Annotated in this window: 50 protein-coding genes and 1 pseudogene (2 of these 51 only partly in view); 16 read left to right on the plus strand and 35 right to left on the minus strand. The window is 72.2% G+C overall.

What is annotated here, in order from left to right; translation table 11 throughout:
• Positions 1–1,602, minus strand: the 5' portion of a protein-coding gene (locus tag GA0074704_RS25905; protein ID WP_088972896.1) for a glycoside hydrolase family 6 protein. 210 nt of this gene lie to the left of the window's left edge; the window shows 1,602 of its 1,812 coding nt (coding positions 1–1,602); it begins with the start codon at positions 1,600–1,602; its stop codon lies off the left edge, out of view.
• Between the two features lie 533 nt (positions 1,603–2,135).
• Between GA0074704_RS25905 and GA0074704_RS25910 the strand changes: the two genes are divergently transcribed.
• Together GA0074704_RS25910 and GA0074704_RS25915 are read left to right on the plus strand one after the other, a co-directional pair.
• On the plus strand, positions 2,136–3,335 hold the full coding sequence (locus GA0074704_RS25910) for a hypothetical protein (protein ID WP_088973987.1): 1,200 nt from the start codon (positions 2,136–2,138) through the stop codon (positions 3,333–3,335).
• 1 nt (position 3,336) lies between these two features.
• On the plus strand, positions 3,337–4,140 hold the full coding sequence (locus GA0074704_RS25915; protein WP_377471618.1) for a class F sortase: 804 nt from the start codon (positions 3,337–3,339) through the stop codon (positions 4,138–4,140).
• Positions 4,141–4,212: 72 nt separating this feature from the next.
• On the opposite strand, the gene GA0074704_RS25920 is transcribed toward GA0074704_RS25915, so the two are convergent.
• On the minus strand, positions 4,213–9,267 hold the full coding sequence (locus tag GA0074704_RS25920) for an NAD-glutamate dehydrogenase (RefSeq protein ID WP_088972898.1): 5,055 nt from the start codon (positions 9,265–9,267) through the stop codon (positions 4,213–4,215).
• Positions 9,268–9,543: 276 nt separating this feature from the next.
• Between GA0074704_RS25920 and GA0074704_RS25925 the strand changes: the two genes are divergently transcribed.
• On the plus strand, positions 9,544–11,511 hold the full coding sequence (locus GA0074704_RS25925) for a penicillin-binding transpeptidase domain-containing protein (RefSeq protein WP_088972899.1): 1,968 nt from the start codon (positions 9,544–9,546) through the stop codon (positions 11,509–11,511).
• A gap of 518 nt (positions 11,512–12,029) precedes the next feature.
• On the opposite strand, the pseudogene GA0074704_RS29560 reads toward GA0074704_RS25925, so the two are convergent.
• Positions 12,030–13,139: pseudogene (locus tag GA0074704_RS29560) on the minus strand (arginase family protein); the annotation flags it as partial.
• A gap of 68 nt (positions 13,140–13,207) precedes the next feature.
• A complete protein-coding gene (locus GA0074704_RS25935; protein ID WP_088972900.1) occupies positions 13,208–14,128 on the minus strand; it encodes a tetratricopeptide repeat protein in 921 nt (306 codons plus the stop codon).
• A 165-nt stretch (positions 14,129–14,293) separates the two neighbouring features.
• Here GA0074704_RS25935 and GA0074704_RS25940 point away from each other — a divergent pair, with 165 nt between their 5' ends.
• Complete coding sequence (locus GA0074704_RS25940; protein ID WP_088973988.1) at positions 14,294–14,680, plus strand: winged helix-turn-helix transcriptional regulator; 387 nt, start codon at positions 14,294–14,296, stop codon at positions 14,678–14,680.
• Here the strand turns inward: GA0074704_RS25940 and GA0074704_RS25945 are convergent.
• The 5 genes from GA0074704_RS25945 to GA0074704_RS25965 all read right to left on the minus strand — a co-directional run bounded on the left by GA0074704_RS25945 (position 14,677) and on the right by GA0074704_RS25965 (position 19,770).
• Entirely contained in the window at positions 14,677–15,084 is a 408-nt protein-coding gene (locus GA0074704_RS25945) for a RidA family protein (protein ID WP_088972901.1), read from the minus strand. The two genes, GA0074704_RS25940 and GA0074704_RS25945, sit on opposite strands and share 4 nt — an antisense overlap.
• A gap of 165 nt (positions 15,085–15,249) precedes the next feature.
• On the minus strand, positions 15,250–16,938 hold the full coding sequence (locus GA0074704_RS25950) for an acyl-CoA mutase large subunit family protein (protein ID WP_088972902.1): 1,689 nt from the start codon (positions 16,936–16,938) through the stop codon (positions 15,250–15,252).
• A 97-nt stretch (positions 16,939–17,035) separates the two neighbouring features.
• Positions 17,036–17,446 (minus strand): Asp23/Gls24 family envelope stress response protein, encoded by a 411-nt coding sequence (locus tag GA0074704_RS25955; protein WP_088972903.1) that lies wholly within the window; start codon positions 17,444–17,446, stop codon positions 17,036–17,038.
• Positions 17,447–17,519: 73 nt separating this feature from the next.
• Positions 17,520–18,455 carry a methylmalonyl Co-A mutase-associated GTPase MeaB gene (gene meaB, locus GA0074704_RS25960; protein ID WP_377471640.1) on the minus strand — a complete coding sequence of 312 codons (936 nt, stop codon included), beginning with the start codon at positions 18,453–18,455 and terminating at the stop codon, positions 17,520–17,522.
• Positions 18,456–18,570: 115 nt separating this feature from the next.
• The gene (locus tag GA0074704_RS25965) at positions 18,571–19,770 is read right to left on the minus strand and encodes an acetyl-CoA C-acetyltransferase (RefSeq protein WP_088972905.1); all 1,200 of its coding nucleotides are present in this window, start codon (positions 19,768–19,770) and stop codon (positions 18,571–18,573) included.
• A gap of 62 nt (positions 19,771–19,832) precedes the next feature.
• On the opposite strand from GA0074704_RS25965, the gene mce reads away from it, so the two are divergent.
• From mce to GA0074704_RS25985, 4 genes are all read left to right on the plus strand, one after another.
• Complete coding sequence (gene mce, locus GA0074704_RS25970) at positions 19,833–20,306, plus strand: methylmalonyl-CoA epimerase (RefSeq protein WP_088972906.1); 474 nt, start codon at positions 19,833–19,835, stop codon at positions 20,304–20,306.
• 333 nt (positions 20,307–20,639) lie between these two features.
• Positions 20,640–21,995: a crotonyl-CoA carboxylase/reductase gene (gene ccrA, locus GA0074704_RS25975; protein ID WP_088973989.1), complete on the plus strand. Its 1,356-nt coding sequence runs from the start codon at positions 20,640–20,642 to the stop codon at positions 21,993–21,995.
• 317 nt (positions 21,996–22,312) lie between these two features.
• Positions 22,313–23,572, plus strand: a complete 1,260-nt coding sequence (locus tag GA0074704_RS25980; RefSeq protein ID WP_088972907.1) for a coiled-coil domain-containing protein — start codon at positions 22,313–22,315, stop codon at positions 23,570–23,572.
• 179 nt (positions 23,573–23,751) lie between these two features.
• Entirely contained in the window at positions 23,752–25,764 is a 2,013-nt protein-coding gene (locus tag GA0074704_RS25985) for a hypothetical protein (protein WP_088972908.1), read from the plus strand.
• A gap of 78 nt (positions 25,765–25,842) precedes the next feature.
• Here GA0074704_RS25985 and GA0074704_RS25990 read toward each other — a convergent pair whose 3' ends face one another.
• The 6 genes from GA0074704_RS25990 to GA0074704_RS26015 all read right to left on the minus strand — a co-directional run bounded on the left by GA0074704_RS25990 (position 25,843) and on the right by GA0074704_RS26015 (position 31,150).
• Positions 25,843–26,652, minus strand: a complete 810-nt coding sequence (locus GA0074704_RS25990) for an alpha/beta hydrolase (protein ID WP_088972909.1) — start codon at positions 26,650–26,652, stop codon at positions 25,843–25,845.
• A gap of 67 nt (positions 26,653–26,719) precedes the next feature.
• Positions 26,720–27,046, minus strand: a complete 327-nt coding sequence (locus GA0074704_RS25995; protein ID WP_088973990.1) for a hypothetical protein — start codon at positions 27,044–27,046, stop codon at positions 26,720–26,722.
• Positions 27,047–27,122: 76 nt separating this feature from the next.
• Entirely contained in the window at positions 27,123–28,208 is a 1,086-nt protein-coding gene (locus tag GA0074704_RS26000; protein WP_088972910.1) for a hypothetical protein, read from the minus strand.
• Positions 28,205–28,699 carry a SigE family RNA polymerase sigma factor gene (locus GA0074704_RS26005; protein WP_088972911.1) on the minus strand — a complete coding sequence of 165 codons (495 nt, stop codon included), beginning with the start codon at positions 28,697–28,699 and terminating at the stop codon, positions 28,205–28,207. Before GA0074704_RS26005 ends, GA0074704_RS26000 begins: the two co-directional genes overlap by 4 nt.
• 41 nt (positions 28,700–28,740) lie before the next feature.
• Positions 28,741–30,531, minus strand: coding sequence for a 3-hydroxyacyl-CoA dehydrogenase family protein (locus GA0074704_RS26010; protein WP_088972912.1), 1,791 nt, complete (start codon positions 30,529–30,531; stop codon positions 28,741–28,743).
• Positions 30,532–30,688: 157 nt separating this feature from the next.
• Positions 30,689–31,150 (minus strand): FHA domain-containing protein, encoded by a 462-nt coding sequence (locus tag GA0074704_RS26015; protein ID WP_088972913.1) that lies wholly within the window; start codon positions 31,148–31,150, stop codon positions 30,689–30,691.
• 218 nt (positions 31,151–31,368) lie between these two features.
• Between GA0074704_RS26015 and GA0074704_RS26020 the strand changes: the two genes are divergently transcribed.
• The gene (locus tag GA0074704_RS26020) at positions 31,369–32,868 is read left to right on the plus strand and encodes an aldehyde dehydrogenase family protein (protein ID WP_088972914.1); all 1,500 of its coding nucleotides are present in this window, start codon (positions 31,369–31,371) and stop codon (positions 32,866–32,868) included.
• A gap of 66 nt (positions 32,869–32,934) precedes the next feature.
• On the opposite strand, the gene nucS is transcribed toward GA0074704_RS26020, so the two are convergent.
• A complete protein-coding gene (nucS, locus tag GA0074704_RS26025; protein ID WP_088973991.1) occupies positions 32,935–33,594 on the minus strand; it encodes an endonuclease NucS in 660 nt (219 codons plus the stop codon).
• A gap of 71 nt (positions 33,595–33,665) precedes the next feature.
• Between nucS and GA0074704_RS26030 the strand changes: the two genes are divergently transcribed.
• Positions 33,666–34,283: a DUF4126 domain-containing protein gene (locus tag GA0074704_RS26030; RefSeq protein ID WP_088972915.1), complete on the plus strand. Its 618-nt coding sequence runs from the start codon at positions 33,666–33,668 to the stop codon at positions 34,281–34,283.
• Between the two features lie 69 nt (positions 34,284–34,352).
• Here GA0074704_RS26030 and GA0074704_RS26035 read toward each other — a convergent pair whose 3' ends face one another.
• On the minus strand, positions 34,353–34,934 hold the full coding sequence (locus GA0074704_RS26035) for a hypothetical protein (RefSeq protein WP_088972916.1): 582 nt from the start codon (positions 34,932–34,934) through the stop codon (positions 34,353–34,355).
• 885 nt (positions 34,935–35,819) lie between these two features.
• On the opposite strand from GA0074704_RS26035, the gene GA0074704_RS26040 reads away from it, so the two are divergent.
• Complete coding sequence (locus tag GA0074704_RS26040; protein ID WP_088972917.1) at positions 35,820–36,116, plus strand: DUF1540 domain-containing protein; 297 nt, start codon at positions 35,820–35,822, stop codon at positions 36,114–36,116.
• Between the two features lie 112 nt (positions 36,117–36,228).
• Here the strand turns inward: GA0074704_RS26040 and GA0074704_RS26045 are convergent, their stop codons facing one another.
• Positions 36,229–38,235: a protein meaA gene (locus GA0074704_RS26045; RefSeq protein WP_088972918.1), complete on the minus strand. Its 2,007-nt coding sequence runs from the start codon at positions 38,233–38,235 to the stop codon at positions 36,229–36,231.
• 151 nt (positions 38,236–38,386) lie between these two features.
• Between GA0074704_RS26045 and GA0074704_RS26050 the strand changes: the two genes are divergently transcribed.
• From GA0074704_RS26050 to GA0074704_RS26060, 3 genes are read left to right on the plus strand one after another with little or no spacing between them, the layout of a single operon-like run.
• Complete coding sequence (locus GA0074704_RS26050; RefSeq protein ID WP_088972919.1) at positions 38,387–39,232, plus strand: ABC transporter ATP-binding protein; 846 nt, start codon at positions 38,387–38,389, stop codon at positions 39,230–39,232.
• Positions 39,232–40,080, plus strand: coding sequence for an ABC transporter permease (locus tag GA0074704_RS26055; RefSeq protein WP_088972920.1), 849 nt, complete (start codon positions 39,232–39,234; stop codon positions 40,078–40,080). Before GA0074704_RS26050 ends, GA0074704_RS26055 begins: the two co-directional genes overlap by 1 nt.
• A gap of 34 nt (positions 40,081–40,114) precedes the next feature.
• Positions 40,115–40,924, plus strand: a complete 810-nt coding sequence (locus tag GA0074704_RS26060; protein ID WP_088972921.1) for an alpha/beta hydrolase — start codon at positions 40,115–40,117, stop codon at positions 40,922–40,924.
• Between the two features lie 37 nt (positions 40,925–40,961).
• On the opposite strand, the gene GA0074704_RS26065 is transcribed toward GA0074704_RS26060, so the two are convergent.
• Entirely contained in the window at positions 40,962–41,810 is an 849-nt protein-coding gene (locus GA0074704_RS26065; RefSeq protein ID WP_088972922.1) for a 3-hydroxyacyl-CoA dehydrogenase family protein, read from the minus strand.
• A gap of 112 nt (positions 41,811–41,922) precedes the next feature.
• On the minus strand, positions 41,923–43,365 hold the full coding sequence (gene murA / locus GA0074704_RS26070; RefSeq protein ID WP_088972923.1) for a UDP-N-acetylglucosamine 1-carboxyvinyltransferase: 1,443 nt from the start codon (positions 43,363–43,365) through the stop codon (positions 41,923–41,925).
• On the opposite strand from murA, the gene GA0074704_RS26075 reads away from it, so the two are divergent.
• Positions 43,364–43,936: a cob(I)yrinic acid a,c-diamide adenosyltransferase gene (locus GA0074704_RS26075; RefSeq protein WP_088972924.1), complete on the plus strand. Its 573-nt coding sequence runs from the start codon at positions 43,364–43,366 to the stop codon at positions 43,934–43,936. The genes murA and GA0074704_RS26075 overlap by 2 nt on opposite strands.
• 172 nt (positions 43,937–44,108) lie before the next feature.
• On the opposite strand, the gene GA0074704_RS26085 is transcribed toward GA0074704_RS26075, so the two are convergent.
• The 3 genes from GA0074704_RS26085 to GA0074704_RS26095 all read right to left on the minus strand — a co-directional run bounded on the left by GA0074704_RS26085 (position 44,109) and on the right by GA0074704_RS26095 (position 46,826).
• Positions 44,109–44,834: a DedA family protein gene (locus tag GA0074704_RS26085; protein WP_088972925.1), complete on the minus strand. Its 726-nt coding sequence runs from the start codon at positions 44,832–44,834 to the stop codon at positions 44,109–44,111.
• A 115-nt stretch (positions 44,835–44,949) separates the two neighbouring features.
• Positions 44,950–45,645 carry a response regulator gene (locus tag GA0074704_RS26090; RefSeq protein WP_088973992.1) on the minus strand — a complete coding sequence of 232 codons (696 nt, stop codon included), beginning with the start codon at positions 45,643–45,645 and terminating at the stop codon, positions 44,950–44,952.
• Entirely contained in the window at positions 45,642–46,826 is a 1,185-nt protein-coding gene (locus GA0074704_RS26095) for a sensor histidine kinase (protein ID WP_088972926.1), read from the minus strand. The genes GA0074704_RS26090 and GA0074704_RS26095 overlap by 4 nt, the downstream gene beginning before the upstream one ends.
• A 130-nt stretch (positions 46,827–46,956) precedes the next feature.
• Between GA0074704_RS26095 and GA0074704_RS26100 the strand changes: the two genes are divergently transcribed.
• The gene (locus GA0074704_RS26100) at positions 46,957–47,544 is read left to right on the plus strand and encodes a class I SAM-dependent methyltransferase (RefSeq protein ID WP_088972927.1); all 588 of its coding nucleotides are present in this window, start codon (positions 46,957–46,959) and stop codon (positions 47,542–47,544) included.
• A gap of 25 nt (positions 47,545–47,569) precedes the next feature.
• On the opposite strand, the gene GA0074704_RS26105 is transcribed toward GA0074704_RS26100, so the two are convergent.
• From GA0074704_RS26105 to GA0074704_RS26160, 12 genes are all read right to left on the minus strand, one after another.
• Positions 47,570–48,025 (minus strand): DUF2550 domain-containing protein, encoded by a 456-nt coding sequence (locus GA0074704_RS26105; RefSeq protein ID WP_088972928.1) that lies wholly within the window; start codon positions 48,023–48,025, stop codon positions 47,570–47,572.
• A 12-nt stretch (positions 48,026–48,037) separates the two neighbouring features.
• Entirely contained in the window at positions 48,038–48,322 is a 285-nt protein-coding gene (locus tag GA0074704_RS26110; RefSeq protein ID WP_088972929.1) for a F0F1 ATP synthase subunit epsilon, read from the minus strand.
• 124 nt (positions 48,323–48,446) lie between these two features.
• On the minus strand, positions 48,447–49,589 hold the full coding sequence (locus GA0074704_RS26115) for an LCP family protein (protein WP_088972930.1): 1,143 nt from the start codon (positions 49,587–49,589) through the stop codon (positions 48,447–48,449).
• A gap of 228 nt (positions 49,590–49,817) precedes the next feature.
• Positions 49,818–51,257 (minus strand): F0F1 ATP synthase subunit beta, encoded by a 1,440-nt coding sequence (gene atpD, locus GA0074704_RS26120; RefSeq protein WP_088972931.1) that lies wholly within the window; start codon positions 51,255–51,257, stop codon positions 49,818–49,820.
• Positions 51,257–52,186, minus strand: coding sequence for a F0F1 ATP synthase subunit gamma (locus tag GA0074704_RS26125; RefSeq protein WP_088972932.1), 930 nt, complete (start codon positions 52,184–52,186; stop codon positions 51,257–51,259). The genes atpD and GA0074704_RS26125 overlap by 1 nt, the downstream gene beginning before the upstream one ends.
• A 3-nt stretch (positions 52,187–52,189) precedes the next feature.
• Positions 52,190–53,842, minus strand: coding sequence for a F0F1 ATP synthase subunit alpha (atpA, locus tag GA0074704_RS26130; protein WP_088972933.1), 1,653 nt, complete (start codon positions 53,840–53,842; stop codon positions 52,190–52,192).
• A gap of 85 nt (positions 53,843–53,927) precedes the next feature.
• Positions 53,928–54,749 carry a F0F1 ATP synthase subunit delta gene (locus GA0074704_RS26135; RefSeq protein WP_088972934.1) on the minus strand — a complete coding sequence of 274 codons (822 nt, stop codon included), beginning with the start codon at positions 54,747–54,749 and terminating at the stop codon, positions 53,928–53,930.
• On the minus strand, positions 54,749–55,288 hold the full coding sequence (locus GA0074704_RS26140; protein ID WP_088972935.1) for a F0F1 ATP synthase subunit B: 540 nt from the start codon (positions 55,286–55,288) through the stop codon (positions 54,749–54,751). Before GA0074704_RS26140 ends, GA0074704_RS26135 begins: the two co-directional genes overlap by 1 nt.
• Before the next feature lie 26 nt (positions 55,289–55,314).
• On the minus strand, positions 55,315–55,536 hold the full coding sequence (locus GA0074704_RS26145; protein WP_088972936.1) for an ATP synthase subunit c family protein: 222 nt from the start codon (positions 55,534–55,536) through the stop codon (positions 55,315–55,317).
• A gap of 73 nt (positions 55,537–55,609) precedes the next feature.
• Positions 55,610–56,407: a F0F1 ATP synthase subunit A gene (gene atpB / locus GA0074704_RS26150; RefSeq protein ID WP_088972937.1), complete on the minus strand. Its 798-nt coding sequence runs from the start codon at positions 56,405–56,407 to the stop codon at positions 55,610–55,612.
• Between the two features lie 11 nt (positions 56,408–56,418).
• Positions 56,419–56,655, minus strand: a complete 237-nt coding sequence (locus GA0074704_RS26155) for an AtpZ/AtpI family protein (RefSeq protein ID WP_088972938.1) — start codon at positions 56,653–56,655, stop codon at positions 56,419–56,421.
• 173 nt (positions 56,656–56,828) lie between these two features.
• Positions 56,829–57,040, minus strand: partial view of a hypothetical protein gene (locus GA0074704_RS26160; RefSeq protein WP_088972939.1) — the end only. It continues 220 nt past the right edge of the window; 212 of the gene's 432 nt are visible here — the last part of the coding sequence; its start codon lies off the right edge, out of view — the gene reads right to left on this strand; it ends in the stop codon at positions 56,829–56,831.

The following is a 57,040-nucleotide window of genomic DNA, read 5'->3' on the forward strand; positions in this document are numbered from 1 at the left end:
CCAGACGTACGCGTCGATGCCCGGCTCGGGCGCGGCCTTCGGCCGCTCGCCGAGGCCCGCACCGGCCTGGTTGCACCAGTTGCCGGCGTGGATCCGGCGGTCGATACGGCCACCGTTGACGTAGGTGTCGACGCTGGTGGTGGCACCCGGGCCGGTCGGGCGGGCGGTGCCGCCCCAGCCGTTGCGGGAGGTGTCGATCAGCATGCCGATGTTGCTGTCGAAGCCGGTGGAGACCAGCTTGTTGCGGAACGCCTGGGCGAAGGACAGCTCGTCGACGTACTGGTTCCAGTCGATCCACTTGGACTGGCGGACGGTCTGGCCGTTCACCGAGTCAGTGATCTTGATGTACGGCTCCTTCAGGGCGGAGTAGTTCGCCGTGTTGACGATGAAGCCGGTCACGTTCTTCACGGTGCTGCCGGAGGCGGTCGCCGCCGCGTAGAGCTGGTTGGCGGTGGGGCCGAAGTTGCTGTCCCAGCCGATCCAGCCGTGGTGCGCGGCGTCGATGTAGTTGTAGACGTTGCCGATCGCGCCCAGCTTGGCCAGGGCGTAGCCCACACCGTTGACGTACGCGCCGTTGGCCTTCACCGTGTCGCACATCGCGGTGCCACCCGGCTGGCCGGAGGTGTTGGTCACCAGGTTCGGCAGCGAGTCGATCTCGATGATGTTGACGATCCGCAGGTTCTTGTACTTCGGGTCGGCCTGGATCGCGGCGATCGGGTCGATGTACTCGGTCTTGTAGCGCGGCAGGTCGTCCGGACCCAGCTCACCGTTGGAGGCCAGCGCGGCGCAGTCGCGGCCGGGCAGGTTGTAGATGACGAACTGGATGTAGCCGGCGCCCTGGGCGAGCGCCTTGTCCAGGTGGTCACGCACCCCCATCGAGCCGTTGGAGCTGCTGTTGGTGGTGCCGTTGATGGCGGCGATCCGGTCCAGCCACACCGCGGTCGGGTTGTTGGAGACCCGGCTGCCGCCCGGCTCCGCGTCCGCCTTGGCCTTCCACTCCGGGTTCACGTACCCCTTCACCCCGAGGTAGGGGTTGTCCACCTTGGTGCCGGGCGGCGGGGTCGTCGGCGGCGGCGTGGTGGGCGGCGGGGTCGTGGGAGGAGGCGTGGTCGGCGGCGGCGTCGTGGGGGGCGGCGTGGTCGGCGGCGGGGTGGTGGGCGGCGGGGTCGAGGTGCCGCCGTTGCAGACCGTGCCGTTCAGGGTGAAGGAGGTCGGCTTCGGGTTGCTGCCGCTCCACGCGCCGTTGAAGCCGATGGTGGTGCTGGCCCCGCTGGGCAGCGAGCCGTTCCACGACTCGTTGGTGGCGGTGACGTTCTGGCCGTTCTGCGACCACTTCGCCGACCAGCCCTGCTGCACCTTCTGGCTGGTGGTGGGGAAGGTGAAGCCCAGGTTCCAGGAGCTGACCGGGTCACCGAGGTTCTTGATCGTGACGGTGCCGGTGAAGCCACCCGGCCAGTCGCTGGTGGTGTAGTCGACGCTGCACTGGGTCGCGGCCTGGGCCGCGGTGACCGGAATGGTCACCAGCCCGCCCGCCACCAGAGCGCTCGCGCCGGCGAGGGCGACCGCCCGGCGCCGGCCGGACAGATTTCTCCACAGATTCATGCCACTGAACTCCTTGGGCGAGACCGGATCCGCGAGCGGCCCGGCGCGATGACCCCACAGGCGCCCGGTCGGACGGCTGTCGGTGTCATGGGGTTTTCGGGGGTGCCCGACCCGCAGGGGTCGGATTGGTGGTGGTGCCGAAGCCGGTGGTGTGCCGGCCGTTCGACGACCCGACGCCGCCCGGATGACCGGATGCCCTCGACGTCTGGCTCTCGCGGTGTGGCTCCCCGAACCGCGTGCAGCGATTCTTGCATGGGAGCGCTTCCATGGCAACGTCTCGATGCGCTGTGGTTGCGGACCCCCTCGTCGCAACACTGCCAGAGCGCCGGATACCGCGCGAGGCGCGACTGCGGGCCGGAACGCCCGCCCGGGGTGACAACTACGACACATGCCGCTCAGCTCTCCAAAGGCATGTACAGCCTGCAAACTCCAGAACGCGAATCTTTCCCCGCATAACTCATGAAAAGGTCTAACGTCGGTTGTGGCTCGGTTCTAGCCGGGCCCAGGACAACAGGGATGGAGTGACGCAGGTCATGGCTAAGAAGATGCTCGGCAAGGTCGTTGCGGGCGCTGCCCTCGGTGGCGCTTCGCTCCTGGTGTTCACGCCGGGGATCGCCGCCGCGGACGGCCACCACGACGGCGAGGACCGCGACGGCAAGGTGTACGCCAAGCCGCACGTCGTCCGTGCCGGCGACGAGGTCAAGCTGTTCGAGGTCTGCTCGGAGCCGCAGGAGCACGCCTTCGTCTGGTCCAAGGTCACCGGCAAGGTCAAGCTGCACGAGCTCCGCGAGGACGCCGACCACGGGGACTGGCGCGACGAGAAGGGCCGCGAGGAGCAGGGCAAGGACGAGCACGGCAAGGACGAGCACGGCAAGGACGAAAAGGGCAAGGACGAGCACGGCAAGAAGGAAGAGCAGGGCAAGAAGGACGAGCAGGGCAAGGGCGAGCCGGGCAAGGGCGAGAAGCCCTCCGAGGGCGACCAGGGCCCGTGGGACGGCGCGGGCAAGCCCGAGGCCCTCGGCGGCCAGGGCGCCGGCGCGGCTGCCGACGGCTCGGCCGGCGAGGAGGGCCACAAGCCGGAGTGGAAGGGCCCCGAGGCCTACAGCGAGGAGCACGGCCACGAGGGCATGAAGGGCCACGAGGCGTACGGCCAGGACGAGAAGTCCTACGGCGACGAGTGGAAGAAGAACCACGAAGCGTACGGCCAGGACGAGAAGTCCTACGGCGACGAGTGGAAGAAGAACCACGAAGCGTACGGCCAGGACGAGAAGTCCTACGGCGACGAGTGGAAGAAGAACCACGAAGCGTACGGCCAGGACGAGAAGTCCTACGGCGACGAGTGGAAGAAGAACCACGAAGCGTACGGCCAGGACGAGAAGTCCTACGGCGACGAGTGGAAGAAGGGCCCCGAGGCCTACCCCCAGGACGAGAAGTCCTGGGACGAGGACTCCTGGGGCGAGGACGGCTGGGAGCACGGGCGGGAGTTCGTCTACTACGGCGAGGCCACCGTCGACGAGCACGCCAAGCCTGGCCGCTACGAGCTCGAGGGCTCCTGCGGCCAGGGTGAGCTGGTCGTCCTCCCGCACGGCGGGGTGGACGGCGGCGACGGTGGCATGACCACCACCGGCGTCGACAAGGGCCTGGCCACCGGCGGGGCCGGCATGCTGGGCGCCGCGGCGCTCGGCGGGATCGTGCTGATGCGTCGGCGTCGGACCGATGGTTCGCTCGTCTGACGTGACGGCGACACCGGCCGGCGGCCGCCACGGGAGACCGTGGCGTGCCGCCGGCGCGGCCGTCGTCGTCCTGCTGGCCATGGTCGGCGCCTTCATGATCGGCGCCTCGACGCGTACCGTTCCCCCGCCCCGGCCGCCCCAGCCGCTGGCCCAGGCCGGTCCGGCGGACCGCTCCCCGGCCCCCGACGACGACCCGGGCGGCGAGCAGACCGGCGACGTGGCGCAAGCGCCGGAGGACCCCGACGGCACGGACCCCGGCGCCGCCGACCCCGGCCCGGATGCCGGCGCCGTCGACGGCACCCCCGCGCCCGTCACCCCCGACCCCACGGTCACCGGTCCGGCGGCGCTCACGCGTTCCACGCCCACCACCATCTCGATCCCGCGGATCGGGGTGAACGCGTCGATCATTTCGCTGGGCACCAACCCGGACGGCACGGTGCAGGTGCCGCCGCTGGAGCAGGCGATGACGGCCGGCTGGTACTCCCCCGGGGCCAGCCCCGGTGAGGTCGGCAACGCGGTCGTCGTGGGGCACGTCGACTCGGCGAAGATCGGGCCGGCGGTCTTCTTCAACCTGGGGGCGCTCCAGCCCGGCGACACCATCACCGTCGGGCGCCAGGACGGGCGGAGCGTCACCTTCACCGTCGACGAGGTCCGGTCGTACCCGAAGACCGCCTTCCCGACCGAGCAGGTCTACGGCCCGAACGACCGGGCCGGCCTGCGGGTGGTGACCTGCGGCGGCACCTTCGACGAGACCGCCCGGAGCTACCTGGACAACGTGGTCGTGTACGCCACGATGACCGGCTGACCCGATGCCGACGCGACCCGGCGCGCGGGGGGAGATCCCCTCGCGCGCCGGGTCGTTCCGTGCGTCGTCGCGTCAGGCCGCGGCGGAGGTCCGGACCAGGGTACGGATCTGGCGCAGCAGCACCGACAGGGCGGCCAGGTCGGCGCGGGACTCGTCGAATTCGCCCATCGCCCGCACCGCCCGGTGGATCGAGGTGGCGTTCGACTGCTCCCACTCCTGCACCCGCTCGTGCGGAGGCAGCGAGTCCGCGGTGGAGTCGAGCACCTCCCCGGTGAGCGCGGCCAGCGCGGCGTACAGGTCGTAGCGCAGCGCCATCCGGGCCAGCGTCTGCCAGCGGTCCTCCCGCGGCAGCAGGGAGATCTTCGACAGCAGGCTGTCCACCCGGAAGCGGTCGGAGAGGACGAAGTAGACCGGGGCCACCTCGCCGACCTCCCGACCGCTGCGGGCCGCGGTCTCCACCACGTCCAGCAGGCCGAAGCTGTACATCAGCCGGGTCGCCTGCTCGGCCAGCTCCCGGGGCAGCCCCTTGGCGGTCATCGAGTCCATGTGGGCGACGATCGCCTCCCGCTCGCTGCCGTAGAAGAGGTCCTCCAGCCCCGGCAGCAGCGTGGCCACGCCGGCCCGCAGGCGGGCGATCTCCGCCGGCACGTCGATCGGCGAACGCCGGTTGGTGACCAGCCAGCGCACAGCCCGGTCGAGCAGCCGCCGGGTGTCCAGGTAGACGCTGGTCTGCAGCTCGGGCGAGACCTTGTTGTCCAGCGCCTCCACCGCGTCCCAGAGCCCGCGCAGCCCGAACACCTCGCTGACCACCACGTAGGCGCGGAGGACGTCCGCCGCCGAGGCGGCCGTCTCCTCGACCACCCGGAAGACGAACGAGATGCCACCCCGGTTGATCACCTCGTTCACCAGCACGGTGGTGACGATGTCGCGGCGCAGCCGGTGCCGGGACATCCGGTCGGCGAACCGCTCCCGCATCGGCGTCGGGAAGTAGTGGACCAGGACGTCGGTCGTCCACTCCTCGTCCGCGAGTCCCTCGGCCAGGATCTCCTTCTCCAGGACGATCTTGACGTACGCGAGCAGCACCGCGAACTCCGGCGCGGTGAGCCCGGACTCGGTACGGACCGCCAGCTCCTCGTCCGGCGGCAGCGCCTCCAGCGCCCGGTCGAGCTGACCGGCCCGCTCCAGCTCGGTGATCATCCGCCGGTGCACCGGCAGCAGCGAGGCGGCCTGGGCCTGCGCATTGTTCAGCGCCCGGGCCTGGTCGTAGTTGTCCCGCAGCACCAGCTCGGCGACCTCGTCGGTCATCTCGGCGAGCAGCTCGTCCCGGTCCGGGACGGTCAGCGCGCCGTCGGCGACCGCCGTGTTCAGCAGAATCTTGATGTTCACCTCGTGGTCGGAGCAGTCCACCCCGGCCGCGTTGTCGATGAAGTCGGTGTAGATCCGGCCGCCGGTGAGCGCGTACTCGATCCGGCCGAGCTGGGTGCAGCCCAGGTTGCCGCCCTCGCCGACCACCCGGCAGCGCAGGCTCCTGCCGTCCACCCGGATCGCGTCGTTGGACTTGTCCCCGACCTCGGCGTTGGTCTGCGTCGACGCCTTCACGTAGGTGCCGATGCCGCCGTTCCAGAACAGGTCCACCGGCGCGGTGAGGATCGCCTTCATCAGCTCCTGCGGGCTGATCTGGTTGACGTCGTCGTCCAGCCCGAGCACCGCGCGGACCTGCGGCGAGACCGGCACCGACTTCGCCGTGCGCGGGTAGATGCCGCCACCGGCCGAGATCAGCTCGGCGTTGTAGTCCTCCCAGGACGACCGGGGCAGGTCGAACAGCCGCTTGCGCTCCTCCCACGAGGTCGCGGCGTCCGGGTCCGGGTCGAGGAAGATGTGCCGGTGGTCGAAGGCGGCGACCAGCCGGATGTGCTGCGACAGCAGCATCCCGTTGCCGAACACGTCGCCGGACATGTCGCCCACGCCGACCACGGTGAAGTCCTGCGTCTGGGTGTCGTGCCCCAGCTCCCGGAAGTGCCGCTTGACCGACTCCCAGGCGCCCCGGGCGGTGATGCCCATCTTCTTGTGGTCGTACCCGGCCGAACCGCCGGAGGCGAACGCGTCGCCGAGCCAGAAGTTGTGCGCGGCCGAGATCTCGTTGGCGATGTCGGAGAACGTCGCCGTGCCCTTGTCCGCCGCCACCACCAGGTACGGGTCGTCGGCGTCGTGCCGGACCACGTCGTTCGGCGGCACGATCTCGCCGCTGACGATGTTGTCGGTGACGTCCAGCAGGGCGGAGATGAACTCCTTGTAGCAGACGACCGCCTCGTCCCGGTCGCCCGGCTTCTGCTTGAGCACGAAGCCGCCCTTGGCGCCCACCGGCACGATCACGGCGTTCTTGACCATCTGCGCCTTGACCAGGCCGAGCACCTCGGTACGGAAGTCCTCCCGCCGGTCGGACCAGCGCAGCCCACCCCGGGCCACCGCCCCGAACCGCAGGTGCACGCCCTCGAACCGCGGCGAGTACACGAAGATCTCGAACTTCGGCCGGGGCGCCGGCAGGTCCGGGATGGCCTGCGGGTCCAGCTTGAAGGCGACGTACGGCTTCGGCCGCCCACCGACCGGCTTCTGGTAGAAGCTGGTCCGCAGGGTGGCCTGGATCAGCGTCAGGTAGGAGCGCAGGATCCGGTCCTGGTCGAGGCTGGCCACCTCGTCCAGCGCCTCGCCGATCGCGGTGACCAGCTCGCCGCCGCGCTGCCGGCGCTCGTCCAGGGGCGCCGCGCCGGGGGCGAACCGGGCCTCGAAGAGCTCCACCAGCAGCCGGGCGATCTGCGGGTACGCGATGAAGGTGGACTCCATGTAGTCCTGCGAGAAGACCGTGCCGGCCTGGCGCAGGTACTTCGCGTACGCCCGCAGCACCACCACCTGCCGCCAGGTGAGCCCGCCGCGCAGGACCAGCTCGTTGAAGCCGTCCACCTCGGCCTCGCCCCGCCACGCCGCCGCGAAGGCGTTCTCCACGTGCGGGCGGACCTCGGACAGCTCCTGGTGCGCCTCGGGCAGCCGGAGCCCGAAGTCGTAGAGGAAGACCCGGCCGTCGATCCGGTCCACCTCGTACGGGTGCTCGTCGACGACCCGGACGCCCAGCGAGTGCAGCACCGGCAGGACCGCGGAGAGCATCATCGGCTCACCGTTGCGGTAGACCTTGAACCGGACGTCCATGCTCTCGTCGACGTCCCGGTCGTGGCCGCCCGGCCGCGGCGCGAGCTGCTTGCGGAACAGGTGCATCTCCAGCTGGCCGGGCTCCTCCAGCAGCTCCAGCTTGGCCAGGTCCTTCATCGCCTCGTACGGCGTGTGCCCGTCCTTGTAGCCCTCCGGGAACGCGTCGGCGTACCGGGTGAACAGGTGCTTGGCCTGCTCGTCGCCGAGCTTGCGCTCCAGCACCAGCCGGTAGTCGTCGTCCCAGAGCCGGGTGGCGTCCGCCAGCTCCTCGGCGAGCAGGTCGGCGTCGACCTCACCCGGCGGGTTGCTCGGGTCGGTCCGGACGATGAAGTGCACCCGGGCGAGCATCGACTCGGTGACCCGGGTGGTGTAGTCCACCCCGACGCCGTTGAGCTCGCGCAGCAGGATGTCCTGCATGCGCAGCCGGTTCTGGGTGGTGAACCGGTCCCGGGGCAGGTAGATCAGGCAGGAGATGAACCGGCCGTACGCGTCGCGGCGCAGGAAGACCCGCAGCTGCCGCCGGCCCGCCATCCGCAGCACACCGATCACCGCGTGGTACAGGTCGTCGGTCTTGATCTGGAACAGCTCGTCGCGCGGGTACGTCTCCAGGATCTGGAGCAGGTCCTTGCCGGAGTGGCTGCGCTGGCTCAGGCCGGAGCGGTCGAGCACCTCGGCCACCTTGCGCCGCACCACCGGCAGCTCGCGGACGCTTGTCCGGTACGCCGCGGTGGAGAACAGGCCCAGGAACCGCCGCTCGCCGACCACCTCGCCGGCGTCGTTGAAGATCTTGAAACCGATGTAGTCGAGGTACGCCGAGCGGTGCACGGTGGCCCGCGAGTTCGCCTTGGTGATGATCAGCAGGCGCTTCTCGGTCACCTTCTCGTGCGCCTCGGGCGTCATCGAGTCCAGCGACCGGGCCTCCGGGGAGTCCTGCCGCAGGATGCCCAGCCCGGTGCCGAGCACCGCCTCCAGCGCCTGCCCCCCGGCCGGCGCGTCGACCAGCCGGTACTCCCGGTAGCCGAGGAAGGTGAAGTGGTCGTGGGCGAGCCAGCGCAGCAGCTCCACCGAGTCGGTGATGTCCTTCTCGGGCACCGGCGGACGGTTGTCCGACGTCCGCGCGGCGGCCAGCTCGTCGGCGAGCGCGAGGGCCCGCTGGCGCATCTTCGGCCAGTCCTCGACGGCCTCCCGCACGTCGGTGAGCACCCGCTGCAACTCGCGGCGCAGCCGGTCCCGGGCGTCGGCGTCGCGGACCGGGTCGATCTCGACCCGCATCCAGCTCTCGACCAGGTCGCCGGCGATCGCGTCGTCCGGCTCGACGTCCGCCGAGACCTCGGTGAGCCGGCCCAGCGGCTCCCGCCGCACCACGACCAGCGGGTGCACCAGCAGGTGCACGTCCAGGTGGTGGGTGTTGAGCAGGGCGGTGACCGAGTCCACCAGGAACGGCATGTCGTCGGCGACGATCTCCACCACCGTGTGGTGCTGGTCGGCGTGCGGCTCGTGGATCCGCAGCTTCAGCTCGCCGGGGACCCGCTGCTGGGCCAGGTCGCGATGCGCCCGGGCCGCCGCCAGCATCTCCTCGGCGGTGAATCCGATCAGTTCCTCGTCGGGGGCGAACCGCCAGAAGCGGCCGACCAGGGTCGCCGCGTCGTGGTCGTCCCCGGCGAGCGCGACGGCCTGGGCAACCAGGCGCTCCGCGTTCGGTACCGGCTCGTCGAGCTCGGCGTCCTCCGCGCCGTCGGCCAGCGCCTCCGGGGGCAGGCCGAGGTCGTAGATGGTGTCGATGCTCGAACCGGTCATGCCGGTCACTCCTGTGGCGAGGCGGCCGTAGCCGTCCCCGTCGCTGACGGAATCGAAGCTGTCCTCGTCCCGGCCGGTGTCAGCCTGCCGGAGGTCGGGTCCCGGTTTGATCGCCGGACGCCGGTCCATCGGTGCCACTCCCCTCGACCCACCGCGTTGTGGGTCACTCTGCCGCCCAAGCCTAGGCCCGCCGCACTGTTCGTTCGTCGGCGGACCTCCGACCGGACGTCCGGATCGGGACTCTGTCCTTTCACCCGTTGCGGGTCCGAGGTTGGCCGGTCCTGGATTACCCCGGCTGGCGATGTTCATCACACCGCGCAACCACCTTGTCGCGCACGTCGGGGGCGGTGCCGGCGACGACGGCGTACTAGCGTGCAGGGCAGCCGGAGACCGGAGGGAAGATCCATGTCCGTCTCGTACCCCGACCACCGTCGTTCACCCGTCCGGGTGTTCCTGTCCGCCGTGGCCGCCGCCGCGCTGGGAGCGGCCACGCTTGTCGGCTGCTCCAGCCAGGAGGGCCCCGAGGGCAGCGTCGACGCGTTCCTGGCCGGCTGGCGCTCCGGCGACCTCCAGCCGGTCGGCTTCGTCGACCCGACCGGCGCCAAGGTGCCGGCCGCCGAGGTCGTCAAGGAGATCAAGGACCTCTCCGGCGAGCTGGCGGCCACCCCGCCGGCCCTGAACCGGTCCGGCGACGCGAAGGTCACCAAGAACCTCGCCACCGCCGGATACCGGGTGGAGTGGACGCTGCCCGGGAACGTGAAATGGGCGTACGACCGGCAGCTGAAGCTGCGTCGGGGCGGCGACGACAAGTGGCAGGTGATCTGGGAACCGGCGCTGGTGCACGAGCAGCTGGAGGCGGGTGAGCGGATGGCGCTGGTGCGCGACCGGGCCACCCGCGGCGGCGTCCTCGACGCGGCGGGCCAGCCCATCGTGGCCCCCCGGAAGGTGGTCGAGGTCGGCATCCAGCCCAACCAGGTGCCGGACGTACCCGACCTGGTGGCGAAGCTCGACGCCGCCTTCAAGGCGATCCGGCCCGCGCTGACGCCCCCGGTCGACCTCGCCGACCTCCCGAAGCGGATCGCCTCCGCCGATCCGGGCGCGTTCGTCAGCGTCGTCACCCTGCGGGACGACGCCTACCGACAGATCCGTTCGCGGATCCGCCCGCTGCCCGGCACCCAGTTCCGAAGCTCGGAGCGCGAGCTGGCGCCGACCCGGGAGTTCGCCCGGGCGCTGCTCGGCTCGGTCGACGAGGCGACCGCCGACGACCTGAAGGCCGCCCCGGACCGCCTCCGGCAGGGGGACCTGGTCGGCCACGGCGGCCTCCAGGGCCGGTACGACGAGCGGCTGGGCGGCACTCCCGGCCTCACCGTGACCGTCCGCCGGACCAACCCGGACGGCAAGTCGGAGCCGGCCGGCAAGGACCTGTTCGCGGTCGAGCCGAAGGCCGGCGAGCCGGTGAAGACCACCCTCGACGTGGCTGCCCAGAACGCCGCCGACGCGGCGCTGCGCGGGGAGCCGAAGCGCTCCGCCCTGGTCGCCGTACGCGTCAGCGACGGCGCGGTGCTCGCCGTCTCGAACGGCCCCGGGCCGGCCGGGCAGAACCTCGCCTTCGACGCCCAGGTGCCGCCGGGCTCCACCTTCAAGATGGTCAGCGCGCTCGGCCTGCTCGATCGGGGCGCGGTGACGCTGGACGGCAAGGTGAACTGCCCGAAGAACTTCTCGGTCGAGGGCCGGTCCTTCAAGAACTCCGAGAACTTCGAGCTGGGGTCGGTGCCCTTCCGGACCGACTTCGCCAAGTCGTGCAACACCGCCTTCGCCTTCCTCGCGCCGGAGCTCGGCCCGGACGGGCTGGCCGAGACCGGCCGGTCGCTCGGGCTGGAGGCGAAGTGGGACCTGGGCGTCGACGCGTTCACCGGCAAGGTCTCCACCGGCGGCTCGAAGGCCGAGCGGGCGGCGGCCGCGTTCGGCCAGGGCACCACCGTGGTCAGCCCGCTGGCCATGGCCGCCGCCACCGCCGGGGTGGCCCGGGGCCGCTGGGAGCAGCCGAAACTGGTGCTGGACCCGGCGCCGGCGAAGCCCGCCGCGCCCGGCCCCGAGCTCAAGCCTGCGTCGCTGACCGCGCTGCGCACGATGATGCGCGAGGTGGTCACCGCCGGCACCGCCAAGGCCCTCTCCGACGTCCCCGGCGGCCCGGTGTCCGGCAAGACCGGCACCGCCGAGTACGACAACGACCCGAAGCACCTGCACTCGTGGTTCGTCGGCTGGCAGGGCGACATCGCCTTCGCGGTCTTCGTCGAGCAGGGCGGGTCGAGCGCGGTGAGCGCGGTGCCGATCAGCGAGCGCTTCCTGCGCGGCCTGGCCGCCGCCCGCTGACGTACCCACCCCCGGCGCCGCTCCGAGGGCGCCCGGGCCGCCGGGGGCCGCTCGTGGCGTGAGTCATCTGTGCTCTCAGGTCCGTAGCGGCCGGGAGGGCGTAGTCGGGCAGCCGAGCCGGTCGGGTGGTGGTCGCCGCGCCGGGTCGACCCGGTGCGCCGCTTCCGCCGCCGGGTTCAGGCGATCCCGGCGGAGGACGGCGAAGGGCCGTCCGCCGACCGGGGGGCGTCCTCGGGGGTGTCGTCGTCCAGCGGGGACACCCTGCGCAGAAGTCCCGGCCCGGCCCCGGCCGGTGGCCCGACCGGCTCGACAGCCGGCCTCTCCGGCCGTCCAGACGCCCTGCCCGGCTGGACCGGAGCGCCCGGGGCGGAACCGTCGACGACGGGCCCGCCGGCCGACACCGCCGCACCACCGGCAACCGGATCGCCGGTCAACGCCGCCGCCCCGCTGACAGCCGGACCGAGGTTCGACGGCCCCTCGTCCGACGCCGGCCCGTCGGACACCGGGCCGCCGTTCGAGGGCGGGCCACCGGTCGTCGCGGGACCGCCTCCCGACGCGGTCCGGCGCGGACCGAGGCCGCCGCTCGCCCCGGCCGCACCGCCGACGGAGCCGAGCAGCGACAGTGCGCCCGGCATCCCGGCGGGCCGGGACCGCTGCGGCCGCGGGGTTTGCGGTGGCGGGGACGCCGGCAGCAACCGGGGCGGAGCCGCCTCCGGTGTGGAGACCGGCGCCAGCCCGGCCACCACCGTGTTGACGATCTCGGCCGCGTACGAGCCGTCGGGGTCGTAGTCGGGGTCGAAGACGGTCAGCTCGACCCCGAGGCAGTGCGGGGTGTCCACCAGGCCAGCGAGCAGGATCTCCAGCTCGGCGAAGGCGATCCCACCCGGGTCCGGGGCGTCGACGGCCGGCATCACCGCCGGGTCGAGCACGTCCACGTCGATGTGCACCCAGTAGCCGGCGCAGTCGGCCAGCTGCTCGTGCGCCCACTGGGCGGTCCGGGCCGCCCCCTCGGCGCGCAGCGCCGGCACCGGCCGGGTGGTGATGCCGGCGGCCTGGAGGTCGAGACGGTACTCGTCCTGGGCGCGGATGCCGAGCACCACCACGTCGATGTCGCGGAAGTAGGGTCGGCGCCCCTCGATGGCGGCCAGGTCGGCCTGACCGCGGCCGGTCACCAGGGCGAGGTCCTCCCCCGCCGCCGCGCCCACATACGAAGCGTTGCCGGGGTGCCGGAAGTCGGAGTGGCCGTCGACGAAGACCAGCCCGATCCGGCCGCCGACGGCCTCGCCGAGCCGGTGCATGGCCAGCGCCGAGCCGAGCAGCACCGAGCAGTCCCCGCCGAGCACCAGCGGGAACTCGCCGCGGTCGATGATCGCCCCGATCCGGTCGGCCAGCAGGGCGGAGTATCCGGAGATCTCCCGCGCGTGGCAGACCCCGTCGCCGGGACGCCAGTCACCCGGGTCGTACCGGGGCGGGGTGAGGCAGCCGGCGTCGCGGGCCCGCAGCCGGGCCAGCAGGTCGTGGTCGCGCAGCGCACCCGGGGCCTTGGCACAGCCGGGGACCGAGGTGGCGGTGGGTGGGCGCAGGCCGAGGTTCGTCGGCGCGTCGAGGACGGCGATCCGGCGCGTCATGGGCTCCCGTCCTCAGGTGTCGGGCGGGCCGGCCGGAACGCCGGCCCGCGCTGGCGTGCTACACGAAATCAGAACAGGGCGCTGGCCAGCGCCCGGCGCGCGGAGGCCACCGCCGGATCGTCCGGGCCGGCCACCTTGAACAGGGAGACCAGGTGCTGGCGTACCCGCTCCCGGTCGTCGCCGGCGTTGCGCCGGACCAGGCCGACCAGCCGGGCGTACGCCTGCTCGGCCAGGCCGCTGAGCACCTCGATGTCGGCGGCGAGCAGCTGGGCGTCGACGTCGTCCGGGGCGCCGTCGGCCGCGGCCAGCGCGGCCCGCGGGTCGGCGACGGGGGCGACCCGGCGGGCGAGCTCGACCTGGGCCAGGCCGGCCTCGGCGGCGGCGTCCGCCGGCGACTCGGCGAGGATCTTCTTGTACGCGGCCTCGGCGGCCTCCAGGTCGCCGGTCATCAGCGCGTCGTCGGCCTCGTCCAGCCGGGGGTCCTCCGGCTCGGCGACGGCGACGCCACCGGCCTTGAGCACGGCGCCGATCCACTGCCGCAGCTGGGCCTCCGGCACCACCCCGGAGAAGGCGTCGATCGGCTGGCCGCCGACCACCGCGTACACCATGGGGATGCCCTGGACCCGGAACATCTGCGCGATCCGCGGGTTGGCGTCCACGTCGATCCTGGCGAGCACCCAGGCCCCGGCGCCCTCGGCGGCCAGCCGCTCCAGCACCGGAGAGAGCTGCTTGCACGGCTCGCACCACTCGGCCCAGAAGTCGACGACCACCGGCGTGCTCAGCGACCGTTCGAGGACCTCGGACTGGAAGGTCGCCTCGGTCACGTCGATGACGGTGACGGTGCCGCCGGCGGCGCCCGGCAGGCCGGTGGGCGGGCCGCTCTGGGCCGGTGTGGCGGGACGGGCAGGGGCCGGTGCGGGGGTGCGCAGCGCGCTGAGGTCGACCGCGCCGCGGGTGAAGATCGACGAGGTGATCCGTGGGTCGCTCATGGTTACCTAGTCTCGCACGCGCGACGCGGAACTCGGATCAACCACAACGCCCCCAGTTGCCACTCTCACCCGAGCTCACCACCCCGCCACCCGCCCGCCGGCACGGCGAGGGCCCCGGCGCCGCGGTCTCTTGCGGTGACCAGGGAACTGATGGAGAGTGGCGAGGTGGGAACCAGGAGCGAGATCAGCGAGCTGCCCCCGGAGGCCGACCTGGCCCGGGCCGACTCGCTGGCCCGGGAGATCTTCTCGGACGTTGCGAACAAGTGGGCGTTCCTGATCATCGAGTTCCTCGGCCAGCGCACCATGCGCTTCAGCGAGCTACGTGACTCCGTCGGCGGCATCAGCCACAAGATGCTCACCCAGAACCTGCGGATGCTCGAACGCAACGGCCTGGTCGAGCGGACGGTCCACCCGACCGTCCCGCCGCGCGTCGAGTACACCCTGACCGAGGCGGGTGACGCCCTGCGCGGGGTGGTCGACGGGATGTGCGGGTGGACCCAGCGCTACCTGGGCCTCATCGAGGCTTCCCGTAGGCGCTTCGGGCCCGGCTAGTCGAGGACGGCGGTCGCCTCGACCTCGACCAGGTGCTCCGGCACGTCCAGCGCCGCGATGCCGAACAGCGACGCCGGTGCGGCCGGCGTGACGCCGAGCTTCTTGCCCGCCCGGGCGATCCCGTCCAGCAGCGCGGGCATCTGCTCCGGCTGCCAGTCGACCACGTGCACGGTCAGCTTCACCACGTCGTCGAAGGTCGCCCCGACCCCGGCGAGCGCCGTGGCGACGTTGAGATAGCAGCGCTCGACCTGCGCGGCGAGGTCCCCCTCGCCGACCGTCGTCCCGTCGGCCCCCCAGGCGACCTGCCCGGCCACGTGCACGATCCGCGAGCCGGTCGCCACCGACACCTGCCGGTAGACGTCGATCTCCGGCAGCCCGCTCGGGTTCACCAGCGTTACGGCCATGATGGCCCTCCTTCGCTCTCCTTGGGTTACTCAGTAACCGTAAGAGACCGAAGCTGAGCTGGGAAGAAGGCACTTTTTTGAAACGGGGTCACCTCCGGGTGACCGTGCGGGCCGGCGTACGACGAGGGGCCCCTCCGCGACACGGAGGGGCCCCTCGTCAGACCGTCAGAAGCGGGCCGGCTCGCGGTAGACGCCCCACTCGGCGCGCAGCGCGTCGCAGATCTCGCCCAGGGTGGCCTCGGCGCGGACCGCGTCGAGCATGGCCGGGATCATGTTGCCGTCGGTCCGGCCGACCTCGACCATCCGGGTGATGGCGGCCTTGACGGCGGCGTCGTCCCGGGCGGTCTTGCGCTCGGCGAGCACCCGGCGCTGCTCCAGCTCCACCTCGTGCGAGATGCGCAGGATCTCCAGCTCCTTGGCGACCGTGCCGGTGTGGCAGTTGACCCCGACGATCCGCTTGTCGCCCTTTTCGAGGGCCTGCTGGTAGACGAAGGCCGACTCGGCGATGTGGCCGGTGAACCAGCCGTCCTCGATGCCGCGCAGGATGCCGGAGGTCATCGGGCCGATCTGGTGCGGGCCCTCGCCGCCGAGCTGCCGGATCCGGGCGAAGATCTCCTCCGCCTCGGCCTCGATCTTGTCGGTGAGCGCCTCGACGTACCAGGAGCCGCCGAGCGGGTCGGCCACGTTGACCACCCCGGTCTCCTCCATCAGCACCTGCTGGGTACGCAGGGCGATCTCGGCCGACTCGTCGGTGGGCAGCGCCAGGGTCTCGTCGAGGGCGTTGGTGTGCAGCGAGTTGGTGCCACCGAGCACCGCGGCGAGCGCCTCCACGGCCGTACGCACCACGTTGTTGACCGGCTGCTGGGCGGTCAGCGACACCCCGGCGGTCTGGGTGTGGAACTTCAGCCAGAGGGCCTTCTCGCTGGTGGCGCCGTACACGTCGCGCAGCCAGCGGGCCCAGATCCGGCGGGCGGCCCGGAACTTGGCGATCTCCTCGAAGAAGTCCACGTGCGAGTCGAAGAAGAAGCTCAGGCCCGGGGCGAAGACGTTCACGTCCAGCCCGCGCGACAGCCCCAGCTCGACGTAGCCGAACCCGTCGGCCAGGGTGTACGCCAGCTCCTGCGCGGCCGTCGCGCCGGCCTCCCGGATGTGGTAGCCGGAGACCGACAGCGGCTTGTAGCGCGGGATCTCGGCGGCGCAGTACTCCATCAGGTCGCCGATCAGGCGCAGGTGCGGCTCGGGGTCGAAGAGCCACTCCTTCTGCGCGATGTACTCCTTGAAGATGTCGGTCTGCAGCGTGCCGTCCAGCGTGGACAGATCGGCGCCCTGCCGCTCGGCGGCGACCAGGTACATGCAGAAGACCGGCACCGCGGGACCGGAGATGGTCATCGAGGTGGTCACGCCGGCCAGGTCGATGCCGTCGAAGAGCGCCTCCATGTCGGCGGCGGTGTCGATGGCGACGCCGCAGTGGCCGACCTCGCCGAGCGCCTGCGGGTCGTCGGAGTCGCGGCCCATCAGCGTCGGCATGTCGAAGGCGACCGAGAGGCCGCCGCCGCCGGCGCCGAGGATCATCTTGTAGCGCTCGTTGGTCTGCTGGGCGTTGCCGAACCCGGCGAACTGCCGGATGGTCCAGGTCCGCCCGCGGTAGCCGGTCGGGTGCAGACCCCGGGTGTACGGGTATTCGCCCGGCCACCCGATCCGCTCGAACCCGGGATACCCGGTGCCCTCGGGCGGCCCGTAGACCGGGTCCACGGTCATCCCGGACAGCGTGGTGAAGTCCGCGTCCCGCTTGCGCGCGGCGTCGTAGCGGGCCTGCCAGCGTGCCCGTCCGGCGGCGATCTCGTCGGCGTCCATCCGCGGAGCTCCTCCTCGAGTCCTCGACTGAGAACCGAGTGTAGAACGGATGCCTGAACGATCGCTAAGTCGACTCGTACCGGCCGGTAACCGCCGGTCAGGCCGACGGCACCACCGGACCGCCCAGGGCCACGTCGTCCACCCGGATGTTGATCTCGTCGACCCGCAGCCCGTACGCCTCGACCGCCGCCGTCACCGCCGAGCGCACCCCGTCGGTCACCTCGGGCACCGGCCGGCCGTCGGAGATCACGATGGTCAGGTTGACCACCGCGGCCCCGTCCTGCACGTGCGCCGAGCAGCCCCGCCGCGCGTCACCGACCTGGTCCAGCCCGACCCTGTCGAGCACCGCGTTGAAGAACCGGGCCACGTCCCCGCCCAGCTCCGCAACCCCGGGCACCGACTTCGCGGCGGCCACCGCGATCTTCTCGACCACCTCGTCGGAGACCTGCGTCGTACCGCCCGCCACCGCGTTCGGCAGCACCGACAGCTCCTGCGTCTCGTCAGCCATCCGCTCCCCACAACCTCGCACCGCCCCACGGATCCCCGTGAGGCGGTGCGAGCGTACTAGGTGGACGGCCGGTTCAGGAGCCCAACTGGGCCAGCAGCTCGTCCGCGGCGGCGTACGGGTCGATCGCGCCCTCGGCCACCTTCGCCGCGAGCGTCGCGAGCTCCGTACCGTCGCGCAGCGAACCGATCCGGGCGCGCAGCGCGCCCAGCGCGATCGCCTCGATCTCGGCGGCGGCCCGCGCCTCCCGGCGGCGGCGCAGCTCGCCGTGCTTCTCCAGCCAGCCGCGGTGCTTGTCGATCGCGGCGGCGATGTCGTCGATGCCCTCGCCGCGGGCGGCGATCGAGCGGACCACCTGCGGCCGCCAGTCACCGGGGCCGCGCTCACCGAGGGCGATCATGCCCTGGATGTCGCGGACGGTGGCGTCGGCGCCGTCCCGGTCGGCCTTGTTGACCACGAAGACGTCGGCGATCTCCAGGATGCCGGCCTTGACCGCCTGGATGGCGTCGCCCATGCCCGGGGCGAGCAGCACCAGGGTGGTGTCGGCCAGGGAGGCGACCTCCACCTCGGCCTGCCCGACGCCGACGGTCTCCACCAGCACCACGTCGCAGCCGGCGCCCTCCAGCACCCGGACCGCCTGCGGGGTGGCCGCCGAGAGGCCGCCGAGGTGCCCGCGGCTGGACATCGAGCGGATGTAGACGCCCGGGTCGGTGGCGTGGTCCTGCATCCGGACCCGGTCACCGAGGATCGCCCCGCCGGTGAACGGGCTGGACGGGTCGATGGCGAGCACCCCGACCCGGTGGCCGCGCGCCCGCAGCGCCCGGACCAGCTCGTTGGTGGTGGTCGACTTGCCCACCCCGGGCGAGCCGGTCAGACCGACCACCTGGGCCTGCCCGGCGTAGGGCGCGAGGGCCGCCGCGACCTGCGGCAGCACCTCGTCGCCGGACTCGACCAGGGTGATCAGCCGGGCCACCGCGCGGGGGTCACCCGCGCGGGCCCGCTCCACCAGCATCGGTACGTCCCGACTGCGGCGCACCGGTCCGGTGGCCGCGGCCGGGGCGTTCTCGACGGTCTCGCTCACTGGTCTTGTCCCCTGTTCCGCTCGCGGGTCACGCTGGACCACGCGCTCACTGCTGGGCGTCGGCACCCGTCGGCACGTGGATGATCAGCGCGTCGCCCTGCCCACCGCCGCCGCAGAGCGCCGCCGCGCCGGTGCCGCCGCCGCGCCGCTTCAGCTCCAGCGCCAGGGTCAGCACCAGCCGGGCGCCGGACATGCCGATCGGGTGGCCGAGGGCGATCGCCCCACCGTTGACGTTGACCTTGTCGAGGCTCACCCCGAGGTCGCGCGCCGACTGGATGCCCACCTGGGCGAACGCCTCGTTGATCTCGATCAGGTCGAGGTCGCCGACGCTCAGGCCGCCCTTCTTCAGGGCGTGGTTGATCGCGTTGGACGGCTGCGAGTGCAGGGAGTTGTCCGGGCCGGCCACGTTGCCGTGCGCGCCGATCTCGGCCAGCCAGGTCAGCCCCAGCTCCTTGGCCTTGGCCTTGCTCATCACGACCACCGCGGCGGCGCCGTCGGAGATCGGCGAGGAGCTGCCGGCGGTGATCGTGCCGTCCTTGGCGAAGGCGGGGCGCAGCTTGGCCAGCGACTCGGCGGTGGTGTCCGGGCGGATGCCCTCGTCCTCGCTGATCACCAGCGGGTCGCCCTTGCGCTGCGGGATGATCACCGGGGTGATCTCGTCGGCGAAGTGGCCGTTCTTCTGGGCGGCGGCGGCGCGCTGGTGACTGGCGGCGGCGAAGGTGTCCTGCTCCTCGCGGCTGATGCCGCGCTTCGCCCCGTGCCGCTCGGTGGACTCACCCATCGAGCAGCAGTCCCAGGCGTCGCTGAGGCCGTCGTGGGCCATGTGGTCCTTGATCGTGACGTCGCCGTACTTGTAGCCGGTGCGCTGGCCCAGCAGCAGGTGCGGGGCGTTGGTCATCGACTCCATGCCGCCGGCCACCACGATGTCGAACTCGCCGGCCCGGATGAGCTGGTCGGCCAGGGCGATCGCGTCCAGGCCGGATAGGCAGACCTTGTTGATGGTCAGCGCCGGGGTGGACATCGGGATGCCGGCCTCTACCGCCGCCTGGCGGGCCGGGATCTGGCCGGTGCCGGCCTGGAGCACCTGCCCCATGATCACGTACTGCACCTGCTCGGGTGCGACGCCGGCGCGCTCCAGCGCGGCCTTGATCGCCACCCCGCCGAGCTTCGTCGCCGGGAGGTCCTTGAGGTTGCCGAGCAGCCGACCCATCGGGGTACGCGCGCCGCTGACGATCACCGAAGCCATGCCTGCCTCCGAGGGGGGTGCCGACCTGTACGCCTTAACGATTGTTCGGTCAGACTAGCGCCATGGCTGAGAACTCCCCCGTCGAGCCCGCTGCCGACTATGTCACAGACATCGGCCTGCGCCGCATCGACCACGTCGGGGTCGCGGTGGCCGACCTGGACGCCGCGATCGACTTCTACCAGCGCACCTTCGGCATGCGCTGCGTGCACACCGAGACCAACACCGAGCAGGGCGTACGCGAGGCGATGCTGGCGGTCGGGCCGACCGCCGAGGGCGGCTGCGTGCAGCTGCTCGCCCCGCTGACCCCGGAGTCGACCATCGCGAAGTTCCTCGACCGCAACGGTCCCGGGGTGCAGCAGGTGGCGTACACGGTGGCCGACATCGACGCGGCCTGCGCGGCGCTGCGCGAACGCGGTGTCCGGCTGCTCTACCCGGAGCCGAAGCGGGGCACCGCCGACTCGCGGATCAACTTCGTCCACCCCAAGGACGCCGGCGGCGTGCTGGTCGAGCTGGTCGAGCCGGCCGCCGGCCACTGACCGGACCGGGAGCCGGGTCGCTCCGGGCGGCCCGGCTCCCGCGACGGCGGCCCGGGGGTTCGACGCCGCGGAGCCGCGCGCGGCCGTTCCCAGGAAGCGGGAACGCGTGCGGCGGTGCGCGGTTCCGCGTTCCCACGGACACCTCCACGCATTGGTCGATGCAGTTTTTCACAGAGGGCTTCCGGCCCTAGCTACCGTTCAGTAACGTCCGGCCCCACCGGAGCGTGCCCGGCGCCGGATGTGTCGTTCGCCGACATGGCGGCGGGTGACGACCGGCGCCGACGATGGCAGCACCCTGCCCCCGGTGTGGGTGCGGACGAACGGGAGGGCACCGTGCAGGACATCCTCGAAGCGATCATGGCCGCGGAGGGCTCCGCGCAGCCGGAGCGGGAACTCGCCGGCCTGGCCGGCCTGCCGGTACCGGAGAGCTACCGGGGCGTGGTGGTCCGCGCCGAGGACACCCGGATGTTCGACGGGATGGCCACCCGGGACAAGGACCCGCGCAAGGCGCTGCACGTGCAGGAGGTGCCGACGCCCGAGCTCGCGCCGGGCGAGGCGCTGGTGGCCGTGATGGCCAGCGCCATCAACTACAACACGGTGTGGACCAGCATCTTCGAGCCGCTGCCCACCTTCAAGTTCCTCCAGCGCTACGGCCGGCTCTCCGAGCTGACCCGGCGGCACGACCTGCCGTACCACGTGGTCGGTTCGGACGCGGCCGGCGTGGTGCTGCGCACCGGCCCCGGGGTGACCCGGTGGAAGGCCGGCGACGAGGTGGTCGCGCACTGCCTGTCGGTGGAGCTGGAGGACGCCGCCGGCCACGACGACACGATGCTCGACCCGCAGCAGCGGATCTGGGGCTTCGAGACGAACTTCGGCGGCCTCGCCGAGCTGTGCGTGGTCAAGGCCAACCAGCTGATGCCCAAGCCGCGCCACCTGAGCTGGGAGGAGGCGGCGAGCCCCGGGCTGGTCAACTCCACGGCGTACCGGCAGCTGGTGTCGCACCACGGCGCGAACATGAAGCAGGGCGACGTGGTGCTGATCTGGGGCGCCTCCGGCGGCCTGGGCGGCTACGCCACCCAGATGGCGCTCAACGGCGGGGCGATCCCGGTCTGCGTGGTCTCCTCCCCGGAGAAGGCCGAGCTGTGCCGGAAGATGGGCGCCGAGCTGGTGATCGACCGCAGCGCCGAGGGCTTCCGGTTCTGGAAGGACGAGCAGACGCAGGACCAGGACGAGTGGCGCCGCTTCGGCGAGCGGATCCGGGAGCTGACCGGCGGCGAGGACCCGGACATCGTCTTCGAGCACCCGGGGCGGGAGACCTTCGGCGCGAGCGTCTACGTCGCCAAGAAGGGCGGCACCATCGTCACCTGCGCCTCGACCAGCGGCTTCCTGCACCAGTACGACAACCGCTACCTGTGGATGCACCTGAAGCGGATCGTCGGCAGCCACTTCGCCAACTACCACGAGGCGTGGCAGGCCAACCGGCTGGTGGCGCTCGGCCAGATCCACCCGACGGTGTCGAAGACGTACGCGCTGGAGCAGACCGGCCAGGCAGCGTACGAGGTGCACCGCAACGCGCACCAGGGCAAGGTCGGGGTGCGCTGCCTGGCGCCGGAGGACGGGCTCGGCGTGCGTGACCCGCAGCTGCGGGCCCGGCACGAGACGGCGATCAACCGGTTCCGGGGTCACTGATCCCCCGTCGGGGTGCCCGGGGGTGGTCCCTCCGGCTGATGCCGGGTTGACCATTGCGGCGAGCCGGGCATTGCCTTTCGGTTCGCCGGGACGGGAATCCCATTTGCTCGATACCGGTACGGCTCGACAAAGGGCCGCGGGCCACGTCCCGCGGCCCTTTTCGCGCTCACTCTGCGTGTCGTCCGTCCCGCCCGGGAGCTGCCAAGATCGCCGTTTGGTCCGGTGTCCCGGGCCGGCGAAGTTGACCATGTAATGAGGACAGGAAAGCTCCGGACCGCTCTTGCGAAGGCCCCTGGGGCGTCTGCCAGTATGTCCCAATGCCCCAGCAGCAGTCCTCCCCTCTCGCGTTCTTCGATAACGCGAACTCGCAGCCAGATTTCACCGTTGGCCTGCGCGGCTACAACGTCGGTCAGGTCGATGACTTCATCGGCCGGCTGACCGCCGCCCTCACCCAGTCCGAGCAGGCCCGGGCCGAGGCCGAACAGCGGATGAACGACGCCCAGCGTCGGCTGCGCCAGGCCGAGCAGCGCCAGAGCGCGCTGGAGCAGAAGCTCACCGACACCAACAAGCAGCTCGAGGAGAACAGCCGGCCGACCCTCTCCGGCCTGGGCACCCGCGTCGAGCAGATCCTCCGGCTGGCCGAGGAGCAGGCCAACGACCACCGCAACGAGGCCAAGCGCGAGTCGGAGGGCATCCTCTCCGCCGCCCGCCTCGAGGCCCGCGAGATCACCGACAAGGCCCGGGCCGAGGCGGCGGCGATGAAGGCCACCGCCGAGCGCGAGGCGGGCAGCGTCCGCACCGCCGCCGAGCGCGAGGCGGCCGAGGTCAGGGTGCAGGCCCGCCGCGAGGCGGACACCCTCCGGGCCGACGCGGAGCGGGAGACCAAGCAGCTGCGTACGGTCACCGCGCACGAGGTGGCCGAGCTGAAGTCCACCGTCGAGCGTGAGGTCGCCACCCTGCGGGCCACCGCCGAGCGGGAGATCACCCAGCAGCGGGCGAAGGCGGCCCGCGAGGCCGAGGAGAAGCGGGCCGAGGCCACCAAGCTGCTGACCGACGCGCGGGACAAGCGCGACAAGGACCTCCAGGCCCTGGAGCTCCAGCTCGCCGAGCGCCGGGAGAAGGCCGAGCGCGAGGAGTCCGAGCGGCACGCCGCCCAGGTGGCGCAGACCCAGAAGCTGGTTGGCGAGGCCGAGCAGCGGGCCCGGGCCGCGCAGGAGCGGGCCAAGGAGATCGAGCAGCGCGCCGAGACCCGCCGGGTCGAGTCCGAGCGCACCGCCAACGAGACGGTGGAGAAGGCCAAGGCGCTGGCCGAGAAGACGCTCGGCGAGGCCAAGGCCGAGTCGCAGCGCCTGCTCAGCGAGGCCCGCACCGAGGCCGAGCTGACCACTCAGGCGGCCCGCCGCGAGGTCGAGGACCTCACCCGGCAGAAGGACGCCGTCACCTCCCAGCTCGGGCAGATGCTCTCCGGCCTGGCCGGCATCGTCCCGGGCGTGCCGGCCGCGCCGGCCAAGGCGGCGGAGCCGGCCAAGCCGGCGGAGGCCGCCAACACCAAGGTGAACGCGGAGTCGGCCAGCTGACCGACCGCCCGCACGGGGCATGACCGCACGGCGCGGGGTGACACCGGGTGACCGGTGGAACCCCGCGCCGTACGCGTTTCCCACCCTTTGGCCGCAGCCCTCGCGGGGGCAGTGAAGTAGGTCCCAACCGGGGCGTCCGTATCGCCCCAACCGGGCCGGATGCGTGTGAGGATGGGGGCATGTCGCACGGCGAGGAACTGTTCGCTCTCGGCGGGGACGTGACCACGGAGCCCAGCTTCGAGTCCGCTCTGCGGGGGTACGAGAAACGACAGGTCGATCGGTACGTCGCTCGTGCCGAGCACGAGATCTCGACGCTGACGGCCGAGCGGGAGCAGGCCTACACCCAGATCCACAAACTGGCCGGCCAGGTGGAGCACCTCCAGCGGGATCTCGTCCAGGTGCGCAAGCAGGCGGGCGTGGTGGACCGGGCCTCGTTCCGGCACCTGGGGCCACGGGTCGAGCAGATCCTCACCATCGCCGAGGAGCAGGCGGACGCCATCCTGGCCGCCGCCGACGAGGAGATCCAGGCCCGCCGGGCCGCCGCCGAGCACATCATCGAGGAGGCCCGCGGCCAGGCCGCGCAGGCCCTGAAGGACTTCGAGATCGCGCTCGCCGCCCGTCGCGCCGAGGAGGAGCGGCACACCGCCTCCCGCAAGGCGGAGGCCGAGGCCACCCTCGCGAAGGCCCGGGAAGACTCGGCGACCCTGCGCCGCAGCACGTCTGAGGAGACCACCCGCCTGCGCAAGGAGGCGCAGGACGCGCTGGCCAAGGCCCAGCAGGAGGCCACCCAGCTCCGCGACACCGCCAAGGAGATCCACAACCGGGCGCAGCAGGAAGCGACCACGCTGCGCAAGAACGCGCAGGACGCGCTCGCCAAGGCCCAGCAGGAGGCCACCCAGCTCCGCGACGCCGCCAAGGAGGTGCACGCCAAGGCCCAGCAGGAGGCCCGGCGCCTCACCGAGCAGGCGACCGAGGCCGGACGGGCCACCCACGCGAAGGCGCTCCAGGAGGCCAAGAAGATCACCGACGACGCCGAGGAGGCCGCGAAGGCCACCCGGGGTCGGGCCCGGCAGGAGGCCAACCGGCTCACCACCGAGGCCGGCGAGGCGGCCAAGCGGCACCGCGCCGAGACCGAGGCGTACGTGCAGCGGATGCGCACCGAGACCGAGTCGTACGTGCAGCAGGCGCGGGCCCAGACGCAGCAGGAGCTGGGCGCCTGGCGGGCCGGGGTGGAGAAGGAGGTCAACTCCCGGCGGGAGCAGGCCGACCAGGAGCTGGCCCGGCGCAAGGCCGCCGTGGAGCAGGAGTACGCCAAGCGCCGCGACGAGGCGGAGCAGCAGTACCGGTCCCGCCAGGAGGAGCTGACGCAGCAGCACCGGTCCCGGCAGGACGAGCTGGAGTCCGCGTACGCGGCCCGCCGCGACGAGATCGAGCAGGGCGCCGCCGGGATCCGGCACGCCGCCGAGCAGGACGCGGCCACCCTGCGCCGGCGGGCCGAGGAGGAGTCGACCGAGCTGCTCCGCCGGACCGAGACGGAGGCGGCCGAGGTGCGCCGTAAGGCCGACGAGCACGTCGCGGCCGGGCGTCGCCAGTTCGAGGAGTACGCGGCCACCACCCAGCAGCACCTGGCCACCACCCAGCAGCACCTCGCCGCCACCCAGCAGGAGGTGGCCGCCGGCCGCCAGCAACTGGCCCAGGTGATGCTGGAGATCGCGCAGGCCCAGCAGCAGCTCGCCGACCTGCGGCAGGAGACCTGGAAGTCCCGTCAGGAGTCCGACGACCTCCAGCGGCGGCTGACCGAGCTGAAGCTCCAGGCGGTCGCCGACGGGGTGGACCTCTCCGCCCCGACCGGCGTCGACGGCAATCGCCCGGCTGCCGGAGACGGCAACCGTCCGGCCGGTGCCAAGGGCATCGTCACGGTGCCGGCGGAGGTCGGGGCGACCGGCGACGGCGCGGAGCCGGGCGCCTCCCCCACCCGGCCGGCGGCGGAGCCGGTCACCACGGTCGACGGGGGCGCGGCGAGCGCCGGGGTCGACGGCGAGCCGACGGTCGCGGCGATGCCCGGCGAGGGTGGCCGGGGCGCCACCCCGACGAAGATCACCAGCACCGGTGAGAACGGCAAGCGGCCCAGCAAGCCCACCACCGACGAGCGCAGCGCCAAGCCGAGCAAGGTCACTGTCGAGTCGGAGTGATCCGGCGCGACCCGCGCCGGATCAGCGGGCCCGGCCGAGGCGCGGCGGACCATCCGCGCCGAGGCGCGGCGGACCGGCTCAGCCGGCCCGGTCCTGCGCCGGCCCGGGGACCGGGGTGTCGGCGAAGGACGCCACCGTCCGGTCGGCGTACGCGCTGACGTCGCCGGCCTCCATCGGGCCGTCCCAGGTGGTGGGCAGCGGCACCGGCACGGCCGGGTTGACCCGGCGTACCACCTCGTCCAGCGCGGTCTCGGCGTCGCCCACCCAGAGGTGCTTGGCGCCGTCCACCCCGACCACCTCGGCCTGCGGGATCGCCGCGAACCGCTCCCGGGCCTCGGCCGGGCGCAGGTAGTCGTCGAACTCGGGCACCAGCGCGGTGAGCGGCTTGCCGGACTCCGCCCAGGTGGCCAGGTCGTCGGGGCCGGAGAAGCGCAGCGGTGGGGAGAGCAGGACCGCGCCCTCGATCGCCGGGTCGCAGCCGTACTTCAGGATCAGGTCGGTGCCGAACGACCAGCCCAGCAGCCAGATCTTCGGCAGCTCGGCGAACTCCGCGTACTCGATGGCTGCGGCCACGTCGAACCGCTCGCCGACCGCGCCGTCGAAGGCGCCCTCGCTGGTGCCGCGCAGGCTGCTGGTGCCCCGGGTGTTGAACCGGAGCACGGCCAGGTCGGCCAGGGCCGGCAGCCGCCAGGCGGCCTTGCGCAGCACGTGGCTGTCCATCATCCCGCCGTGCGTCGGCAGCGGGTGGAAGCAGACCAGCGTGGCGGCCGGCTCCCGGTCGGCGGGGCGGGCGAGCTCACCGACCAGGCGCAGGCCGTCGGCGGTGTGCAGTTCGATGTCCTCGCGGTGCCCGGGCAGGATCGAGGACGCACGGATCGGTGTGCTCACCGGTCAAGTCTCACCCCTCGGGCCGCCCGCCGCCGGGCGGGGTGGGAACCGGAGTGATCCAGATCGCTCAGCCGTAGCGGGGAGCGCCCCGGCCGCGCTGGATCTGCGGGCCGCGCCGGTCCCGGGCCCGCCAGCACCCGCTGTGCCAGTGCCGCCGGTCGCTCAGGTCGCCGGTGCCGTCCGCCGGCCAGGCCACCAGGTGCGCCACCCCGGGGCGGATCTCCTGGTCACACCCCGGGCAGCGGTACGTCTTGACCGACGCCCCGCCGCCGATGCCGCGTACCTGCCACTCGCCGTCGCGCCACTGCTGGACCGAGGCGACGCCCTGGCGGACCCGGTCGGAGTCCACGTGGGCCTGCTCGTCGCGGCGGGGACGGTTGCGGCGGGGGCTCACGTTCTCCAGCGTACGGGCCGGCACCGCGACCGGCCCGGGACGGGAGGCGTCCACGGGCCGGTCGGTGACCAAGCGCTCAGTCCCAGGTGTCGGGGCGGGTCGGGTCGGCCACCCGGGCGCCGGCGAGCACCACGGCCGCGTCCACCTCGTCGAAGCCGTAGTACGGCCAGCCCCACTGGACGACCAGGCGGGCTTTCCCCAGGCCGAGCAGTTCCAACCGGCCGCGAACCTCCGGCTTCTGCCCCTTGGCCGGGGTCTTCGGCGGCCCGGGATCGAGCTGCGCCGGCTTCCCGTCGACCTCGGTGTTCCCTGCCTCGGGAGCCATACCCGCCTCGATCGCGTATCGGTAGGAGAGGGACATCCGCTGCTCGCCGGGACGGCTGACGTCGATCCGGGCGGTGATCAGACCCGGGGAGTGGCTCACGTCTACCTGGCAGGATGCGGTCCGCGAGCCACTGGGCAGGCTGGTGACCCGCACCGGGCCGGTGCAGCGCCGGGCCTCGTCCACCCGCAGCGCCCGTGCGGCGACCCTGAGGCCGGTGTCGGTGTCGGCCTGGACGGTGGCCCGGGCGTACACCCCGGGAGCGGGGTGCCAGTGCCGGACCTGGACCGGCCGGCCGTTGGCGGTGACACGGGAGGTCCGACCGTCGAAGGCGGCCTCCGTGGCGATCTTCACGATCTCCACCGACTGCCCGTCGAAGACGTAGTTCCGTAGCGCCGCGACGGAGTTCGCCACATCCACCGTGACCGTTTGTCCGTCACCGACGTCGACCTGGATCGTCTCCACGCCGCGGACCACACCCCAGCCCAGGTAGCGGGCCCTGGCGGGGTCGATGCCGAAGTGCAGCACCTGCGGGTCGGTGCCGATGACCTGCGGCGCGGCCGCGGCGCCCGGGGCGGCGCCTACCACCGGCGGGACCGGGCCGGTTGTCCCGGCCGGCCCGGTGGCGGTGAACGGCCGGCTCACGCCGGGCAGGCCGGGGCCGACGGCGACGCCGCCGAGCAGCGCCACCAGGGCGAGACCGCCGCCGAGCAGCGCGCGCCGGTGCCGCCGTCGGCGGCGTCCGCCGGCCACCGACCGGGCCAGCAGCCGGTCGGTGTCCACCGGCCCCTCGGCGTGGTCCCGCAGGGTACGAAGGATGTCCTGGTCGAGATCGGTCATGGCCGGCTCCCGTTGGTGATCGGGGCGCCGACGCGCTCCCGGAGATGGGCGAGCGCCCGCATCGCGTGGGTGCGGACGGTGACCGGGGAGCAGTCCAGGATCTGCGCGATGGTCGCGTCGTCCAGGTCCTCGTAGTAGCGCAGCACCAGCACGGCACGTTGCCGGTCGGGCAGGCCGAGGATCAGCCGCCACATCTCGTCCCGGGTGGCCGTCTCACCGCCGAGGTCGCCCGGCTGGGCGCGTTCGGCGAACGTGTCGGTGGCCTGCTCCCGGTTGGACCGGCGCCGCCACCAGGACGCGTTGGCGTTGACCAGCATCCGGCGCACGTACACGTCGGGCCGGTCCACCCGGGAGATTTTCCGCCAGTGCAGGTACGCCTTGGCCAGCACGTCCTGGGTCAGGTCCTCGGCCCGGTGTTGGTCGCCGGTCAGCAGCCGGGCCAGCCGGATCAGGGCCGGGCCGCGGCTGCCGACGTACTCCTCGAAGGTCACACCCTCAAGACGCCGTCACCGGCGGCGGGCGTTGACCGCCGTCAGCGCCGGGTGTGGTCGCGGAACCCGCGGCCGCTCTTGCGACCCAGGTAGCCGGCGGTGACCAGGTGCTCCAGCAGCGGCGCCGGCGCGAAGCCGGGCTCGCGCAGCTCCAGGTAGAGCTCCCGCTGGATGGCCAGCGAGACGTCCAGCCCGACCACGTCGAGCAGCTCGAACGGCCCCATCGGGTAGCCGCAGCCGAGCTTCATGGCGTGGTCGATGTCGTCGGCGGTGGAGTAGCTCGCCTCCAGCATCTTCACCGCGTCGTTCAGGTAGGGGAAGAGCAGCGCGTTGACGATGAAGCCCGAGCGGTCGCCGCAGACCACGCCGGTCTTGCCGACGGCGGCGCAGATGGCGCGGGCGGTGGCGGTGGTCTCCGCCGAGGTGCGGATGGTCTGCACCACCTCGACCAGCGGCATCACCGGGGCCGGGTTGAAGAAGTGCAGCCCGATCACGTCGGCCGGCCGCTGGGTGGCCATCGCGACGTCGATCACCGGCAGCGACGAGGTGGTGGTGGCCAGCACGACGCCCGGCTTGCAGATCTCGTCGAGGCTGGCGAAGAGCGCCTTCTTGACGCTCAGCTCCTCGATCACCGCCTCGACCACCAGGTCGACGTCGGCCAGGTGCTCCAGCGTCGCCGACCAGTTGATCCGGCCCAGCGCGGCGTCCCGGTCGGCCTCGGTCAGCTTGCCCCGGACCACGCCCTTGTTCAGCGAGGTCTTCACCGCCTCGAAGACCTTGGCCGACTTCTCCGCGCCCCGGGTCACCGAGACGACCTCGTAGCCGGCCTTGGCGAAGACCTCGATGATGCCGGTGGCCATGGTGCCGGAGCCGACCACGCCGACCTTCGCGATCCCGCGCGCGCCGTCGGCGAGCGCCGGGCCCGTCGCGGCCGGGGTCTGCCCGTCGGGTACGACCACCGGGGAACCCGGCCGCTCGTAGGTGTAGAAGCCGCGGCCGGACTTCCGGCCGAGCAGCCCCGCGGTGACCATCTGCTTGATCAGCGGCACCGGGGCGTGCCGGCGGTCCCGCCCGCCACGCCGGTACATGGTGTCGAGGATCTCGTACGCGGTGTCCAGGCCGATCAGGTCCATCAGGGCGAGCGGACCCATCGGCAGGCCGCAGCCGAGCTTCATGGCGGCGTCGATGTCCTCGCGGGTGGCGTACTTCGCCTCGAACATGCTCACGGCGTGGTTGAGGTAGCCGAAGAGCAGCGCGTTGGCGATGAAGCCGGCCCGGTCGCTGATGGTGACGTCGACCTTGCCGAGCCGGTCGCAGAGGGCCTCCACGTCGGCCACCACGTCGGCGGAGGTGACCACCGTGCGGACCACCTCGACCAGCTTCATCACCGGTGCCGGGTTGAAGAAGTGGATGCCGATGACCTGGTTGGGCCGGGCGGTCGCCACGGAGATCTCGGTGACGCTCAGCGACGAGGTGTTGGTGGCCAGGATCGCCTCGGGCTTGCAGACCCGGTCCAGCTCGGCGAAGATCCGCTGCTTGAGGTCGAGGTGCTCGGGGACGGCCTCGATCACCAGGTCCACCGCGTGCAGCGCGCCCAGGCCCACCTGGAAGTCGACCCGGGCGTGCAGGGCGTCCCGGTCCGCCTCGGCGAGCTTGCCCTTGGCGACGGCCCGGTCGGTCGAACCCTTCAGCGTGGCCCGGCCGCGCTCCACGGCGGCCTCGGAGATCTCCACCGCCACCACGTCGATGCCGTTGCGGGCGAAGACCTCCACGATGCCGGCACCCATGGTGCCCAGCCCCACCACACCCACACTGGTGAACTCGCGCGCCACGACCGGCCTCCCTGATCCACTCCGCCGCCTGCGACATGAACGGCCGCTAAGGTTATGCGCCGGAGTCTGCCACGTGACGCTCCGTTGTCGAGACGCCGTGGGATATTTCACCACCGGCCGGCCGGCCGCGGGCACGGGCCGACCGGTGGGTGGCCCGTCAGGACCGGGCCTCAACCTCCCGGGGCATCCCCCAGGTCGCCCCGTCCTCCGGCGGACGGCGGTCCGGCGCGATCGGCAACGGCAGGGTCGGCCGGTGGGTCTGCCGCGCGTCGAAGCGGATCCCCACCGGGTCGGTACGCGCCATCCCGGGGTCGGAGAAGCGCAGCTCGCTGCGGCCCATCCGGACCACGTCCCCGTCGCTGAGCCAGGCCGGGCCGTCGATGCGGCTGTCGTTGACCCAGGTGCCGTTGGTCGAGCCGAGGTCGACCAGCGCCACCCCCTCGTCGGTCACCTGGACGGTCGCGTGCTTGCGGCTGAGGTGCGGATCCTGCAGCACGATGTCGGCCGTCGCCATGGCCCGGCCGATCACCTGCTGGACGCGGCTGAGCCGAAAGCTCACCCCGCGCATGGGCCCGTCGGCCACTCTCAAGGTCGGAACGAATTCTGGATGATCCTGCATGGACAGTCAGCTCCCCACCCACCGTCGCCGCGGTCAGCCTGCCATCCCACCGTAGTCGCCAGCACCCCCGCGCGGTCACCCCGTGTACGTCGGGTGGTCGACTTCCGTTCACCGGTCCGGCCAGTTGCGCCGGTACCGGCGTAACCGGCGCGGTCCACGCACGCCCGTCGATCCGCGACCCCTACCGGCCAGTAAGGACCGGGTCTAGACTCCACGCCATGACGGCTGTGCATGTCCCGGGGGCCCCTGCCATCTCCGCCGGCCAGCTGGTCTCCACCAGCCCGGCCACCGGCGCCGAGGCCGGCCGGGTGCCGGTCACCGCCCCGGCCGACGTCGCCGCGGCGGTCGACCGGGCCCGGGCCGCCGGCCAGTGGTGGGCCGGGCTCGGCTTCACCGGGCGCCGCGAGCGGCTGCTGCGCTGGCGGTCCCTGCTCGCCAAGCGGATCGAGCAGCTCGCCCAGCTGGTCCACGACGAGGGCGGCAAACCGCTCGCCGACGCGATCGTCGAGATCACCACCGCGATCGAGCACATCGACTGGGCCGCGCGCAACGCCGGCCGGGTGCTCGGCCCGCGCCGGGTCCGGTCCCGGCTGATCCTCGCCGAGTTCGCCGGCCACCTCGAATACCAGCCGTACGGGGTGATCGGCGTGATCGGCCCGTGGAACTACCCGGTCTTCACCCCGGTCGGCTCGGCCGCGTACGCGCTGGCCGCCGGCAACGCGGTGGTCTTCAAGCCCAGCGAGTACACCCCGACCGTCGGCCAGTGGCTGGTCGACAGCTTCGCCGAGGTGACGCCGGAGCACCCGGTGTTCAGCGCCGTGCACGGGCTCGGCGACGTGGGCGCCGCGCTCTGCCGCTCGGGCGTGGACAAGGTGGCGTTCACCGGCTCCACGGCGACGGCGAAGAAGGTGATGGCCGCCTGCGCCGAGACGCTGACCCCGGTGCTGATCGAGGCCGGCGGCAAGGACGCGATGATCGTCGACTCCGACGCCGACCTGGACGCCGCCGCCGAGGCGTGCGTCTGGGGCGCGCTGACCAACGCCGGGCAGACCTGCATCGGCATCGAGCGGGTGTACGCGGTGGAGCCGGTCTACGACGCCTTCGTCGCCAAGGTGGTCGAGCGGGCCGGCCGGCTGACCGTGGGCGCCGAGGGCGCCGACATCGGCCCGATCACCATGCCGAGCCAGGTCGACGTGATCCGCCGGCACATCGACGACGCGCTGGCCCGCGGCGGCCGGGCGGTGCTCGGCGGGGCCGACGCCGTGCAGCCGCCGTACGTGCACCCGACCGTGCTGGTCGACGTTCCGGAGGACTCGTCGGCGGTCCGCGAGGAGACGTTCGGCCCGACGCTGACCGTCACCCGGGTCCGCGACGCCGACGAGGCCGTACGCCGGGCCAACGCCCTGTCGTACGGCCTCGGGGGTTCGGTCTTCGGTCGGGCCCGGGCGGTGGCGATCGCCCGGCGGCTGCGCTCGGGCATGGCCTCGGTCAACTCGGCGCTCACCTTCGCCGGGATGTCCACCCTGCCGTTCGGCGGGGTGGGCGACTCGGGCTTCGGGCGCATCCACGGCGAGGACGGCCTGCGCGAGTTCGGCCGCCCCAAGGCGATCACCCGGCGGCGGGCCCGGTCGCTGCTGCCGTCGATGACCTTCGAGCGGACCCCGGCCGACGTGGCCCGCCTGGTCAAGGCCGTCAAGCTGATGTACGGCCGGCGCTGAGCCGGCGCCACTCGCTTCCCCGGCCCGGGCGGCGGCCCAGCCTCGCGGGCCGGGCCGGGCGGTGGCTCAGAAGAGCGTCAGCTCGTCGCGCTCGATGCCGCGCAGCTTGTCGTAGTCGACGACCACGCAGCGGATGCCCCGGTCGGTGGCGAGCACCCGGGCCTGCGGCTTGATCTCCTGCGCGGCGAACACGCCGCTCACCGGGGCGAGCAGCGGATCCCGGTTCATCAGCTCCAGGTAGCGGGTGAGCTGCTCCACGCCGTCGATCTCGCCGCGCCGCTTCACCTCGACCGCGACCGCGCCGGAGTTGGCGTCCCGGCAGAGCAGGTCGACCGGGCCGATGGCCGTCATGTACTCCCGCCGGACCAGGGTGAAGCCCTCGCCCAGCGTGGTCGGGTTGGCCGCCAGCAACTCCTGGAGGTGCGCCTCCACGCCGTCCTTGCGCAGCCCCGGGTCGACGCCCAGCTCGTACGAGGTGTCCTGGAAGACCTCCTCCAGGGTGATCCGCAGCTCCTCGCCGGCCTTGTTCACCACCCGCCAGACGCCCGGTGCCTCCTCCAGCCGGCACGGCGGGCTCATCCAGTTCAGCGGCTTGTACGCCCGGTCGTCGGCGTGGATCGACACCGACCCGTCCGCCTTCACCATCAACAGCCGGGTGGCCGGCGGCAGGTGAGCCGAGAGCCGTCCGACGTAGTCCACCGAGCACTTCGCAATGACCAACCGCACCCGACGAGGGTAGCCGAGGGGCCGGCCCGCGCCGACGAGCGGCACTGGCGCGCCGGTGCGATGCTGAGATCGTGCTCGAAGTCCTCACCGGCTCGGGCCTGGCCGCATCGGCCGGGCTGAACGCCTACATCCCCCTCCTCCTGATGGGCGTACTCGCCCGCTACACCGACCTGGTCGACCTGCCGAGCGGCTGGCAGTGGCTCGGCAACGGCTGGGTGATCGGCATCCTCGCCGTGCTGCTCGCCGTCGAGGTGGTGGCCGACAAGGTGCCGGTGGTCGATCACTTCAACGACGTGCTGCAGACCGTCGTCCGGCCGACCGCCGGCGGTCTGGCCTTCGGCGCCGGCTCCACCTCGGAGACCGTCACGGTCAGCAACCCGGACACGTTCTTCTCCTCCCACCAGTGGGTGCCGGTGGTCACCGGCGTCCTCATCGCGCTCGGCGTGCACCTGCTCAAGTCGGCGGCCCGGCCGGTCATCAACGCGACCACCGCCGGTTTCGGCGCACCCGTGGCCAGCACCGCCGAGGACGCGACCAGCGCGGTGATGTCGGTGGTGGCGATCCTGCTGCCGGTGCTGGTGCTGGTCTTCCTGGTCGGGCTGGTCGGCTTCCTCTTCTGGTGCCTGCGGCGGCGCAAGGACCGGCAGCGGGAGCGGGCGGCTGCTCGGTCGGCTGGGTTCCGGGTCTGATCCTTGCTGGATGCGCCGCTGGCCGGCACCCGTCAGGGTGCCGGCCAGCGTGTCGTTCAGGTCTTCGGGTCAGTTGTTCCAGTGCTGGGCGACCAGGTCGGCGGCCTGCTGCTCCCACTGCGCGTACGCATCCGGGTAGGCCGACACCTGCACGGTCTGCGCGGCGTCGGTCAGCGGCATGTCCTGCCACCCGTCGACCTGCTTCAGACCCTTCAGGAACGCCAGGGTGGAGTACTCGGGGTCGGTGATCTGCTCAGGCGTTCCCCAACCCGAGCTCGGGCGCTGCTGGAACAGGCCCAGCGAGTCGTGGTCGTTGCGGTCGCCCAGGTGGCCCAGGTTCTCCAACTTCGACTCCTGCAGGCTGGTGGCGATCGAGACCACGGCGGCCCGCTCCGGGAGACCGGCCTTCTTCGTCGCGGCGATGATCGCCTTCACATTGCCGGTCTGCTCGTCGTTCAGATCGATGTGCGACTGGGTGCCCTGCACGCCGTGCGGAATCAGCTTGCCGGCGTCCGGCTTGTCGGCCTGCACCGCCACCGCGTTGCCGTGCACCGGCTCAGCCGCGTGAGCGGCGACCGGACCGGCGAACACACCACCGGTGAAAGCAAGACCAGCAATACCCAGCACACTCTTGGTCAGCATCTTGTTCATGACGAAGCTCCTCGGGGGTCGGCACGCCACCCGATGGGGGTCGGGTGACGGGCAAGCACCACGTCAGGCGCTCAGACAAGGGGGAAAGTCTTTGGTGTCTCGCACGGCCGCGGACCCGTGGGCTCGTCGCGACCGATCTCCTGCCGGCCATCCCCGAAGCGCGAGGGCTCGTGATGGCGGCGGACCATGTGTAACGACCCCCGACCCGGGATCATTCCGGGGCCAGGCACCGGCTCTTCGGGATCGGGGCTGGCAGCGGGGGTCCTGCTGCGGTCGTCCAGAGGGTGTAACGACCCCGGCCCGGCCGCCATTCCACCGCCCGGATGCCGCCCGTCACACGCCGAGACCGGACATAACCCCCCACAGCACCCCGCCGCCCCCATGCCGCCCGGCGGACCAGGGCACGCAGGTGCCCCGAACGCACGGGGACACCGAGAGACCGAGACGCCGAGACACCGCGACACCGAGGCACCGAGGCACCGACAGGTGCACGCCACCGGCCGCTACCGACTTGAGGGCCCAGACGACTCATCCGAGAAGCCCGGGACACCGAACGGCCCGGCGAGTCGTCCACGCTCTCAAGTCCGTAGGCGGGTCGAGGAACGTCCGCAGGCGCGCCGCGGCGACCGGCGACACCGTAGGGCAGGCGGCGACGGCAGGCGCGCAGCGACAGGCGGCGGCGACAGGCGGCGGCGAGTGGCCGTGAGTGGAACGTCATGGTTGTCACAAGCGTCCGGAGACAGCCATGGCGTTCCACCCAGCGCCAGCAGGTCCGCGTATACGGGGTGGCAGTGGATCGCTCAGCGGGGTGAGGGATGCCGGAACGGCGGCGGGGAAACCTCCCAGATGCCTAACATCGGGACAAAAGCCTAGAGGGAGGTCGCCGTGACCGCAGCGATGGAGATGCCCCGGGTACAGGAGTGCGTGGCGACCTCCTGCGCCTACAACCAGACCAACGCCTGCCACGCCTTCGCGATCACCATCGGCAGCAGCGATCACGCGCACTGCCACACGTTCATCGACATGCCGGTGCGCGGCGGCATCGAGACCCTGGTGGCCCAGGTCGGGGCCTGCCAGCGGTCGGACTGCCGGCACAACTCGGAACTGGAGTGCCACGCCCCGTCGATCCGGGTCGGTCCGGACAACGACGGCGCGGACTGCATGACCTACGCCGCCCGCTGACCCCGTCCCGCCCGCCGCCGAGGCCGACCGCACGCCGGGTCAGGGCCGGGGACCGGCCGGACCAGGACCACGGCCGAAGCACAACCAGGACCGAGCCGGACCAGGACCCGGATCAGGTCAGGGCGTTGGCCTCGCGGATGACCGTGACCAGCTCGTCGATGATGCCGGTGAGGGCGAAGTCGCGCGGGGTGAAGACGCGGGCCACGCCGGCGGCGCGGAGGGTCTGGGCGTCGGCGGTGGGGATGATGCCGCCGACGACGACGGGCAGGTCGGGGCGGCCGGCGGCGCGCAGCCCGTCCAGCACCGCCGGCACGGCGGCCAGGTGCGAGCCGGAGAGCACGGAGAGGCCGACCAGGTCGACGTCCTCCTCCACGGCGGCGGCCACGATCTGCCCGGCGGTCAGCCGGATGCCCTGGTAGACCACCTCGAAGCCGGCGTCGCGGGCGCGTACCGCGATCTGCTCGGCGCCGTTGGAGTGGCCGTCCAGGCCGGGCTTGCCGACCAGCAGGCGCAGCCGGCCGCTGCCCAGTTCGCGGGCGGTGGCGGCGACCCGCTCGCGGACCCCCGCGAGCGAAGCGTCGCCGCCGGCGCCGGCCGCGCCGGTCAGCCCGGTGGGGGCCCGGTACTCGCCGAAGACCTGGCGCAGCGCGCCGGCCCACTCGCCGGTGGTGACCCCGGCCCGCACGCACTCGAGCGTCGCGTCCATCAGGTTCGCGGTGGTCGCGGCCTCCTTGCGGAGCCGGGTCAGTGCCGCGTCGACCGCCGCGTCGTCCCGGCCGGCCCGCCATTCGCGTACGGAGGTGGCGGCGGCTTCCTCGACGGCCGGGTCGACCTGCTCGATGGCCTCGGCGCCGGCCGCGGTCAGCGGCGACGGCTCGGTCTCGGTGAACCGGTTGACGCCGACCACCACGTCGGTGCCGGCCTCCATCCGGCGGCGTCGTTCGGCCAGCGAGGCGACCAGGGCGCTCTTGAGGTAGCCGGTCTCCACGGCGGCCACCACGCCGCCCATCTCCAGCACCTTCTCCAGCTCGGCACGCGCACCGGTGACGATCCCGTCGACCAGTGCGGTCATCACGCGCGAGCCCTCGAAGAGGTCGGGGTATTCGAGCAGGTCCGACTCGTACGCCAGGACCTGCTGCATCCGCAGCGACCACTGCTGGTCCCAGGGGCGGGGCAGGCCGAGCGCCTCGTTCCAGGCGGGCAGCTGCACGGCGCGGGCCCGGGCGTCCCGGGAGAACGTCACGCCGAGCATCTCCAGCACGATCCGCTGGATGTTGTTCTCCGGTTGGGCCTCGGTCAGGCCGAGCGAGTTGACCTGCACGCCGTACCGGAAGCGGCGTTGCTTCGGGTTCTGCACGCCGTAGCGCTCGCGGGTGATCTCGTCCCAGAGCGCACCGAAGGCGCGCATCTTGGCGCTCTCCTCGACGAAGCGCACGCCGGCGTTGACGAAGAAGGAGATCCGCTGCACCACGTCGCCCATCCGCTCGGCGGGCACCTGGCCGGAGTCGCGTACCGCGTCGAGGACGGCGACGGCGGTGGCCAGGGCGAAGCCGACCTCCTGCACCGGCGTCGCGCCGGCCTCCTGGAGGTGGTACGAGCAGATGTTCACCGGGTTCCACCGGGGCATCTCGCGCAGCGTGTACGCGATGACGTCGGCGGTGAGCCGCAGCGACGCCGCGGGCGGGAAGATGTACGTCCCCCGGGACAGGTACTCCTTGATGATGTCGTTCTGGGTGGTGCCGGCGCAGCGGGTGAGTTCGGCGCCCTGCTCGACGGCGACCGTGCCGTAGAGGCCGAGCAGCCACATCGCCGGCGCGTTGATCGTCATGGACGTGTTGCCCTCGGCGAGCGGGATGCCGTCGAAGAGGGCGCGCATGTCCCCCAGGTGCGCCACCGGCACCCCGACCCGGCCGACCTCGCCGGTGGCGAGTTCGTGGTCGGGGTCGTACCCGGTCTGGGTGGGCAGGTCGAAGGCGACCGACAGGCCGGTCTGTCCCTTGGCCAGGTTGCGCCGGAAGAGCGCGTTGGTGGCCGCGGCGGAGGAGTGCCCGGCGTACGTGCGCATCACCCAGGGGCGGTCGCGCTCCGGCAGCCGGCCCTGGAGTGCCTTCTCGTCCATGGCCGGAGTCTAAGTTACCGTTCAGTAAAACGGGCTGTGGAAAACCACACAGGTCCATGGCACGACCCGCCGGGCGCGGCGGCTGGCATATGGCCGACACCACCACACCCCGGGCCGCGCCGCCCGGCCCCCGGGCCGCACACTTGACGGCATGGATGACCAGCTCGCGATCTCCGTACGGGGACTGCGCAAGGCGTACGGCGACAACCTCGCGGTGGCGGGGGTCGACCTCGACGTCCACCGGGGCGAGGTGTTCGCGCTGCTCGGCCCGAACGGCGCCGGCAAGACCACCACGGTGGAGATCCTGGAGGGCTACCGGCGGCGGGACGCGGGCGAGGTCTCGGTGCTGGGCAGCGACCCCGGCTCGCCGGCCGCCGACTGGCGCTCCCGGGTCGGGATCGTGCTCCAGGGCACCGGCGAGTTCGACGAGCTGACCGTCGGCGAGGTGGTCCGGCACTTCTCCGGCTTCTATCCCGACGCCGACGACCCGGACAAGGTCGTCGAGCGGGTCGGGCTGGGCGCCAAGGCGAAGGCCCGTACGCACACCCTCTCCGGTGGGCAGAAGCGCCGCCTGGACGTGGCGTTGGGCATCATCGGCCGCCCCGAGCTGCTCTTCCTCGACGAGCCGACCACCGGCTTCGACCCGGAGGCCCGCCGCGAGTTCTGGGAGCTGATCCGGGACCTGGCCGCCGCCGGCACCACCATCGTGCTCACCACGCACTACCTGGACGAGGCGGAGGCGCTCGCCGACCGGGTGGGCGTGATCGCCGGCGGCCGGCTGGTCGAGGTGGCCCCGCCGAACCAGCTGGGCGACCGGCAGGAGGCCCTGGCCACGGTCTCCTGGCGTACCCCGGACGGGACGTCGGAGAGCGCGCAGAGCGCGACGCCGACGGCGCTGGTGGCGGAGCTGGCCGCGCGGTTCGGCGGCGAGGTCCCCGGCCTCACGGTGACCCGGCCGACCCTGGAAGACGTCTACCTGCGGATGATCGGACACTGATGACGACCACGACGAAGTCGACGGCCCCGGTCGCCGCCGCCCCCGGTGCCCGACGGCTCGGCTCGGGCGCCCTCGCCCTGCGGCAGGGCCGGCTGGAGATCACCCAGTTCCTGCGCAGCCGGGAGTCCGTCGTGTTCACGATGGGCTTCCCGATCATCATGATCCTGATCTTCGCCTCGATCTTCAGCGGCGAGATCGGCGGCGGGGTGAAGTTCACCCAGTACTTCATCACCGGCATGATCGCCACCGGCCTGATGACGGTGAGCTTCCAGAACCTGGGCATCTGGATCCCGATCGAACGGGACCGGGGCGTGCTCAAGCGCTACCGGGGCACCCCGATGCCGAAGTGGGTCTGGTTCGCCGGCAAGGTGCTCATGGTGGTGGCGATCGGCGTCGCCGAGACCGCCCTGCTGCTGGCCGTCGCGGTGGCGCTGTTCGACCTGGCGCTGCCCGACACCGCCGCGAAGTGGCTCACCTTCGGGTGGGTGTCCGTGCTCGGCGTCACCGCCTGCACCCTGTGCGGCATCGCCATCTCCTCGCTGGCCCGCACCGCGCGCAGTGGCTCGGCCGTGGTCACCCCGGTCAGCCTGGTGCTCCAGTTCATCTCCGGGGTGTTCTTCGTCTTCACCGAGCTGCCGAGCTGGATGCAGCAGGTCGCGGCGCTCTTCCCGCTGAAGTGGATGTGCCAGGGCCTGCGGGCGGTGTTCCTGCCGGAGAGCTTCGGCGCGCAGGAGCCCGGCGGCTCGTTCGAGCTGGGCCGGGTCGCCCTGGTGCTGGCGCTCTGGTGCGTGATCGGCCTGGTCCTCTGCCTCACCACCTTCCGCTGGACCACCAAGCGCGACGGCTGAGGTACCGGGCCAGGGCGGATGGCAGACTCGCCGCATGGCGAGAATCGTGACCCGGCGCACGTTGCTGACCGTCGGCGCCGGCGTGGCCGGCGCCGCCGTCGTGGGCGGGCTGGCCGTCCGGGAGATCCGGACGAACGCCGCGGAGTCCACCGGCGCTCCGGACGTGCCCGCCGGGGACGAGCGGCTGATCCGGATCCGCTCCGCCGCCCGCAACCGCGAGGTCGACTTCTGGACGGCCGTGCCCGAGGGGTACGGCGACGGCCGCGGCCTGCCGGTCTGCCTGGTGCTGCACGGCGCCTCGGCCACGCCCCGCGACTACGGCCGGCTGGGCCTGGCCCGCTTCCTCACCGAGGCGGTACGCCGGGGCGCCCCGCCGTTCGTCCTCGCCGGGGCGGCCGGCGGGCGGCTCTTCTGGCGCCCGTCCGGGGCGGACGACCCGCAGCGGATGGTCCGCGAGGAGATTCCCACCTGGTGCGCCCGCCGCGGCTTCGACAGCAGCCGGCTCGCCGCCTGGGGCTGGTCGATGGGGGGCTTCGGCGCGTTGCTGCTCGCCGAGACGTACCCGGGATGGGTGCGGGCGGTGGCGGCCTTCTCCCCCGCCGTGAGCCGGGGCGACGCGGTCTTCGCCGGGGTCGACAAGCTGCGCGGGACGCCGGTGGGGCTCTGGTGCGGCCGGCAGGACAACCTGCTGCGCGACGTCCGGACCCTGGCCTCGGCGCTGCCGGAGCCGCCGAGGGTGGCCCGCTGGTCGGACGGCCGGCACAACTTCGGCTACTGGGGCACGGTCATCCCGGAGGCCTTCGCCCTGCTCGGCACCGCGCTCACCCCGCCCGGCCGGCCGTGACGTCCCCGACCGGTCCGGCCGGGGACGGCGACGGACGTCAGTACGAGTAGAAGCCCTGACCGGTCTTGCGGCCCAGGTCACCGGCGGTGGCCATCCGCTGGAGCAGCTCCGGCGGGAAGAACTTCTCGTCCGCGGTGTCGGTGTAGATGTTCTTCGTGGCGTTGAGCAGCACGTCCACCCCGGTCAGGTCGACCGTGGCCAGCGGGCCCATGGCGTGGCCGAAGCCCAGCTTGCAGGCGGTGTCCAGGTCCTCGGCGGAGATCACGCCGGACTCGACCAGCTTGACCGCCTCCATGGCCAGGGCGCAGATCAGCCGGGTGGTCACGAAGCCGGCGATGTCCCGGTTGACCACCACCACGGTCTTGCCGATCCCCTCGGCGAAGTCCTTCGCCCGGGTCAGCGTCTCGTCGCTGGTCTTGTAGCCGCGGACCAGCTCACAGAGCTTCATCATCGGCACCGGGGAGAAGAAGTGGGTGCCGACGACAGCCTCCGGCCGAGACGTGGCCGTGGCGATCTGGGTGACCGGGATGGCCGAGGTGTTGGTGGCGAGGATCGCGTCGGACCTGCAGATCTTGTCCAGCGCCCGGAACACCTCGTGCTTGATCTCGAGCTTCTCGAAGACCGCCTCGACCACGATGTCCGCGTCGCCCGCCGCCTCCAGCTCGGTGGTCGGGGTGATCCGGCCGAGGGCCGCCTCGACGTCGGACGCCTCGATCTTCCCCTTCTCGGCGAACTTCGTCAGCGACTTGCGGATGCCGTCGACGCCCCGCTTCGTGGCCGCGTCGTCCACGTCCCGCAGGGTCACCTGCCAGCCCGCCTGCGCCGCGACCTGGGCGATGCCCGAGCCCATCAGCCCGGCACCGATGACCGCGAGTCGACCCGCCATCTGCTTCTCCCTCGCCTGGTTGGGTGTCTGCCAGCACCCTAACCGGCGGGGTTGAACGAAGATTAAGCCGGCCGACCCGCGCCCGGGCGGCGGGCCGTGGCGGCGGTCGCGGTCAGATCTCCAGGGCCGGCTCCTCGGGTACGGTGCCCCGCTCCACCTCGACGCCGAGCGCACGCAGGTCCGCCACGAAGTCCGGATAGCCCCGGTCGACGTGGTGCACGTGGGAGACCTCGGTGACCCCGTCGGCGCAGAGCCCGGCGATGATCAGACCGGCGCCGGCCCGGATGTCGGTGGCCCGCACCGGGGCGCCGGAGAGCTGCTCGTGGCCGCGTACGACGGCGTGGTGGCCGTCGGTCTTGATGTCCGCGCCCAGCCGCATCATCTCGTTGGCGAACATGAACCGGCCGTCGAAGATGTTCTCCGTGATCAGCGACGCGCCGTCGCTCACCGCGGCCAGCCCGATCGCCATCGGCAGCAGGTCGGTGGCGAAGCCCGGGAACGGCAGGGTCACCACGTCCACCGCCCGGGGGCGGTCGTCCATCCGTACCCGGAAGGCGTCGCCGCGGGTCTCCACCAGGCCGCCGGCCGCGACCAGCTTGTCCAGCGCGACCTCCAGGAAGGCCGGCTCCACGCCGGTCACGGTGACGTCGCCGCGGGTCATCGCGGCGGCGAACGCCCACGTCCCGGCGACGATCCGGTCCCCCACCGTGGCGTGCCGCACCGGCCGCAGCTCCGGTACGCCGACGATGCGCAGCGTGGAGCTGCCCGCGCCGGAGATCCGGGCGCCCATCCCCCGCAGCATCATGCAGATGTCCACGATCTCCGGCTCCCGGGCGGCGTTGTCGATCACCGTCTCGCCCCGGGCCAGCACCGCCGCCATCACCAGGTTCTCGGTGGCGCCCACGCTGGGGAAGTCCAGCAGGATCTCCGCGCCGTGCAGCCCGTCCGGCGCCTCGGCGATGACGAAGCCGTGCTCGCCGGAGACCTCCGCACCCATCCGGGCCAGCCCGGCGATGTGCATGTCCAGGCCCCGGGAGCCGATCGCGTCCCCGCCGGGGTGGGCGACCCGGACGTGACCACGGCGGGCCAGCAGCGGCCCGAGCACGCAGATCGAGGCGCGCAGCCGGCGGACCAGGTCGTAGTCGGCCTCGGCGCCGGGCTGCTCCGGCACGTCGATGACGACCTGGCGGGAGCGGGCCACCCCGCCCCGGGCGACCATCGGGTCCACCGGGTCGTCGGCGTCGAACCGGACGTCGCAGCCGAGCCGGCGCAGCACCTCACCCATGATCGCGATGTCGGTGATCCGGGGGACGTTGGTGATCACGTTCCGGCCGGGGGCCAGCAGCGCCGCGGCCATCAGCTTCAACGCCGAGTTCTTCGCACCCACCACGTGCACGGTGCCGGCGAGCCGGTCGCCGCCCCGGACCCGGATCACATCGACGTCGTTGACCGCCGGGTCACCGGCGTCGCCGGGCCCCACTCCCACCGACCGGCCCGCGGCGCCGTCGGGCCGCGGCGGGATGGTCAGATCCGGTATCCGTAGGCTGTGCGTCATGGCCGTCCACCTCACGCGCATCTACACCAAGGCCGGCGACGCCGGCATGACCAGGCTGAGCAACAACGAGCAGGTGCCGAAGACCGATCCCCGGATCGCGGCGTACGCGGATGTCGACGAGTGCAACGCCGCGATCGGCGTGGCGCTCGCCCTCGGGCAGCTCGACGACGAGCTGCGTACGGTGCTGGCGTCGATCCAGAACGACCTGTTCGACGTGGGCGCCGACCTGGCGACCCCGGTCGAGCCGGACCCGGAATATCCGCCGCTGCGGGTCACCGAGGAGTACGTGGAGCGCCTCGAGGGCTGGTGCGACGAGTACAACGGGCGCCTGAGCAAGCTCGACTCCTTCATCCTCCCCGGCGGCACCGCGGGCGCGGCGCTGCTGCACGTGGCACGGACGATCGCCCGGCGCGCCGAACGGGCGGCCTGGGCACTGGTCGGACACGATCCGGATCGCACCAGCTCCCTTCCGGCCAAGTATCTCAACCGCCTCTCCGACCTGCTGTTCATCCTGTCAAGAACGGCAAACCCGGCCGGCGATGTGCTATGGGTCCCGGGCGGCAAGCGCTGAGTCGCGGATCGTTGCACCACGTCGAGGTCTGGGTACCCGATCTCGACGCGGCCAAGCTGAGCTGGGGCTGGCTCCTCGGCGAGCTGGGCTGGACGCCGTTCCGGGACGTACGCCGGCTACCTGGCCGACGGGCAGGGGTACGAGGTGGAACTGGTCGCCGGGGAGTGACGGATCAGCAGTGGTGCGGCACGCCCCGACGGGCCGGCGCGGTTCGCCCCGCACCGGGCCTACGCGGGCCGGGCACCGGCCCAACCGGTGACCGGCCCCGTCGTACCGGCCCCCGGCAGGGCCGTCCGGCGGGCCGGCGCCGGGCCCGCACCCGACGGGCCCCCACGATGACCGCCACCCCGGCGGCCAGCACCACGCCGGCACCCATCGGGAGCCCGGTCGGCACCCCGCCGGCCGCCCAGCCGATCAGCACGGTTCCCGGCACCCAGACCGCCACCGCCGGCGCGTCGAACGCCACGAAGCGCCGATACGGCAGGCCGGCCATCCCGGCCACCCGGGGCACCAGCGTCCGGGCGAAGGCGGTCCACCGCCCGACCAGCACCGCCGCTCCGCCCCGACGCGCGATCAGGGACTCGGCCCGACCCCATCGGGCGGGGCCGATCCATCGGCCGATCCGACTGTCACGCAGCCGCGCCCCGAGCAGCCGGCCCTCCCAGTAGCCGAGCTGGTCCCCGGCGAACGCGGCCAGCGTGGTCACCGCCAGGGCGGCGCCCAGATCCAGGGTCCCGGCCCGGGCCAGCAGCCCGACGGTGAGCATCGTGCTCGCCGCCGGCACCGCCACCCCGGCCAGCAGGCCGACCTCGGCGGCAAGCAGGGCCGCCGCGAGCAGCAGCACCTGGCCGGGCGGCAGCGCGCCGAGCCGGTCGAGCAGGGCATCGGAGAAGGTCACCCCGCAAGCCTGCTGCGAAAGGAGCCGCCCGCCGTCCTCCCGCCGGGCGGCCCCGCTCCTCCGGGTGGCCGCCCGTCTCCCTAGGGAGGCCCGGCCCGGGATCCGGGTCCAGTGCTCAGCGGCCGGGGTCGGGTACCGGCTCGAAGTCGTCGTCGACCAGGCCCAGCCGGTGCGCCACCACGGCCGCCTGCACCCGGTTGCGCAGCTCCAGCTTCTCCATGGCCGCCGAGACGTGGGTCTTCACCGTGGTCACCCCCAGGTGCAGCCGGGCGCCGATCTCCCCGTTGGACAGCCCGGCGCCGACCAGGGCCAGCACCTCCCGCTCCCGGGAACTGAGCAGGCGCAGGCCCGGCTGCGGGGTGCCCCTGCCCGGTCGCGCCTCCCGGTCGTGCGCGCCGATCGCCCGCTGCACGATCCGCGCGAGCACCCGGGGCGACACCAGCGCCTCGCCCCGCGCCGCCCGGCGGACCGCGTCGATCAGGTCCTCCGGGGGACCGTCCTTCACCAGGTAGCCGATCGCCCCGGCCCCCAACGCGCCGTAGACGTCGGTGTCCTCGGCGAAGGTGGTCAGCACCAGCACCCGGACCCCGGGCTGCCGGGCGCAGATCCGGCGGGTCGCCTCGATGCCGTCGAGCCGGGGCATCCGCAGGTCCATCAGGACGACGTCCGGTCGCAGCCGCTCGCTGAGCCGTACGGCGTCCAGACCGTCCCCCGCCTCGCCGACCACCTCGAAGTCGCCGGCCGTGCGCAGCAGCAGGCCCACGCCCGCGCGGACCAGCGCCTGGTCGTCCACCACCAGCACCCGGATCACCACACCACCTCCCGTACCGGCAGCCGGGCCCGCAGCCGCCAACCGCCCGCGGCGGTGGGCCCCGCGGTCAGCGTGCCACCCAGCAGCCCGACCCGCTCGCGCATGCCGGTCAGCCCGTGCCCGGACGAGGGCAGCGCCGCCTCCGGCCGGGGCCCCGCCGGTCCGCTGTCGAGCACCTCCACCAGCAGCCCGGGCGGTTCCAACCGGACGACGGCCGTGGCGATCGCACCGGGACCGGCGTGCTTCAGGCTGTTGGTCAACCCCTCCTGGATCACCCGCGCGGCCGTGGTCCGCACCACCAGCGGGGTCGTCGCGGCCCGGTGGTCCACCGTCACCTGCACGCTCAGCCCCGCCGCCCGGACCAGGCGTTGCGCCTCGGTGATGATCTGCTCGGGCTCCACCATCGGCGCACCGCCCTCGACCGCCTCCGGATCACGCAGCACCTCCAGCAGCTCACGGAGCTCGTCCAGCACCCGGCCGGCCGTGGTGCGCAGCTCGCCGAAGGCGGTCACCGCGTCGTCCACCCGGCCGGTCTGGCGGATCGCGTACTGCGACGCCCCGGCCTGGAGGGCGATCGCCGCGACGTGGTGCGCGACGATGTCGTGCAGGTCCCGGGCGATGCTGGCCCGCTCGGCGAGCCGGGCGGAGCGGGTCTGCATCTCCTGCCGCGCCTCCGCCTCCCGGGCCCGCTCCTCCGCCACCGCGGCGGCGTGGCGCAGCCCGCCCAGGTAACGGCCGAAGGCGACCGGCGCCGCCGTCGCCGCGACCAGCGTCGCCAGCCGGAGCACCCCGGCCCCGCCGGTGAGCACGCCGGGGGCGGCGGCGGAGCGGAGCACCGTGGCGATCACGGCAGCGAGGTAGAACGCGAACGCCGCGCCGGTGGACGACCAGCCGGTCCGGTACGCCACGAAGCCCAACGCGACCGCCCCGCACAGCACGGGGGTGCCGGTGCCGAAGGGCGCCACCTCGACGGCGGCCAGCATGAGCAGGCTCTCCAGCACCAGCACCACCCAGGGCCACCGGCGTACGCCCACCAGGGCCAGCCCGGCGGCGACGGCGAGCGCGGCGTGCCAGCCGACGCTCTCGGCGCCGAGCACGCTGTTCACCCCCGACGCCAGACCCAGCAGGGCCGCGACCAGTCCGAGCAGCAGCTCAGGCCACCAGCCGCGGAGTCCCCTCACCCGGCCAACCCTACGGAACCCACCTCCCCCACCGGTCCTCCCACCGGCCGGCCGGCCTCCTCCGGGTGGCCGGTCGACGGGCCGCGGGAGTGACCCGGCGCCGGGGACGACGTCCCTAGCGTGGATCGGCGTGACCGACTCCTCGACGTTCCTCAAGCAGTTCGCCCGCCATCCGCGCACCGTCGGGGCGGTGGCGCCCAGCGGGGCGGGGCTGGCCGCCGACATCACGGCGGCGGTGCCGCGTACCGGTGAGCCGGTGGTGGTGGAACTGGGCCCGGGCACGGGCGTCTTCACCGGCGCCGTGCAGCGGCGGCTGGCCGGCCGCGGGCACCATCTGGCGCTGGAGATCAATCCCCGCTTCGCGGCCCGGGTGGCGCGGCGCTACCCGGACGTGGAGGTGCTGCTCGCCGACGCGGCGACCCTGGGTGATCTGCTGGCCGACCGGGGGCACGCCCGGGCCGACGTGGTGATCAGCGGGCTGCCCTGGGCGGCGTTCGGCGCCGACCGGCAGCGCCGGGTGCTCGGCGCGGTGGCCGACGCGGTGGGCGAGGGGGGCGCGTTCACCACGTTCGCCTACCTGCACGCCCGCTGGACCCCACCGGCGCGACGGTTCCGGCGCCTGCTCGACGAGACGTTCGACGAGGTGACCACCGGCCGTACGGTGTGGGCGAACCTGCCACCGGCGCTGGTGTACCACTGCCGCCGTCCGCTGCGCTGAGCCGGCCGGGTCGGGCCGGCGGCCGTCAGGCGGCGGGCCAGTCCTGGGAGGCCAGACGCGGCGAGGCCGCCCCGGGCGGGGCGGCCTCGAGCCAGGAGAGGAATCCGGTGACCGTGGAACGGGCCATGGCGATCTCCACCGGGGCGTGTCGGCTGGTACAGCGGAGGATCACCCAGTCCGCGGGCATGGAGAGACGCTCCTGCCCCTCCGGGAGGCGCCGCCGCTCGACCACCAGCTCCTTGCGGGAGAGCACCCGCTTGGGCCGGATGGCGAAGCTGAACATCCGGTACCACCGGAGCTCGTCACCGGCGAACCGGCCGAAGCCGGGCGACCAGCCCCGGCCGTCGAGCACCGAGGTCACCCGCACGCTGAGGCGGATGATGCCCCCGCTACGGGTGACCAGGGCACGGCGGAGGAAGAGGACCAGGAGCGCGGCGAGGACCACCGCGATGCCGATTCCGACCCCTTCCACGATCTCCATCGGAGGGTGGGCTCAGCGGTTCTGCGCGGAGCTGGCCGGCGTGGCGCTCTCGGCGAGCACCGTGACGCCCTCGCCGGTCACCGAGAGGAAACCGCCGGCGACGTCGTAGGCGACCTGCTGGCCGCCGGCCTGCTTGATGCGGACCTGGCTCGGCTCCGCGAGCTGGCCGAGCAGGGGCGCGTGCCCCGGCAGCACACCCAGCTCACCCTCGGTCGTCCGGGCGACGACCATCTCGGCCTCACCCGACCAGACCTTCTCCTCGACGGCTACGAGCTCGACGTGAAGCTGCTGTGCCACGCTGTCTCCTTGCTGCGGCGGCGGATTTCCGAAATTCTAGTCGCGCCGCCCCGGGGCACCCAACGCGGGTGGCGAGAGGTGCGCCACGGGTCACGGCACGACCCGTGAACCGTTGGCGCTGACGCTACTTCGTGGTCTGCCGGAACTCGGGGTGTTCCAGCAGGAAGGCGTCCAACCGCTCGTCCTTCAGGGCGGTGAAGAAGTCCTTCGCGGCCGGCTGGAACTCCTCGCCGAGATAGCGGGAGCCGCTGTTCACCGGCCCGCCCGGCAGCTTGATCGTCTCGATCGCGCTGGACCGCAGGCCCTTGAGCGCGAGGGCGTAGTCGACCACGCTGTTCCCGCGACCGTTGAAGATCAGCGACTGGCCGGCAGCCCGGACCACCCGGTCCAGCTTCACCGGGTTGGTCACCACGTCGGCGCTGAACGCCTGGTCGACCATCGCCTTGATGAACTGCTGCTGGTGCCGCTGCCGCCCGTAGTCCGCGTCCGGCACACCGTTGCGCGGGTAGCGCTGCCGGACGTAGTCCAGCGCCTGCCAGCCGTCGAGGTGGGCGTTGCCCTTCTTGTACTCGGCCTGCGGGCCGATGTAGCCGTACCCGTTGGGGTTGCCCTCGCGCAGCGTGCCGTCCGGCTTGCGGTGCTCGGAACGGACGTCACGTTCGATGTACATGTCGACGCCGCCCATCGCGTCGACGATCTTGGTGAAGCCGCTGAAGTTGATGATCGCGCCGGCGTCGAAGCGCTCGATGCCGGTCGCCTGCTGCACGGTCTTCGCCAGCAGCTCGAAGCCGCGGGCCGCGTCCGGGTCACCGCCGGGCACGTTGCTGCCGTGCGACATGGCGCCGTTCAGCTTGCCCTTGCCGCCGGCGTACTCCGCCTTCGGGAACGCGGGGATGTCGACGTACAGGTCGCGGGGCACCGAGAAGAGGTACGCCTTGTCCATGCCCGCCGGCACGTGCAGGATCATGATCGAGTCGGCGAGCGGCCGCTGCTTGGCGTTCCGCGGGTCGATGCCGACCAGCAGGATGTTCAGCGGCCCGGAGATGTCACTGCGCTTCTCCTTGGCACCGGCCGCCTGGTCGCCGAAGAGGTCACCCTTGCCCACCGAGCCCTCGTAGCGGGCCAGCAGGGCCTCGTACCCGACGAGTACCGCCCCGCTGAGCACCACCAGCACGGTGCCGAAGATCGTGCACAGCCGGGCCCAGCGGGGCACCCCCGCCCAACGCGACCGCCCCCGGCGGTCCTTCCCGGCCTGGTTCACGCGCATCTCCCGTCGTCACGCCACGAACTTCGTCACGCCCATGAATCAGGACGGGCGCAGGGTGCCGAATGGTTGCAGGTTCCGCGCTCAACGTGAGCGTGGCTCGAACGGTACCCCGGACGCGCGTACGGCAAGCGGCTCGCGAATTCCGACATCCGACGCGAACGGTCCCGGCAACGCGAAGGGCCACCCCGGTATCGACCGGGGTGGCCCTTTTTCGCTGTGAGGGAGTTATCAGCCCTCAGCCATCAGCTCCTTGGCCTTGGCCTGGAGGTCCTCGAGACCGCCGCACATGAAGAACGCCTGCTCGGGGAAGTGGTCGAACTCGCCCTCGGCGATCCGCCGGAACGCGTCGATGGTCTCCGCGATCGGCACCGTCGACCCCGGCACGCCGGTGAACTGCTCGGCGGCGTAGGTGTTCTGCGAGAGGAACCGCTCGATCCGGCGGGCGCGGCCGACGGTGAGCTTGTCCTCCTCGGAGAGCTCCTCGATACCGAGGATGGCGATGATGTCCTGCAGGTCCTTGTACTTCTGCAGGATCCGCTTCACCTCGGTCGCCACCGCGAAGTGCTCCTCGCCGACGAACTCCGGCGCGAGGATCCGCGACGAGGACGCCAGCGGGTCGACCGCCGGGTAGATGCCCTTGTCGGAGATCGACCGCTCCAGGTTGGTGGTCGCGTCGAGGTGGGCGAACGTGGTGGCCGGCGCCGGGTCGGTGTAGTCGTCGGCGGGCACGTAGATCGCCTGCATCGAGGTGATGGCCTGGCCCCGGACGGAGGTGATCCGCTCCTGGAGCTCGCCCATCTCGTCGGCCAGGGTCGGCTGGTAACCCACGGCGCTCGGCATCCGGCCGAGCAGCGTGGAGACCTCGGAACCGGCCTGGGTGAAGCGGAAGATGTTGTCGATGAAGAGCAGCACCTCCTGCTTCTTCACGTCCCGGAAGTACTCGGCCATGGTCAGCGCCGACAGCGCCACCCGCAGCCGGGTGCCCGGCGGCTCGTCCATCTGGCCGTAGACCAGCGCGGTCTTGTCGATGACGCCGGACTCGGTCATCTCGGCGATGAGGTCGTTGCCCTCACGGGTGCGCTCACCCACGCCGGCGAAGACCGAGGTACCACCGAAGTTCCGGGCGACACGGGTGATCATCTCCTGGATGAGCACCGTCTTGCCCACGCCCGCGCCACCGAACAGGCCGATCTTGCCGCCCTTGACGTACGGGGCGAGCAGGTCGATGACCTTGATGCCGGTCTCCAGCATCTCGGTCTTCGGCTCCAGGTCCGCGAAGGCCGGGGCCTTGCGGTGGATGCCCCACCGGTCGTCGGCCTGGATGGTCTCGCCCTCGGCGAGGTTGAGGCACTCGCCGATGGCGTTGAAGACGTGGCCCTTGACCGCGTCGCCCACCGGCACGCTGATCGGCGCGCCGGAGTCGCGCACCTCGGCGCCGCGGACCAGGCCGTCGGTCGGCTGCATCGAGATGGCGCGGACCATGTTGTCACCCAGGTGCTGGGCGACCTCGAGGGTCAGCATCTTCTCGCCGCCGGACAGGTTCACGTCCACGTTGAGCGCGTTGAACAGGGCCGGCATGGCGTCACGCGGGAACTCGGCGTCGACGACCGGGCCGATGACCCGGACCACGCGACCCGTGGCCGTCTTGGTCTCTACTGGGGCAGTCATCACACTTCACTTCCCGACGCGGCCAGCGCGTTCGCGCCGCCGACGATCTCGCTGATCTCCTGGGTGATATTGGCCTGACGGGCCGAGTTCATCTCACGCGTGTACTTCTCGATCATCTCTTCGGCGTTGTCGGTGGCGCTCTTCATCGCCCGCCGCCGGGCGGCCGACTCGCTGGCCGCCGACTCCAACAGAGCCGCGTAGATCCGCGTGTTGATGTACCGCGGCAGCAGCGCGTCGAGCAGCGCCTCCGCCTCCGGCTCGAACTCGTACGCCGGCAGCAGGCCCTCGGACCGCGGACGGTCCTCGACCTGCATCGGGCCGATGATCTTCGTGACCGGCGTCTGGGTCATCAGGGAGTGGAACTCGGTGTAGACGATGTGCAACTCGTCGATCCCGAGCACCCCGTCCGCCCCGGAGTGACCGTCCGCGTCGTCCGCACCGGCGGTGAACGCCTTGATCAGCGTCTCACCCACCTCGCGGGCGGCGTCGAAGGTCGGCTGCTCCGAGAAGCCCGTCCAGTTGGCCTCGATCGGCCGGTCCCGGAACCGGTAGAAGCTGACACCCTTGCGACCGATGACGTAGAGCACGGGCTCCTTGCCGTCGGCCTTGAGCCGGGCGACCAGCGACTCCGCCATCCGGATCGCGTTCGAGCTGTACCCGCCGGCCAGGCCACGGTCGGCCGTGACCAGCAGGACGCCCGCCCGCCGCACCCGCTCGCGCGGGGTGAGCAGCGGGTGGTCGATCCGCGCGTTGGAGGCCAGCGCGGTGAGCACGCCGGTGATGGCCTGGGCGTACGGCAGGGACGCCTCCACCCGGGCCTGGGCCTTGGCGATCCGGCTCGTCGCCACGAGCTCCATCGCCTTGGTGATCTTCTTCATCCCCTTGGCGGAACGGATCCGCTGGCGAAGAACGCGTACCTGGGCCGCCATGGATCAGCTCTCGGCCGGGCGGTCGGTCGTGCCGTCGCGGAAGCGGGTCACCGTCTCGCGGTTCTCCTCGCCCTCCAGCGGCGCGGCCGGGGCCTCGTTGATCCGACGCTCGTCCTCCTTGCCGAGGAAGACCTGCTTGAACTCGGTGATGGCCGAGTCGAGCGAGGCGATGATGTCGTCGCCCCACTGGTTGTCGGCGATCGACGCGAGGACGCCCTCGTGCTTGTGGCGCAGGTACTGGAGGAACTCCGACTCGAAGCGCCGGACCTCACCCACCGGGATGTCGTCCAGCTTGCCCTCGACGCCGGCCCAGACGGAGACGACCTGCTCCTGCACCGGGTACGGCGAGTAGTTCGGCTGCTTGAGCAGCTCGACCAGCCGGGCACCACGGTTCAGCTGGTTTTGCGACGCCTTGTCCAGGTCGGAGGCGAAGGCGGCGAACGCCTCCAGCTCGCGGTACTGGGCCAGGTTCAGCCGCAGCGAACCGGCCACCTTGCGCATCGGCTTGACCTGCGCGGCGCCACCGACCCGGGAGACCGAGGTGCCGACGTTGATGGCCGGCCGGACGCCCTGGTTGAACAGGTCCGTCTCGAGGAAGATCTGGCCGTCGGTGATCGAGATGACGTTGGTCGGGATGAAGGCCGAGATGTCGTTGGCCTTCGTCTCGATGATCGGCAGACCGGTCATCGAGCCGCCACCCAGCTCGTCGGAGAGCTTCGCGCAGCGCTCCAGCAGGCGGGAGTGCAGGTAGAAGACGTCACCCGGGTACGCCTCACGGCCCGGCGGGCGACGCAGCAGCAGCGACACGGCGCGGTACGCCTCGGCCTGCTTGCTCAGGTCGTCGAAGATGATCAGGACGTGCTTGCCGCCGTACATCCAGTGCTGCCCGATGGACGAGCCGGTGTACGGGGCGAGGTACTTGAAGCCCGCCGGGTCCGATGCCGGGGAGGCGACGATGGTGGTGTACTCCATCGCCCCCGCCTCCTCCAGGGTGCCCTTGATGGAGGCGATCGTGGAGGCCTTCTGGCCGATGGCGACGTAGATGCAGCGGACCTGCTTCTTCGGGTCGCCGGAGCGCCAGTTGTCGCGCTGGTTGAGCACGGCGTCCAGAGCGACCGTGGTCTTGCCGGTCTTCCGGTCGCCGATGATCAGCTGCCGCTGGCCCCGACCGATCGGGGTCATCGCGTCGACGGCCTTGATGCCGGTCTGCAGCGGCTCGAACACCGACTGCCGGGCCATCACGTTGGGCGCCTGGAGCTCCAGCTCGCGGAAGCCCTCGTTGGCGATGTCGCCGAGCCCGTCGATCGGCTCGCCGAGCGCGTTGACCACGCGACCGAGGAAGGCGTCGCCGACCGGAACCGAGAGCACCCGGCCGGTGCGCTTGACGCGCTGCCCCTCCTCCAGCTTGGCGGAGTCACCGAGAACGACGACACCGATCTCCCGGACGTCGAGGTTCAACGCCACGCCGAGCGTGCCGTCCTCGAACTCCAGGAGCTCGTTGGTCATGGTCGAGGGCAGGCCCTCGACGTGTGCGATGCCGTCACCGGTGTCGGCGACGGTGCCGACCTCCTCGCGGGAGACGTCGGCCGTGTAGGAGGAGACGTAGCGCTCCAGGGCGCCGCGGATCTCCTCCGTCGAGATGGTCAGCTCGGCCATCCTCTGCTTCCTTAAGTATCAGGGGCCCGGGATACCTAGTACCGACCGGTCCGATGGCGTCGAATCAGGGCTGTGGAAGCGCTGGTCAGCTCTTCGCGAGCGCGTTGCGGGTCTCGTTGAGGCGGCGCAGGACGGTGCCGTCGTACAGGTCGGAACCGACCCGCACGCTCACCCCACCGAGCACCTCGGGGTCAACCGTCTGCCTGACGGAAACCTCTCGACCGTACATCTCGGAGAGGCGGGCACCCAGGCGTCGCTCCTCCTCGTCACTCAGCGGGGCCGCCACGGTCACGTACGCGACCTGCCGGTCCCGCCGGTCGGCGGCCAGCTCGACCAGCCGGGTGAGCGCCCCGGTGAAGGAGCGCCCGCCGAACCCCGCCAGGGCGGTGCCGACGAGGTGGCCGGTGACCGGCCGGGCCTTGCCGGCGAGCAGCTGGTCGACCAGGGTGGCCCGGCGCTCGGCCGGGGCCATCGGGTCGGAGAGCACGGTGGAGAGCTCCGGCGAACCGGCGACGACCTGCCCGAAGCGGAACAGCTCGTCCTCGACCTCACCGAGGTCGCCCGCCTTGTCGGCGCTGGCCAGCAGCGCCTCGACGCCGAGCCGCTCGGTGGCGCCGAGCAGCTCCGACGGCACCGACCAGCGGCCGGAGACCAGCGACGCGAGCAGGTCCAGCGCCTCGGCGCTGATCTTGCCGCGCAGCATGTCGCCGAGCAGGCCGGAGCGGTCGGCACCGGAGCGGGCCGGGTCCGACAGCGCCCGGCGCAGCCGCGGCTCGCGCCGCAGCAGGGCGGCGACGGAGAGGATGTCGTCGGCGGTGGAGGCCACCGCCGACGGCTCCGCGCCGCGGACGTACGCGTCGAGGCGCTCGGCCGCGACCTTGTACGACTCCCGGCTGGCGGCCTGCATCAGCGGGCCCCCGTGCTCTCGAGACCGCTCAGGAACCGGTCCACGGTGCCCTTGCGACGCGCCTCGTCGGCGAGCGACTCACCGACGATCCGGCTGGCCAGGTCGACCGCGAGGGTGCCCACCTCGGTGCGCAGCTCGCGCACGATGGTGGCCCGCTCGGCGGCGAGCTGGTCCTTGCCGGCCTGGATGACCCGGTCGGACTCCTCCCGCGCCTTGGCGAGGATGTCCTGCCGGATGCCCTCCGCGTCGGCCCGGGCGTCGTCCCGGATCTTCGCGGCGTCGGTGCGCGCCTCGGCGAGCTGCGCGCGGTACTGCTCGAGGAGCTGGTTGGCCTCGGCCTGGGCGGCCTCGGCGCGCTTGATGCCACCCTCGATCGCGTCGACCCGGGCCTGGAACGTCTGCTCCATACGCGGGAAGACGAACTTCATGAGCACGAAGCAGAGCACGGCGAAGGCGATCGTGCCCACCACGAGTTCCTGCCAGATCGGCACGATCGGGTTGTGGGTCGACTCACCACCCTCTGCGGCGAGGAAGAACATGGATGACCTCCCTGTCGAGGGTCGGCTTACTTGAAGACGAAGCCGAAGGCGATGCCCAGCAGGGCGAGCGCCTCGATGACGGCGAAGCCGATCCAGACGTAGGGCAGGGTCATCCGGGACGACTCGGGCTGACGCGCGGTCGACTGGATGTAGGCGGCGAAGACCAGACCCACACCGATGCCGGGGCCGATGGCGGCGAGGCCGTAACCGACGGCGCTGAGGCTGCCATTGAGTTCCGCGAGGTACATTGCTGGGTTCCTCCTGGGAATCTCGCGTGACGGTTCACGCGGGACGACAAACGGGCTGTGCGGTTGTGAAGAATCAGTGCTCGTCGGCGAGCGAGCCCTGGACGTAGCTCGCGGTCAGCACCGTGAAGACGTACGCCTGCAGGACGATGACCAGCGCCTCGAGGAAGGTGAGCGCGACCGTCATCACCCAGGAGAGCAGGGAGACCGGCGCGAAGAGGGCGTTGGCGTTGAGCATGGCGAAGCCGCCGAGGGTGAACACCAGCAGCAGCATGTGGCCGGCGAACATGTTGGCGAAGAGACGCACGGCGAGCGAGAACGGCCGGACCAGGAAGGTCGACATGAACTCGATCGGGGTCAGCAGCGGCAGGATGTACCACGGCGCCGGCGGGACCAGGGAGTTCTTGATGTACTTCGCGAAGCCGTGCTGCCGGATGCCGACGAAGATGAACATCACGTAGCTGATCACCGCCAGCATGGCGGGGAACGCGATGTGCGAGTTCGGCGAGATCTGGAAGCCGGGCACGATCGCGAAGAGGTTGGTCAGCAGGATGAAGCAGAACAGTGTGGTGAAGTACGGCGCGAAGGCCACCCCACGGTGCCCGATCATGTCCACCGCGATGTTGTTCCGCACGAAGCCGTAGATCGACTCGGCGAACCACTGCTTCTTGGTCGGCACCAGCTGCGGCTTGCGGTAGCTGAGCAGGAAGAACAGGATCAGGATGCCGACGGCGATCCAGACCATCAGCGTGATCTTGGTGAACCAGTAGGACTCGTGCCCACCCCACGGCAGGATGCTGGGCAGGTAGAAGTCCTCCACGCTGGGTGGGAAGTTTGCCTCGCCCTGTGCCAGGACGTTCGCCTGTCCGAACACCGCGTCCCTTCCTAAGTAGGCGTGCCGAGCTTGCGGATGACCAGGATGATCCCCCCGGCCATGCCGAGCACGACGCCGATCCCGGTGGCGATGCCACCGGTGTCGAGCCACCGGTCGACCAGCCAGCCGATGAGGCCCCAGACGAGCATGCCCGCGATCAGGTAGCTGAGCGCGGTCCAACCCTGGCCGGCGCCGGTCGGAACATCGTCCGGGCGACCGTCCGGTCGGGGGGTTTGGTCATCAGCCATGACGGGGCGAACGATATCAGCCGGAGATACGAGGCTGTGCCTCACCCCCCGCACAACCGTCGTTGTGTGGGCATCTGGCGGGCGTCTCGTCTGGGGGCACGCTACTCCCCTTCCGCCAGTCGGCAAACGACCGAACGGCGACATGCGGGCGCGCCGTCCGACAGGTGGGACGCTCACCCCGCCGAGCTGCGGGAATGCACCCGGGTCAGCCACCAGATGTGCACCCCGGTCCAGACCGCCACGCCCGCGGCGATGCCCGCGGCGAGCGCCGGCAGGCCACCCCAGCCGGTCGACGCCACCACCACCATCACCACCCCGAGCAGGGTGAACTTCGCGACGTACAGGCCGACGCCGAGCGGGAGGATGAGCTGCGGGTTGATCCCGT

Origin of the sequence: Micromonospora siamensis (genome assembly GCF_900090305.1) — a bacterium.
Taxonomy (GTDB): Bacteria; Actinomycetota; Actinomycetes; order Mycobacteriales; family Micromonosporaceae; genus Micromonospora; species Micromonospora siamensis.

Bases quoted from the DNA above. Each gene is read 5' to 3' on its own strand.
- GA0074704_RS25910 (WP_088973987.1), top strand. From the start codon at position 2,136: ATGGCTAAGAAGATGCTCGGCAAGGTCGTTGCGGGCGCTGCCCTCGGT.
- GA0074704_RS25920 (WP_088972898.1), bottom strand. From the start codon at position 9,267: ATGGACCGGCGTCCGGCGATCAAACCGGGACCCGACCTCCGGCAGGCT.
- GA0074704_RS25925 (WP_088972899.1), top strand. From the start codon at position 9,544: ATGTCCGTCTCGTACCCCGACCACCGTCGTTCACCCGTCCGGGTGTTC.
- GA0074704_RS25935 (WP_088972900.1), bottom strand. From the start codon at position 14,128: ATGAGCGACCCACGGATCACCTCGTCGATCTTCACCCGCGGCGCGGTC.
- GA0074704_RS25945 (WP_088972901.1), bottom strand. From the start codon at position 15,084: ATGGCCGTAACGCTGGTGAACCCGAGCGGGCTGCCGGAGATCGACGTC.
- GA0074704_RS25950 (WP_088972902.1), bottom strand. From the start codon at position 16,938: ATGGACGCCGACGAGATCGCCGCCGGACGGGCACGCTGGCAGGCCCGC.
- GA0074704_RS25955 (WP_088972903.1), bottom strand. From the start codon at position 17,446: ATGGCTGACGAGACGCAGGAGCTGTCGGTGCTGCCGAACGCGGTGGCG.
- meaB (WP_377471640.1), bottom strand. From the start codon at position 18,455: ATGCTGGTGGAGCGGGCCCGCGCGGGTGACCCCCGCGCGGTGGCCCGG.
- GA0074704_RS25965 (WP_088972905.1), bottom strand. From the start codon at position 19,770: ATGGCTTCGGTGATCGTCAGCGGCGCGCGTACCCCGATGGGTCGGCTG.
- mce (WP_088972906.1), top strand. From the start codon at position 19,833: ATGGCTGAGAACTCCCCCGTCGAGCCCGCTGCCGACTATGTCACAGAC.
- GA0074704_RS25980 (WP_088972907.1), top strand. From the start codon at position 22,313: ATGCCCCAGCAGCAGTCCTCCCCTCTCGCGTTCTTCGATAACGCGAAC.
- GA0074704_RS25985 (WP_088972908.1), top strand. From the start codon at position 23,752: ATGTCGCACGGCGAGGAACTGTTCGCTCTCGGCGGGGACGTGACCACG.
- GA0074704_RS26000 (WP_088972910.1), bottom strand. From the start codon at position 28,208: ATGACCGATCTCGACCAGGACATCCTTCGTACCCTGCGGGACCACGCC.
- GA0074704_RS26015 (WP_088972913.1), bottom strand. From the start codon at position 31,150: ATGCAGGATCATCCAGAATTCGTTCCGACCTTGAGAGTGGCCGACGGG.
- GA0074704_RS26020 (WP_088972914.1), top strand. From the start codon at position 31,369: ATGACGGCTGTGCATGTCCCGGGGGCCCCTGCCATCTCCGCCGGCCAG.
- GA0074704_RS26035 (WP_088972916.1), bottom strand. From the start codon at position 34,934: ATGAACAAGATGCTGACCAAGAGTGTGCTGGGTATTGCTGGTCTTGCT.
- GA0074704_RS26045 (WP_088972918.1), bottom strand. From the start codon at position 38,235: ATGGACGAGAAGGCACTCCAGGGCCGGCTGCCGGAGCGCGACCGCCCC.
- GA0074704_RS26050 (WP_088972919.1), top strand. From the start codon at position 38,387: ATGGATGACCAGCTCGCGATCTCCGTACGGGGACTGCGCAAGGCGTAC.
- GA0074704_RS26055 (WP_088972920.1), top strand. From the start codon at position 39,232: ATGACGACCACGACGAAGTCGACGGCCCCGGTCGCCGCCGCCCCCGGT.
- GA0074704_RS26060 (WP_088972921.1), top strand. From the start codon at position 40,115: ATGGCGAGAATCGTGACCCGGCGCACGTTGCTGACCGTCGGCGCCGGC.
- GA0074704_RS26065 (WP_088972922.1), bottom strand. From the start codon at position 41,810: ATGGCGGGTCGACTCGCGGTCATCGGTGCCGGGCTGATGGGCTCGGGC.
- GA0074704_RS26075 (WP_088972924.1), top strand. From the start codon at position 43,364: ATGGCCGTCCACCTCACGCGCATCTACACCAAGGCCGGCGACGCCGGC.
- murA (WP_088972923.1), bottom strand. From the start codon at position 43,365: ATGACGCACAGCCTACGGATACCGGATCTGACCATCCCGCCGCGGCCC.
- GA0074704_RS26105 (WP_088972928.1), bottom strand. From the start codon at position 48,025: ATGGAGATCGTGGAAGGGGTCGGAATCGGCATCGCGGTGGTCCTCGCC.
- GA0074704_RS26115 (WP_088972930.1), bottom strand. From the start codon at position 49,589: ATGCGCGTGAACCAGGCCGGGAAGGACCGCCGGGGGCGGTCGCGTTGG.
- atpD (WP_088972931.1), bottom strand. From the start codon at position 51,257: ATGACTGCCCCAGTAGAGACCAAGACGGCCACGGGTCGCGTGGTCCGG.
- GA0074704_RS26125 (WP_088972932.1), bottom strand. From the start codon at position 52,186: ATGGCGGCCCAGGTACGCGTTCTTCGCCAGCGGATCCGTTCCGCCAAG.
- atpA (WP_088972933.1), bottom strand. From the start codon at position 53,842: ATGGCCGAGCTGACCATCTCGACGGAGGAGATCCGCGGCGCCCTGGAG.
- GA0074704_RS26135 (WP_088972934.1), bottom strand. From the start codon at position 54,749: ATGCAGGCCGCCAGCCGGGAGTCGTACAAGGTCGCGGCCGAGCGCCTC.
- GA0074704_RS26140 (WP_088972935.1), bottom strand. From the start codon at position 55,288: ATGTTCTTCCTCGCCGCAGAGGGTGGTGAGTCGACCCACAACCCGATC.
- GA0074704_RS26145 (WP_088972936.1), bottom strand. From the start codon at position 55,536: ATGTACCTCGCGGAACTCAATGGCAGCCTCAGCGCCGTCGGTTACGGC.
- GA0074704_RS26155 (WP_088972938.1), bottom strand. From the start codon at position 56,655: ATGGCTGATGACCAAACCCCCCGACCGGACGGTCGCCCGGACGATGTT.